Source organism: Labrys methylaminiphilus subsp. lupini, assembly GCF_051161885.1.
Lineage (GTDB): Bacteria > Pseudomonadota > Alphaproteobacteria > Rhizobiales > Labraceae > Labrys.
Window position 1 is genome coordinate 3,054,919 of the sequence record NZ_JBMDIH010000001.1, and the last position, 54,262, is coordinate 3,109,180.

At 63.5% G+C, this 54,262-nt stretch carries 59 protein-coding genes and 1 pseudogene (1 of these 60 cut by a window edge); 38 read left to right on the forward strand and 22 right to left on the reverse strand.

Annotated features, from left to right (window positions below; genetic code table 11):
* Together ACN6KF_RS14265 and ACN6KF_RS14270 are read left to right on the forward strand one after the other, a co-directional pair.
* Positions 1–53, forward strand: partial view of an SRPBCC family protein gene (locus ACN6KF_RS14265; protein WP_434957466.1) — the 3' end only. Its footprint begins 424 nt before the window's first position; the window shows 53 of its 477 coding nt (coding positions 425–477); the start codon falls outside the window, past its left edge; its stop codon occupies positions 51–53.
* Positions 54–78: 25 nt separating this feature from the next.
* Entirely contained in the window at positions 79–666 is a 588-nt protein-coding gene (locus ACN6KF_RS14270) for a dihydrofolate reductase family protein (RefSeq protein ID WP_434957467.1), read from the forward strand.
* 9 nt (positions 667–675) lie between these two features.
* Here the strand turns inward: ACN6KF_RS14270 and ACN6KF_RS14275 are convergent, their stop codons facing one another.
* Complete coding sequence (locus ACN6KF_RS14275; protein WP_434957468.1) at positions 676–1,566, reverse strand: LysR family transcriptional regulator; 891 nt, start codon at positions 1,564–1,566, stop codon at positions 676–678.
* Positions 1,567–1,660: 94 nt separating this feature from the next.
* On the opposite strand from ACN6KF_RS14275, the gene ACN6KF_RS14280 reads away from it, so the two are divergent.
* The gene (locus ACN6KF_RS14280) at positions 1,661–2,659 is read left to right on the forward strand and encodes an aldo/keto reductase (RefSeq protein ID WP_434957469.1); all 999 of its coding nucleotides are present in this window, start codon (positions 1,661–1,663) and stop codon (positions 2,657–2,659) included.
* Between the two features lie 677 nt (positions 2,660–3,336).
* Here ACN6KF_RS14280 and ACN6KF_RS14285 read toward each other — a convergent pair.
* A complete protein-coding gene (locus ACN6KF_RS14285) occupies positions 3,337–4,230 on the reverse strand; it encodes a branched-chain amino acid aminotransferase (RefSeq protein ID WP_434957470.1) in 894 nt (297 codons plus the stop codon).
* A 479-nt stretch (positions 4,231–4,709) separates the two neighbouring features.
* Here ACN6KF_RS14285 and ACN6KF_RS14290 point away from each other — a divergent pair, with 479 nt between their 5' ends.
* The 4 genes from ACN6KF_RS14290 (at position 4,710) to ACN6KF_RS14305 (ending at position 8,129) form a co-directional block, all read left to right on the forward strand.
* On the forward strand, positions 4,710–5,261 hold the full coding sequence (locus ACN6KF_RS14290) for a MarR family winged helix-turn-helix transcriptional regulator (RefSeq protein ID WP_434957471.1): 552 nt from the start codon (positions 4,710–4,712) through the stop codon (positions 5,259–5,261).
* Complete coding sequence (locus ACN6KF_RS14295) at positions 5,258–5,971, forward strand: response regulator (protein ID WP_434957472.1); 714 nt, start codon at positions 5,258–5,260, stop codon at positions 5,969–5,971. Before ACN6KF_RS14290 ends, ACN6KF_RS14295 begins: the two co-directional genes overlap by 4 nt.
* A 53-nt stretch (positions 5,972–6,024) precedes the next feature.
* Positions 6,025–7,419 carry an ATP-binding protein gene (locus ACN6KF_RS14300; protein WP_434959678.1) on the forward strand — a complete coding sequence of 465 codons (1,395 nt, stop codon included), beginning with the start codon at positions 6,025–6,027 and terminating at the stop codon, positions 7,417–7,419.
* Between the two features lie 143 nt (positions 7,420–7,562).
* Positions 7,563–8,129: a hypothetical protein gene (locus ACN6KF_RS14305; protein WP_434957473.1), complete on the forward strand. Its 567-nt coding sequence runs from the start codon at positions 7,563–7,565 to the stop codon at positions 8,127–8,129.
* Between the two features lie 25 nt (positions 8,130–8,154).
* On the opposite strand, the gene ACN6KF_RS14310 is transcribed toward ACN6KF_RS14305, so the two are convergent.
* A complete protein-coding gene (locus tag ACN6KF_RS14310; RefSeq protein ID WP_434957474.1) occupies positions 8,155–8,763 on the reverse strand; it encodes a TetR/AcrR family transcriptional regulator in 609 nt (202 codons plus the stop codon).
* Positions 8,753–9,562 (reverse strand): alpha/beta fold hydrolase, encoded by an 810-nt coding sequence (locus tag ACN6KF_RS14315; RefSeq protein ID WP_434957475.1) that lies wholly within the window; start codon positions 9,560–9,562, stop codon positions 8,753–8,755. Before ACN6KF_RS14315 ends, ACN6KF_RS14310 begins: the two co-directional genes overlap by 11 nt.
* A 93-nt stretch (positions 9,563–9,655) precedes the next feature.
* On the opposite strand from ACN6KF_RS14315, the gene ACN6KF_RS14320 reads away from it, so the two are divergent.
* The gene (locus tag ACN6KF_RS14320) at positions 9,656–10,846 is read left to right on the forward strand and encodes an acetyl-CoA C-acyltransferase (protein WP_434957476.1); all 1,191 of its coding nucleotides are present in this window, start codon (positions 9,656–9,658) and stop codon (positions 10,844–10,846) included.
* Between the two features lie 78 nt (positions 10,847–10,924).
* On the opposite strand, the gene ACN6KF_RS14325 is transcribed toward ACN6KF_RS14320, so the two are convergent.
* The 5 genes from ACN6KF_RS14325 to ACN6KF_RS14345 all read right to left on the reverse strand — a co-directional run bounded on the left by ACN6KF_RS14325 (position 10,925) and on the right by ACN6KF_RS14345 (position 14,018).
* The gene (locus tag ACN6KF_RS14325; protein WP_434957477.1) at positions 10,925–11,287 is read right to left on the reverse strand and encodes a tRNA-binding protein; all 363 of its coding nucleotides are present in this window, start codon (positions 11,285–11,287) and stop codon (positions 10,925–10,927) included.
* Positions 11,284–12,024 (reverse strand): TetR/AcrR family transcriptional regulator, encoded by a 741-nt coding sequence (locus tag ACN6KF_RS14330; protein WP_434957478.1) that lies wholly within the window; start codon positions 12,022–12,024, stop codon positions 11,284–11,286. The genes ACN6KF_RS14325 and ACN6KF_RS14330 overlap by 4 nt, the downstream gene beginning before the upstream one ends.
* 96 nt (positions 12,025–12,120) lie before the next feature.
* Positions 12,121–12,948, reverse strand: coding sequence for a pyrroline-5-carboxylate reductase (gene proC / locus ACN6KF_RS14335; RefSeq protein ID WP_434957479.1), 828 nt, complete (start codon positions 12,946–12,948; stop codon positions 12,121–12,123).
* Between the two features lie 135 nt (positions 12,949–13,083).
* The gene (locus tag ACN6KF_RS14340) at positions 13,084–13,584 is read right to left on the reverse strand and encodes a type III secretion system chaperone family protein (protein WP_068288472.1); all 501 of its coding nucleotides are present in this window, start codon (positions 13,582–13,584) and stop codon (positions 13,084–13,086) included.
* A 179-nt stretch (positions 13,585–13,763) separates the two neighbouring features.
* Positions 13,764–14,018 carry an accessory factor UbiK family protein gene (locus tag ACN6KF_RS14345; RefSeq protein WP_434957480.1) on the reverse strand — a complete coding sequence of 85 codons (255 nt, stop codon included), beginning with the start codon at positions 14,016–14,018 and terminating at the stop codon, positions 13,764–13,766.
* 110 nt (positions 14,019–14,128) lie between these two features.
* Between ACN6KF_RS14345 and lgt the strand changes: the two genes are divergently transcribed.
* Positions 14,129–14,992 (forward strand): prolipoprotein diacylglyceryl transferase, encoded by an 864-nt coding sequence (gene lgt / locus ACN6KF_RS14350; protein WP_434957481.1) that lies wholly within the window; start codon positions 14,129–14,131, stop codon positions 14,990–14,992.
* The gene (locus tag ACN6KF_RS14355; protein ID WP_434957482.1) at positions 14,989–16,089 is read left to right on the forward strand and encodes a class I SAM-dependent methyltransferase; all 1,101 of its coding nucleotides are present in this window, start codon (positions 14,989–14,991) and stop codon (positions 16,087–16,089) included. The genes lgt and ACN6KF_RS14355 overlap by 4 nt, the downstream gene beginning before the upstream one ends.
* Before the next feature lie 17 nt (positions 16,090–16,106).
* Here the strand turns inward: ACN6KF_RS14355 and ACN6KF_RS14360 are convergent, their stop codons facing one another.
* The gene (locus tag ACN6KF_RS14360) at positions 16,107–16,682 is read right to left on the reverse strand and encodes a DUF992 domain-containing protein (RefSeq protein ID WP_434957483.1); all 576 of its coding nucleotides are present in this window, start codon (positions 16,680–16,682) and stop codon (positions 16,107–16,109) included.
* Positions 16,683–16,861: 179 nt separating this feature from the next.
* Here ACN6KF_RS14360 and pgeF point away from each other — a divergent pair, with 179 nt between their 5' ends.
* The 10 genes from pgeF (at position 16,862) to ACN6KF_RS14410 (ending at position 28,777) form a co-directional block, all read left to right on the forward strand.
* Positions 16,862–17,647: a peptidoglycan editing factor PgeF gene (gene pgeF / locus ACN6KF_RS14365; RefSeq protein ID WP_434957484.1), complete on the forward strand. Its 786-nt coding sequence runs from the start codon at positions 16,862–16,864 to the stop codon at positions 17,645–17,647.
* Positions 17,648–17,676: 29 nt separating this feature from the next.
* The gene (locus ACN6KF_RS14370) at positions 17,677–18,825 is read left to right on the forward strand and encodes a M24 family metallopeptidase (RefSeq protein ID WP_434957485.1); all 1,149 of its coding nucleotides are present in this window, start codon (positions 17,677–17,679) and stop codon (positions 18,823–18,825) included.
* Between the two features lie 172 nt (positions 18,826–18,997).
* Positions 18,998–19,966 (forward strand): ribose-phosphate pyrophosphokinase, encoded by a 969-nt coding sequence (locus ACN6KF_RS14375; RefSeq protein WP_434957486.1) that lies wholly within the window; start codon positions 18,998–19,000, stop codon positions 19,964–19,966.
* A gap of 417 nt (positions 19,967–20,383) precedes the next feature.
* On the forward strand, positions 20,384–21,979 hold the full coding sequence (locus ACN6KF_RS14380) for a peptide ABC transporter substrate-binding protein (protein WP_434957487.1): 1,596 nt from the start codon (positions 20,384–20,386) through the stop codon (positions 21,977–21,979).
* 223 nt (positions 21,980–22,202) lie between these two features.
* Positions 22,203–23,126 (forward strand): ABC transporter permease subunit, encoded by a 924-nt coding sequence (locus ACN6KF_RS14385; RefSeq protein WP_434957488.1) that lies wholly within the window; start codon positions 22,203–22,205, stop codon positions 23,124–23,126.
* A complete protein-coding gene (locus ACN6KF_RS14390; protein ID WP_434957489.1) occupies positions 23,119–24,243 on the forward strand; it encodes an ABC transporter permease in 1,125 nt (374 codons plus the stop codon). Before ACN6KF_RS14385 ends, ACN6KF_RS14390 begins: the two co-directional genes overlap by 8 nt.
* 9 nt (positions 24,244–24,252) lie before the next feature.
* Positions 24,253–25,902: an ABC transporter ATP-binding protein gene (locus ACN6KF_RS14395; protein WP_434957490.1), complete on the forward strand. Its 1,650-nt coding sequence runs from the start codon at positions 24,253–24,255 to the stop codon at positions 25,900–25,902.
* A 379-nt stretch (positions 25,903–26,281) separates the two neighbouring features.
* A complete protein-coding gene (locus ACN6KF_RS14400) occupies positions 26,282–26,707 on the forward strand; it encodes a DUF6636 domain-containing protein (protein ID WP_434957491.1) in 426 nt (141 codons plus the stop codon).
* Positions 26,708–26,831: 124 nt separating this feature from the next.
* Entirely contained in the window at positions 26,832–28,112 is a 1,281-nt protein-coding gene (locus ACN6KF_RS14405; RefSeq protein WP_434957492.1) for a BtaA family protein, read from the forward strand.
* 8 nt (positions 28,113–28,120) lie between these two features.
* On the forward strand, positions 28,121–28,777 hold the full coding sequence (locus tag ACN6KF_RS14410; RefSeq protein WP_434957493.1) for a class I SAM-dependent methyltransferase: 657 nt from the start codon (positions 28,121–28,123) through the stop codon (positions 28,775–28,777).
* Positions 28,778–28,811: 34 nt separating this feature from the next.
* On the opposite strand, the gene ACN6KF_RS14415 is transcribed toward ACN6KF_RS14410, so the two are convergent.
* The 3 genes from ACN6KF_RS14415 to ACN6KF_RS14425 are packed head-to-tail and all read right to left on the reverse strand — an operon-like array spanning position 28,812 to position 30,389.
* Entirely contained in the window at positions 28,812–29,285 is a 474-nt protein-coding gene (locus tag ACN6KF_RS14415; protein ID WP_434957494.1) for a MaoC family dehydratase, read from the reverse strand.
* The gene (locus tag ACN6KF_RS14420) at positions 29,282–29,740 is read right to left on the reverse strand and encodes a MaoC family dehydratase (RefSeq protein ID WP_434957495.1); all 459 of its coding nucleotides are present in this window, start codon (positions 29,738–29,740) and stop codon (positions 29,282–29,284) included. Before ACN6KF_RS14420 ends, ACN6KF_RS14415 begins: the two co-directional genes overlap by 4 nt.
* 4 nt (positions 29,741–29,744) lie before the next feature.
* Positions 29,745–30,389, reverse strand: coding sequence for an LbetaH domain-containing protein (locus ACN6KF_RS14425; protein WP_434957496.1), 645 nt, complete (start codon positions 30,387–30,389; stop codon positions 29,745–29,747).
* A 204-nt stretch (positions 30,390–30,593) separates the two neighbouring features.
* On the opposite strand from ACN6KF_RS14425, the gene phnC reads away from it, so the two are divergent.
* The 4 genes from phnC (at position 30,594) to phnE (ACN6KF_RS14445) (ending at position 34,305) form a co-directional block, all read left to right on the forward strand.
* The gene (phnC, locus tag ACN6KF_RS14430; RefSeq protein WP_434957497.1) at positions 30,594–31,418 is read left to right on the forward strand and encodes a phosphonate ABC transporter ATP-binding protein; all 825 of its coding nucleotides are present in this window, start codon (positions 30,594–30,596) and stop codon (positions 31,416–31,418) included.
* A gap of 60 nt (positions 31,419–31,478) precedes the next feature.
* On the forward strand, positions 31,479–32,411 hold the full coding sequence (gene phnD, locus ACN6KF_RS14435; RefSeq protein WP_434957498.1) for a phosphonate ABC transporter substrate-binding protein: 933 nt from the start codon (positions 31,479–31,481) through the stop codon (positions 32,409–32,411).
* Between the two features lie 122 nt (positions 32,412–32,533).
* Positions 32,534–33,415: a phosphonate ABC transporter, permease protein PhnE gene (phnE, locus tag ACN6KF_RS14440; protein ID WP_434957499.1), complete on the forward strand. Its 882-nt coding sequence runs from the start codon at positions 32,534–32,536 to the stop codon at positions 33,413–33,415.
* The gene (phnE, locus tag ACN6KF_RS14445; RefSeq protein WP_434957500.1) at positions 33,412–34,305 is read left to right on the forward strand and encodes a phosphonate ABC transporter, permease protein PhnE; all 894 of its coding nucleotides are present in this window, start codon (positions 33,412–33,414) and stop codon (positions 34,303–34,305) included. The genes phnE (ACN6KF_RS14440) and phnE (ACN6KF_RS14445) overlap by 4 nt, the downstream gene beginning before the upstream one ends.
* 3 nt (positions 34,306–34,308) lie before the next feature.
* On the opposite strand, the gene ACN6KF_RS14450 is transcribed toward phnE (ACN6KF_RS14445), so the two are convergent.
* Positions 34,309–34,989 (reverse strand): ArsR/SmtB family transcription factor, encoded by a 681-nt coding sequence (locus ACN6KF_RS14450; protein ID WP_434957501.1) that lies wholly within the window; start codon positions 34,987–34,989, stop codon positions 34,309–34,311.
* Between the two features lie 74 nt (positions 34,990–35,063).
* On the opposite strand from ACN6KF_RS14450, the gene ACN6KF_RS14455 reads away from it, so the two are divergent.
* The 3 genes from ACN6KF_RS14455 to ACN6KF_RS14465 all read left to right on the forward strand — a co-directional run bounded on the left by ACN6KF_RS14455 (position 35,064) and on the right by ACN6KF_RS14465 (position 36,745).
* Positions 35,064–35,192 carry a hypothetical protein gene (locus tag ACN6KF_RS14455; protein ID WP_434957502.1) on the forward strand — a complete coding sequence of 43 codons (129 nt, stop codon included), beginning with the start codon at positions 35,064–35,066 and terminating at the stop codon, positions 35,190–35,192.
* Positions 35,189–35,413, forward strand: coding sequence for a hypothetical protein (locus ACN6KF_RS14460; RefSeq protein ID WP_434957503.1), 225 nt, complete (start codon positions 35,189–35,191; stop codon positions 35,411–35,413). Before ACN6KF_RS14455 ends, ACN6KF_RS14460 begins: the two co-directional genes overlap by 4 nt.
* 291 nt (positions 35,414–35,704) lie before the next feature.
* Positions 35,705–36,745, forward strand: coding sequence for a lysine-2,3-aminomutase-like protein (locus ACN6KF_RS14465; RefSeq protein WP_434957504.1), 1,041 nt, complete (start codon positions 35,705–35,707; stop codon positions 36,743–36,745).
* A gap of 111 nt (positions 36,746–36,856) precedes the next feature.
* Here the strand turns inward: ACN6KF_RS14465 and phnF are convergent, their stop codons facing one another.
* Positions 36,857–37,684 (reverse strand): phosphonate metabolism transcriptional regulator PhnF, encoded by an 828-nt coding sequence (gene phnF / locus ACN6KF_RS14470; RefSeq protein WP_434957505.1) that lies wholly within the window; start codon positions 37,682–37,684, stop codon positions 36,857–36,859.
* Between the two features lie 146 nt (positions 37,685–37,830).
* Between phnF and phnG the strand changes: the two genes are divergently transcribed.
* Genes phnG through phnN form a run of 9 tightly spaced genes read left to right on the forward strand, consistent with a single transcriptional unit; the run spans position 37,831 to position 44,741 of the window.
* Complete coding sequence (gene phnG / locus ACN6KF_RS14475; RefSeq protein WP_434959679.1) at positions 37,831–38,289, forward strand: phosphonate C-P lyase system protein PhnG; 459 nt, start codon at positions 37,831–37,833, stop codon at positions 38,287–38,289.
* Positions 38,289–38,927, forward strand: coding sequence for a phosphonate C-P lyase system protein PhnH (gene phnH, locus ACN6KF_RS14480; RefSeq protein WP_434957506.1), 639 nt, complete (start codon positions 38,289–38,291; stop codon positions 38,925–38,927). The genes phnG and phnH overlap by 1 nt, the downstream gene beginning before the upstream one ends.
* Entirely contained in the window at positions 38,927–40,039 is a 1,113-nt protein-coding gene (locus tag ACN6KF_RS14485; protein ID WP_434957507.1) for a carbon-phosphorus lyase complex subunit, read from the forward strand. The genes phnH and ACN6KF_RS14485 overlap by 1 nt, the downstream gene beginning before the upstream one ends.
* Positions 40,036–41,007, forward strand: coding sequence for an alpha-D-ribose 1-methylphosphonate 5-phosphate C-P-lyase PhnJ (locus ACN6KF_RS14490; RefSeq protein ID WP_434957508.1), 972 nt, complete (start codon positions 40,036–40,038; stop codon positions 41,005–41,007). Before ACN6KF_RS14485 ends, ACN6KF_RS14490 begins: the two co-directional genes overlap by 4 nt.
* Complete coding sequence (locus tag ACN6KF_RS14495) at positions 41,004–41,474, forward strand: GNAT family N-acetyltransferase (protein WP_434957509.1); 471 nt, start codon at positions 41,004–41,006, stop codon at positions 41,472–41,474. The genes ACN6KF_RS14490 and ACN6KF_RS14495 overlap by 4 nt, the downstream gene beginning before the upstream one ends.
* On the forward strand, positions 41,471–42,253 hold the full coding sequence (gene phnK / locus ACN6KF_RS14500; protein WP_434957510.1) for a phosphonate C-P lyase system protein PhnK: 783 nt from the start codon (positions 41,471–41,473) through the stop codon (positions 42,251–42,253). Before ACN6KF_RS14495 ends, phnK begins: the two co-directional genes overlap by 4 nt.
* Entirely contained in the window at positions 42,250–42,960 is a 711-nt protein-coding gene (gene phnL / locus ACN6KF_RS14505) for a phosphonate C-P lyase system protein PhnL (protein ID WP_434957511.1), read from the forward strand. The genes phnK and phnL overlap by 4 nt, the downstream gene beginning before the upstream one ends.
* 15 nt (positions 42,961–42,975) lie before the next feature.
* A complete protein-coding gene (locus tag ACN6KF_RS14510; RefSeq protein ID WP_434957512.1) occupies positions 42,976–44,139 on the forward strand; it encodes an alpha-D-ribose 1-methylphosphonate 5-triphosphate diphosphatase in 1,164 nt (387 codons plus the stop codon).
* Complete coding sequence (gene phnN / locus ACN6KF_RS14515; protein ID WP_434957513.1) at positions 44,136–44,741, forward strand: phosphonate metabolism protein/1,5-bisphosphokinase (PRPP-forming) PhnN; 606 nt, start codon at positions 44,136–44,138, stop codon at positions 44,739–44,741. The genes ACN6KF_RS14510 and phnN overlap by 4 nt, the downstream gene beginning before the upstream one ends.
* 22 nt (positions 44,742–44,763) lie before the next feature.
* On the opposite strand, the gene ACN6KF_RS14520 is transcribed toward phnN, so the two are convergent.
* From ACN6KF_RS14520 to petA, 7 genes and pseudogenes are all read right to left on the reverse strand, one after another.
* On the reverse strand, positions 44,764–45,804 hold the full coding sequence (locus ACN6KF_RS14520; RefSeq protein ID WP_434957514.1) for a LacI family DNA-binding transcriptional regulator: 1,041 nt from the start codon (positions 45,802–45,804) through the stop codon (positions 44,764–44,766).
* A gap of 183 nt (positions 45,805–45,987) precedes the next feature.
* Positions 45,988–47,085, reverse strand: a complete 1,098-nt coding sequence (gene ychF / locus ACN6KF_RS14525) for a redox-regulated ATPase YchF (RefSeq protein WP_434957515.1) — start codon at positions 47,083–47,085, stop codon at positions 45,988–45,990.
* 202 nt (positions 47,086–47,287) lie between these two features.
* Entirely contained in the window at positions 47,288–47,908 is a 621-nt protein-coding gene (gene pth / locus ACN6KF_RS14530; RefSeq protein ID WP_434957516.1) for an aminoacyl-tRNA hydrolase, read from the reverse strand.
* A gap of 189 nt (positions 47,909–48,097) precedes the next feature.
* Positions 48,098–48,718, reverse strand: a complete 621-nt coding sequence (locus tag ACN6KF_RS14535; RefSeq protein WP_434957517.1) for a 50S ribosomal protein L25/general stress protein Ctc — start codon at positions 48,716–48,718, stop codon at positions 48,098–48,100.
* Between the two features lie 228 nt (positions 48,719–48,946).
* On the reverse strand, positions 48,947–49,510 hold the full coding sequence (locus ACN6KF_RS14540; RefSeq protein WP_434957518.1) for an adenine phosphoribosyltransferase: 564 nt from the start codon (positions 49,508–49,510) through the stop codon (positions 48,947–48,949).
* Positions 49,511–49,681: 171 nt separating this feature from the next.
* Positions 49,682–51,832 (reverse strand): annotated as a pseudogene (locus tag ACN6KF_RS14545) (cytochrome c1).
* Between the two features lie 11 nt (positions 51,833–51,843).
* Complete coding sequence (gene petA / locus ACN6KF_RS14550) at positions 51,844–52,398, reverse strand: ubiquinol-cytochrome c reductase iron-sulfur subunit (protein WP_434957519.1); 555 nt, start codon at positions 52,396–52,398, stop codon at positions 51,844–51,846.
* Between the two features lie 310 nt (positions 52,399–52,708).
* Here petA and ACN6KF_RS14555 point away from each other — a divergent pair, with 310 nt between their 5' ends.
* Both ACN6KF_RS14555 and hemF read left to right on the forward strand, forming a co-directional pair.
* Positions 52,709–53,188, forward strand: a complete 480-nt coding sequence (locus ACN6KF_RS14555) for a tRNA (cytidine(34)-2'-O)-methyltransferase (protein WP_434957520.1) — start codon at positions 52,709–52,711, stop codon at positions 53,186–53,188.
* A gap of 76 nt (positions 53,189–53,264) precedes the next feature.
* Positions 53,265–54,176, forward strand: a complete 912-nt coding sequence (hemF, locus tag ACN6KF_RS14560; protein ID WP_434957521.1) for an oxygen-dependent coproporphyrinogen oxidase — start codon at positions 53,265–53,267, stop codon at positions 54,174–54,176.
* Positions 54,177–54,262: the final 86 nt, after the last annotated feature.

Below are 54,262 nucleotides of genomic sequence, written 5' to 3' on the forward strand. Positions count from 1 at the left end.
GGAACCAGAGCTTCGACAGGCTCGAAGCCTATCTCGCCGAGGTGTCGCCCTGAAATTCTCCCACAGCGAGGCCAGGCCATGCGCAAGCTCAAGCTGGAAATGCAGATCTCCGCCGATGGCTTCAGTTCGAGCCAGGATGGCATCAATGACTGGATGGTGTGGAACTGGGCACCGGATTGGGGCTGGGATGAGGAATTGCGCCGCTACCACCACGATCTCAACTTTTCCTCTGACTGTATCTTGCTCAGCCGCGTGATGGCAGAGGAAGGCTTTCACCAGCATTGGCAGACGGTTGCGGAGGATTCCGCCAGCCTCCAGTCAAGTTTCGCCAAGGCGATCGGCGACATGCGCAAGGTCGTGTTCAGCCGCACGCTGACGGAGACGCGCTGGGCCAATACCGAAATCGCCAGGTCAGGCCTCTCCGGGGAGGTCACCCGCCTCAAGCAGGAGCCCGGCAAGGACATCATCGTCTATGGCGGCCCCATCCTGGTGTCGTCCCTGGCGGAGGCCGGGCTGATCGACGAGTTCCATTTCATCGTCAATCCGGCTCTGCTCGGCAGCGGCAAGGCAGTTCTCGGCGAGCTTCGCAAAACGACCCGGCTCAGGCTCATCGACGCCCGCCCCTTCCCCTGCGGCGTGGCCGTGCTGCATTACGCCAAACTGTAACGGCTTCGGTTAGGCCTGTGTCTTCAGGAAATCGACAAAGGCACGCAAGGCCGGGCGCATCAGGCGCCGGCTCGGGTAATAGAGGAAGAGCCCCGGAAAGGCTGGGCACCAATCCTCCATGAGGCGCACGAGCTTGCCTTGCACGAGCGCCTCGGCAACAAGCCCCTCGATCAGCAGTGCCAGCCCCTGACCGGCAAGGGCGGCATCGAGCATCAGCGCATCGTCGTTGACGATCAGGCTGCCCGTCACGGCCAGTTCGATCGCCTTGCCGTCCCGTTCGAGTTCCCAGCGATAGAGGGAGCCATCGGTGAAGCGACGCTGGATGCAATCGTGATCGTGGAGATCGGCGGGCAGCTCCGGCCTAGGACGACCGTTCAGATAGCTGGGCGCCCCGACGATGGCAAAGCGCAGCGGACCCCCGAGCGGCACGGCGATCATGTCCTGATGCAGGCTTTCACCGAATCGGACGCCGGCGTCGACCCCCGACGCCACGATATCGGTGAAGGCATCCTGCGCCAGGATTTCCACGGTCACTGCCGGATATCGGCGCATGAACCGCAATGCCAGCGGCAGTAGCACGGACTGCACGGCCGCGCGTGGTGCACTGAAACGCAGCATGCCGGCGATATCGGCCTGCGAGGCGCTCGCCTGATCGAGCGCCTCCTCGATCGAGGCAAGCGCTGGCTGCAACTGGATCAACAGCCGCTCCCCTGCGACGGTCGGGGCGACGCTACGCGTCGTGCGAGTCAGCAGCCTCACGCCGAGACTTTCCTCGAGGCCCGTGATCGCCTGGCTGACGGCGGAGACCGACATGCCAAGTTTGCGGGCAGCGGCACGAAAGCTGCATTGATCGGCCACGGCCGCGAGAATGACGAGGGCAGGCAAGTCGGCTCGCTTCATTGTTAAGCCATATAGAACAAGCCGTTCATAAAAGCATGGATTATCGAACATTGTATTTGGGTACATGGTCCCCGCCACCACGGAGGATCGTCCCATGAAGACACGCAAGCTCGGTTCAAACCTCAACGTTTCCACCATCGGCCTCGGCTGCATGGGGATGAGCTTTGCCTATGGCGGCCAAGCCGAGGCGGATGCCATCCGCACGCTGCATCGCGCCGTGGATCTTGGCATCACCCTTTTCGATACCGCGGAGGTCTATGGGCCCTTCACCAACGAAGAGCTCGTCGGCAAGGCGTTGAAGGACGTAAGGAACAAGGTGGTCATCGCCACCAAATTCGGTTTCCGCATTGCGCCGGAAGGCCAGGATCGGGACCGCATCATCGGCGTGGACAGCCGTCCCGAACATGTGCGCGCCGTCGCCGAGGCCTCTCTTCGTCGCCTGGGCATCGAGGCCATCGACCTCTTCTACCAGCATCGCGTCGACCCCGCCGTGCCGATCGAGGATACGGTCGGTGCCATGGCGGATCTGGTGAGGGAGGGCAAGGTCAAGGCCCTCGGTCTGTCGGAGGCCGGCGCGACGACCATCCGACGCGCCCATGCCGTCCATCCCATTGCCGCCGTCCAGACGGAATACTCGCTCTGGAGCCGCGATGTCGAGGCGGATGTTCTGCCGGTCTGCCGGGAACTCGGCATCGGCTTCGTGCCCTATAGCCCGCTGGGCCGCGGCTTGCTGACCGGCGCGATCCGGGATCACAGCACGCTCGCCGCCGACGACTGGCGTAAATCCCTGCCCCGCTTCCAGGAAGACAACATGGAGGCGAATCAGCGCCTGTTGGCCGAATTTTCCCTTATCGCCGACGGCAAGGGGGTAACCCCGGCTCAACTCGCCCTGGCGTGGATACTGCACCAGGGGGACTTCATCGTGCCGATCCCAGGTGCACGGCGGTTGCCTCACCTGGAGGACAATGCGGCCGCCGCCGGGATTGCCCTCAGCGGAGCAGACCTTGCCGCCATCGACGCGGCCATGCCGCTGGCCAACGTCCGCGGCGAACGCTACATGCCGGAAGCCATGGCGCTGGTCGACGCCTCGTAAAGCGGCGGAAGGCGTTCAGTCGGATTTGCCGGTCAGGTGGCGCGGCGCAAGGCTGCGGATGGCCTGGCCGGCAACTCCATCGGGCTAGGCCGGTGCGAACAGATGGAGCGGTATCTCCCGCAGGCCCTGGGAATATGCGTCAGGCTCTCAGCATCGCCGCAAGATGCTTGATACGCGCAGGCTCGCCCCCGCGCCGGCGCCGGACTTTTCCACACTGCCCCGGACGATCAGGCAGGCCCGCTGCCGCCAGGCGCGACGGATCGCGGCCGCATCGGCGGGCCTTGCCTGCAGCCTGGGCAACGACCCTCGATAGAGCGGGTGCGGCGAATCGGTAGCGTCCACTGATCTGATTGCCATCTCGCCCCAGGGACATGGTGCCCGAATGCACATGATCTGAAGCGGCGCCAGACGCAATATTTGCGAGCGGTCCCGTGCAATGCCGACAGCCGGCGCGAAAGCGCCAGCGAATGCCAGTGCCGTGACAGCCCCTAGGGTCAGATGCCGAAATGCCCGCATCGCTCGCGCTCCCATCCTGGCCGCAACCTCATCTATTCCAGCACGGCGGCGAGGCTGTCGCTGTTGCCACCGCAACAGGTTTCGTTCCTTACGGCACCATAGACGCAAAAGGCAGGCCTGTGGGCCTGCCTCCCTGCTTCGTCTCGCTGATCTCAGCCCGGTCAGGCCGCGGCCGACTGGCTCTCCGGACGCACGGCCTGATTAAAATCCTCGATCAGCGTGCGGGTGATGGTGCCGGGCGTATAGCGATGCTCGAGGATCTCTGAGACCGGCGTGATCTCGGCGGCCGTACCGGTGAGGAAGCACTCGCTGAAGCTGCCGAGCTCGTCCGGCATGATGCGCCGTTCGATCACTTCCAGGCCGTGAGCCTTGGCGAGATCGATCGCCGTGCGGCGGGTGATGCCATCCAGGAAGCAGTCGGCGATCGGCGTGTGGATTTTGCCGTCCTGGATGAAGAAGACATTGGCGCCGGTGCATTCGGCCACGCGGCCCTGCCAGTCATACATCAGGGCATCGGCATAGCCGCGACGCTCCGCGCGATGCTTGGAGATGGTGCAGATCATGTAAAGGCCGGCGGCCTTCGACAGCGAGGGCGCGGTCTGCGGGTCGGGCCGACGATATTCGGCCACGTCGAGGCGGATGCCCTTCATCTTGGTCGCCATGTCGAACATGCTCGGCCATTCCCACACCGCAATCGCGGTATGGATGGTGGCATGCTGGGCGGCCACGGCCATCATTTCCGAGCCACGCCAGGCGACCGGCCTGACATAGGCGTCCTTCAGGCCGTTCTTGTCGAGCACGGCCTGCTTGGCGGCATCGAGTTCCTCGACAGAATAAGGAATGGCGAAGTCGAGAATCTCGGCCGAATGGCGGAAACGCGCCGAATGTTCAGAGGACTTGAAGATCTTGCCGCCATAGGACCGCTCGCCCTCGAAGACGGCGCCGCCATAATGCAACCCATGCGACAGAACATGAAGCTTGGCATCGCCCCAGGCCAGCATCTGGCCATCAAACCAGATAAAGCCATCGCGTTGATCGAAGGGCAACATCGACATGACAAATCCTCCAGCGCCTCGCGCTTCCTCGAGCAAAGCGCGTTTTGTCGAAAACGCTTGTTTGCTCTCACTCTCAGTTCGACGCGTCTTTGCGATTTGAAACGCTTCCGTCAAATCACAAAACGCTTTGGAGCAAAGCGCGTTCATGTCCGAGCGCTCGTTTGCTCCAACTCCTTGCCTCGAGGTATCCTTGCAATTGTCGGCAACTCCGCCGGATCGCAAAACACCTTGATGACCGCAATGTTATAGCCATTGGCGGGCAGTTGCGGAAACTGTTCCGTTCGCCGCGAGCATCTTTTTCCGCTCGGGACGTGGCTGGATAAGAACAACCGTCGCTTTTGCGTCGGGGGCCAAATCCCCTTATGTTTCGTACCGGAAACGGCACCGCACTTCACGCGTTGAGGTCTCCACCCGCCCTTGCGGAACATCCTTTCGCCGTGAGCCCCGTTTGCGTAATGATCTGACGAAAATATGTCAATATGACTGACGTAAATTTCTCGTTCTCGCCTACCCCCGCCCCTCGCTCGGAAACCGAGCGGGGCGAGCCTCCGCTTTATGAGCTGATCGAACTTTTCTTCTTCGCCTATCGGGATTTCGTCGCGGATCCCGATCATGCCCTCGAAGCCTATGGCTTTGGGCGGGCCCACCACCGCGTGCTGCATTTCGTCGACCGCAATCCAGATCTTACTGTCGCCGAATTGCTGGATATTCTGAAGATCACCAAGCAGTCGCTGGCCCGCGTGCTGAAAGACCTGGTCGACCAGGGTTTCATCCTGCAGCGCGAAGGCCGGGAGGACCGGCGCCAACGCTTGCTGACCACCACGGTGAAAGGCAAGCAACTGGCCGTCGAGCTGGCAACGACTCAATCCCAACGCATCGCGCGGGCGCTCTCCGAAGCCGGCCTGACCGGTCCCGAACTGGCGCAACGCTTCCTGTTCGCCATGGTCGATCCGGACGGGCGAGCGGAAGTCGCTCGGCTCATCCACGGCAATGTCACCAGAGGTGACAAGATTCGGGGCGAAAAGAAATGAACAAGGTTGCCGTCCTTCCCGACGACGCCCCCCATATCCTGCTGGTCGATGACGACAGCCGCATCCGTACGCTGCTCTCGCGCTATCTCGGCGAGCATGGCTACCGCGTAACCACGGCCGAGCATGCCGCCAGCGCCCGCCAGCGCATCGAGGCGTTCACCTTCGACCTGATGATCGTCGATGTGATGATGCCGGGAGAGAACGGCTTCGATCTGACCCGCTGGATCCGCGGCAGTTCCAGCGTGCCGATCCTGATGCTGACGGCGCGCGGCGATCCGGACGATCGCATCAAGGGCCTGGAGATCGGCGCCGACGACTATCTGCCCAAGCCGTTCGAGCCGCGCGAGTTGTTGCTGCGCCTCAACAACATCCTGAAACGGGCGGTTGCTCCGCCACCGGCGGAACCGGCGAGCGACATCGTCACCTTTGGCGACTTCACCTTTCATGTCTCGCGCGGCGAACTCCAGCAGGGCGGCGAGACAGTCCGCATCACCGAACGCGAGCGCGACATGCTGCGCCTGCTGGTCGAAGTTCCGCGCGAGACGGTCGATCGGCTGGCACTCGCCGGCCCCGCCGCCGACATCGCCAATGAACGCACCGTCGACGTGCAGGTGAATCGGCTGCGGCGCAAGATCGAGAGGGATCCGGGCAATCCCGTCTATCTGCAGACGGTACGCGGCACCGGATACCGCCTGATGGTCGACATGTGATGGAGCCTCGTCTGCCGGCCCTCCAGTTTGCCGGGGCCCTGCTCCGCAAATGCCTGTCCGGGGTCTCCGAGGCCGCACGCATTGCCTGGCCCAGGGTACGTGAACTCTCTGCTGGTCCCGGGCGCGTGCTTTCGGCGCTGGGCGACCGCATGCCCAAGGGCCTTTATGCCCGCTCACTGCTGATCATCATCACGCCGATGGTGCTGCTGCAGGCCATTGTCACCTATATGTTCATGGAAAAATATTGGCAGGGCGTGACGGCGCGGCTGTCGGCCGCCACCACCAAGGACATCGCGGCGATCGTCGAGCTCTACCAGCAAATGCCCCATGACAAGAATACGACAGACCTGCTCCAACTGGTGGCCCAAAAGCAGCTCGCACTCGGTATCGAGTTTCGTCCACTCGAGGATTTGCCGCCACGCGGCGCCCGCCCCTTTTTCGACATTCTCGACCAGGCGCTGTCGGACGAGATCCGCATGCGCATCGGCCTGCCTTTCTGGATCGATACGGTCGGCCGCTCGGACTTCGTCGAGATCCGCGTCAAGCTCGACGATGCCGTGCTGCGTGTCTTTGCCCGTCGCAGCCAGACCTTCGCCTCCAACTCCTATATCTATCTGCTCTGGATGCTCGGCTCCTCGCTGATCCTGATCACAGTGGCGATCCTGTTCCTGCGCAACCAGATTCGGCCGATCCAGCAGCTCGCCAATGCCGCGCAGGATTTTGGCAAGGGGCGCGATGTCCAGAATTTCCGTCCGCGCGGTGCGCGTGAGGTGCGCCAGGCGGCCAGTGCCTTCATCGAAATGCGCCGGCGTGTCGAGCGCGCCTTCGAACAGCGCACTGCCATGCTCAACGGCGTCTCGCATGACATGCGCACCATCCTCACCCGCTTCAAACTCTCGCTGGCCCTGCTCGACGAAAGCAGTCCCGAATATGAGGACCTGCAGAAAGACGTCGACGAGATGAGCCGCATGCTGGAGGCCTATCTCGCCTTCGCGCGCGGCGATGCGGCCGAGCAAGCCGAAGCCACCGACATCGCCGCCCTGTTGGAGGAATTGCGCGCCAATGCCATGCGCCAGGGCCAGGACGCACGGGTCAGCTTCCAGGGCGATCCCATCGTGGTGGTGCGGCCGGACGCATTCCGGCGCTGCCTGACCAATCTGGTATCCAATGCCCAGCGTTTTGCTAGGACCATCCTCATCACCGGCGTGCGCGAGCAGCGCTATCTCATCGTTACCGTCGATGACGACGGGCCCGGCGTTCCCGAAGAAAGCCGTGAGGACGTGTTCAAGCCTTTCTTCCGGCTGGACGAGGCCCGCAACCAGGATCATGGCGGCACCGGCCTCGGCCTCGCCATTGCGCGCGACATCGCCCGCTTCCATGGTGGCGACATCACCCTTGCCACCAGCCAGTTGGGCGGCCTGAGAGCGATTGTGCGCATTCCAGTCTGATGCCAAGAGACATCGGGGATGACTTTTGGTTCCTTCTCATGATTTGGAATCGAAAATCATCAGGTGTTCAAGGTACGAATGCGTCAGCATCTTGGTGATTTGGTAAGACACCATCTCGACCCGCCAGGACTATGCCAAGCCTCATGCCCAATGACATCGCGCCCGATCCCGTCAACATCGTAGTGATCACCGGTCCCGCGGGGATCGGCAAGTCGACGCTGACCTGGGAAGTCGGGAGGCAACTGGCGGCAGCCGGCATTGCCCATGCCATCGTGGAGACGGACGAACTCGACAGGGTGTATCCGCGCCCAAGCCGAGCGGACCTGGAGCGCCTGCGTCCGGGCACGCTCGATATCAGCACGCTCAATCTGGCGGCGATCTGGGCGACCTATCGCGCTCTCGGCCATCGGCGCCTGATCATGTCGGGCGTGATGCTGCATCTCGACTTCGACCGGCGCTGGATCCTTGCCGCCATTCCCGATGCGCGCATCACCGTCGTGCGCCTGCAGGCCAACGGAACCACGCTGACCGAGCGCCTCATTCAGCGCGAAATCGGATCAGGACTGGACGACCAGCTCGAGCGCACGCTGGCACAGGCAGAGCGCATGGCAGGAGAGGCGGACAACGGAGCGATAAGGCTGGAGACGGACGGCCGCTCACCCGAGGAACTCGCCCGCCTGCTGCTGGCAGAGCTGGGCTGGGTTCGATGACGGCCAGAGGCCGACACGAAGAGGGTTATTTCCCGCCGATTTCCTTATCGCCCACGGCAGGGCCACGAGCCAGTTTCAGCGCCGCCTCGACGCCGTTCTCCAAAATCGCGTTGGACTGTTCGGGATCGGGGACGACGCGTGCAAGCTGCAGCGTTCCCGCCAGCAGGGCCATGATGGCGAGCGCAGTGCTGCGGCGCGCTTCGGCATCGCCACCGGGCAGATGATCCGCGATCACGCCGATGCTGCCGAAGAGCTCTTCGGTAAAGGCAGCCCGGGTCTTCTCGGACTGGCGCGCAATTTCACCGGAAAGCGCAGCGATTGCGCAGCCCTGCCCGGGCGTATCCCGGTGGATGGGACGCAGATAATAGCGGATCAGTCCCTCGATCGGATCATCGGCGCGTTCGGCGGAGCGGCGCAATTTGCCGCGCCGTTGGGTCAGCGTATGGGTGACGGCTTCGCGAACCAAGGCATCCTTCGAGGCGAAATGGCTGTAGAAACCGCCATGGGTCAGGCCCGCATCCGCCATCAACGGCGCAATGCCGGTGCCGTCGATGCCATCGCGCAACAGACGCAGCGCGGCGGTTTCAAGAATATGCCGGTGCGTCTCGTCCTTGTGCCCCTTGTCATAGCGCATGAACAGCCTCGTCTCCCATCAGGAATCGCGCCGCCAGAAAATCCACTGCGTGGCCGATCACGCCAGCATCGCCGAGAATGCGGCCATGGCCAAGTCCATCCATCTCGATCAATCGCGATCCCCGCCAATATCTGGCGATCTCGCGGGCTTCGCTAATGGCGACGACGCGATCATCGCCGGAATGGATGAGAAGGGCTGGCTGCGTCAACCGTTCGGCGAAACTGGGCAGGTCCATGATCGGCAGTTCGGTGCCCAGGCGAATGAGTTCGTCTGCCATGTGGGCGAGATCCATGGTGTCGACGACCCCCGAGGCCATCGCGGCAGCCCGCATCTGACGGCCGTAATTGGCTGGTGAGGCGATCAGGACGACCCGCCCGGCATCCAGCCCTCCGGCGAGTGCGACGGTCAGGACCGGCCCTCCGACGGAATGGCCGATCACGCCATGCAGGTGCCCGCAGGCCTTGCCGACGGCGGCCACGGCCCTGGCCATGTGCGGAATGGTCGCCGACACGCCCTCGGACACGCCATGGGCGGGCAGATCGATTGCAATCACGCCAAGGCCGCGCGCCAGCAAGGGTTCGACGAAGGCAAGCATGTCGACATGGGAGGCTTCCCAGCCATGCACCAGGAGCACCGGCTCGCCTTGGCCCCAGCGCCACCCGGCGACGAGGCCGCCTTCATGCGCCACGGAAAAACGGCTCGCACCTTTGGGAAGCGGAATGGCACGCGGGGCAAGCCGCCGGGGCGTAATCATCTGCAGAGCCAGTTCGCGCGGGTCGACGCGTTCCGAAAGATCCATGGCTTTCTCCTCTTTATATTATGATCATAATATAATATGTCATTCATCATGCAATGGGTACTCCGCCGTGCCTGCGCCAGCGAGGATTGAACCATGTCCAACAGCGACCCCGTCGTCATCGTCTCCGCCACACGCACCCCGCTGGGGCGTTTCCAGGGCGATCTCTCGAGCCTGGCTTCCCCCGCGCTCGGCGCCCATGTCGTGAAAGCGGCCCTGACACGGGCGAACCTGCCCGCCGACCGCGTGGACGAGGTCGTGCTGGGCTGCGTGCTCCCCGCCGGTCTTGGCCAGGCACCCGCCCGTCAGGCCGCCCGCAATGCGGGACTGCCCGACGCCACGGGCGCAACGACCGTCAACAAGGTGTGCGGCTCCGGCATGAAGGCAACGATGCTCGGTCATGATCTCATTCGCGCCGGCTCCGCCGATATCGTGGTGACGGGGGGCATGGAGTCGATGTCGAATGCGCCCTATCTGCTGGCCAAGGCGCGCAGCGGCTACCGCATGGGCCATGACCGCCTTCTCGACCACATGATGCTCGACGGCCTGGAGGATGCCTATGAGGGTGGCCGCCCGATGGGCGATTTCGGCGAGGCGACGGCACAGGCCTATCAGCTTAGCCGCGATGACCAGGACGCCTATGCGGTGGAGACCCTGACCCGCGCCCGCAAGGCGATCGAAACCGGCGCCTTCACCGCCGAGATCACGCCGGTGGCGGTGCCCGGCAAAGGCGGCCCCAGGCTGATTGCCGACGACGAGAACCCGCTCAAGGTCTCACCCGACAAGATCCCGCAGCTCAGGCCGGCCTTCCGCAAGGACGGTACCATCACCGCCGCAAGCTCTTCGGCCAATGCCGATGGCGCGGCTGCTCTCATCCTCACCCGCCGCTCCATCGCCGATCGTGATGGACTGCCCGTGCTTGCCGAGATCAAGGGCCATGCCACCCACAGCCAGGATCCGGCCTGGTTCACCACGGCGCCGATCCCGGCCATCCGCAAGCTGCTCGAACGCACCGGCTGGAGCGTCGGCGATGTCGACCTGTTCGAGATCAACGAGGCTTTCGCAGCGGTGGCCATGGCGGCCCGACGCGACCTCGACATCCCAGCCGACCGGCTCAACATCCATGGCGGCGCCTGCGCTCTCGGTCATCCGATCGGCGCCACCGGCGCGCGCATCATCGTCACTTTGCTGCACGCCCTCGCCGGCAACGGCCTCAAGCGCGGTATCGCCTCGCTCTGCATCGGCGGCGGGGAGGCGACCGCCATCGCGATCGAGAGGATCGTGTAAGTGGAGGTGACCGGGGGCGCAGGCGTTTGGGTAACCGCCCATTCTTCCGCGGATGTCGCGCTGCCCCTCACTCTATTGTCAGAACAAGCGCGAGCCGTTCGGGGCGCTGCGTTCCGGCGTCGCCAGCACGACGGCACCGTCGGCGCCAGGAAAGCCGAGCGTCAACACCTGTGACATGAACTTGCCAATCTGGCGCGGTGGGAAATTGACCACCGCCATTACCTGGCGCCCGACCAGTTCCTCGGCATTGTAGAGCGCGGTAAGCTGGGCTGATGAAGCCTTGATGCCGATCTCATCGCCGAAATCGATCCGCATTCGGTAGGCCGGCTTGCGGGCCCCTTCGAGGGGCACCGCCTCCAGCACCGTGCCGATGCGAATATCAACCTTGAGGAAATCGTCGAAGCCGATTTCCGCTGCCGGCTGCCCGTTACTCGTACTCACACCGCCTCCGCATCGTCGCGATCATCCCTGCCCCGCCGGCGAGAATCGGCGAAATCGTGAAAACGCTCGCGCAGCCTTTCGCGCATGCGGGCACGGCGCGCATGGGAGCGTTCGGCGATGCGGCGGAACGGCGCGAAGATCTGGCAGAGATCGTCGGCCCGCTCCATCCAGCGCTCGCCCGAACGAAGCTGCCGATCGACTTCCTTCATCGTCGTGGCTAGGCCCTCATCCTCGTCCTTCAGCCAGACCTTGATGATGCGGGCCCAGGCCAGCGCCAGCCCCTGCGCGCGCACGGCTCCCATCGGGCCCTCGGCGTCGATATCGGCAGCCGTCAGCATCCACTGCATCGAATTGGTGACGACACGGTTCCAGGCGGTCAACGCGAGGGGATCGAGTGCGAAGGCCCTGGAAATGTTGGCGATGGCCGTCTTATGCGGCGAAAGCACATCGATGCGTCGCATCAGAATGTCGAACAACCTCTCGCGGGCCGGTTCCGCGGCCATGCTCTCGTCAATGCCTTCGAGCACCTTCTGGTCGACCTGGCGCGCATAAGCGGCGAGGATGGCTCCCTTGGAGGGATAGAGGCCGCGCAATTGCGACAGGGACAGCCCCGCCTTCTCGGCAATATCGGCCAGACCGATCTCGCCCCAGGGATTGTCGGCGCACAACGCCAGCAAGGCCTCGATCGCAGCCTGACGCGGATCGACGGCATTGTCTGCTTTCGACTTGGCAACCATGGCTCGGACCTCGCTTTCTGGTTTGCCCATCCTAAGATAGGCCGATCGCGAGCCGGATCAATGCGGCGCATTGGCAGACAGGAGCCCTTCTGTCCGTCAGGAAGCGAGTTCGCCCGCGCGCCGGCGTGCCGCCTCGACCGCCCGCTTCATCAGCGGCGTCAAGCCGTTTTCAGCCATCAGCACGTCCAGAGCCGCCGCGGTGGTGCCGCCCGGGCTGGTGACGTTCTGCCGCAGCGTGGCGGCCGGCAGATCAGACTGGTGCAGCAATTCGCCGGAACCCGCCACGGTGGCGCGCGCCAGCCGCATGGCGAGATCGGCGGGGAGCCCCGCCGCCGCTCCGGCTTCGGCCATGGCCTCGACGAGATGGAAGACATAGGCCGGCCCCGATCCGGAGACGGCCGTCACCGCATCGATGAGGCTTTCATCCACAACCCACTCGACCGCGCCGGTCGCCCGCAGCAGAGCATCGGCGGCCCGTTCCTGGTCAGCGGTGACGAAGGCATTCGACACCGCGGCCGTGATACCGCGGCCGACGGCTGCCGGCGTGTTCGGCATGGCGCGCACGATAGCAGTATCGGCCGGCAGCAGCGCCGCGATGCTGGCGATGGTCTTGCCCGCCATGATGGAGACGGCGAGGGTATCAGGCCCGAACAGCGGCGCGACGGAGGCCATGGCGACATCCATCATCTGAGGCTTGATCGCCAGGAGCACCACGGCCGGCGTGCCGAAGGAGGCCAGCATCGGGTTGACCGCGACACCTTTCACGGCAAGGTCACCGGCAACCTCCGGCGGCAAATGCGGATCGATAACCGCCACATGGGCGGGATCGAGGCCGAGCTTCAGCCACCCCTCCAGCATGGCCCCGCCCATCTTGCCGGCGCCCAGCAGCAACAGCTTGCCGCCAATGTCCAATGTCTCAGCCATGGGAAAAACTCCTGCGAATGGGGAATGCCGAGGGGGAAAGGGTGTCGGGAGTGTCAGCCTCCGGCTGACATTTGTCGACCAGAGGCCAACACTCCGCGTTTCCCGCGCTCGGTCAAACGACCATGCAACCGTACATCAAGCTTCGCCCACGGTCTCGAACAGCACGGCCTCGAGCGCTTCCTTGGGGGTCTTGCCGGCCCAGATCACGAACTGGAAGGCCTGGAAATAGCGTTCGCAAGTTTCCACCGCGATCTCGATCAGGGCTTCGCACTGGCGCGGCGTGGCCTCGGCGCCGCCGGCCAGGAACAGGGCATGGCGATACATGATGACCTGATCAGCGTTCCAGACGTCGAAATGGCCGATCCACAACTGTTCGTTGACGAGCGCAATCGTCTGCAGGAGATCGGCGTGGCGACGCTTGGGAATCTTGGCGTCGAAGGAGCAGGCCAGATGCAGCGACTCGATATCGTCCATCCAGGTGAAGGAGACAGCATAGTCGCACCCATGCCCCTTCACGACGATGGAGATCTCATCTTCGCCGAGTCTGTCGAAAGCCCAGTCATGAAGACTCGCCAGATGTTCGACGAGATCAACCGGATGACCGGCCCGCTCGCTCTGGAGCTCGATTACCGACATTGCAACTCCCGGCGCCTCCGAGGAGGCGCATTGGCGCTGCGAACACCGATCGATACGCAGCCTGTGAGGGGAGAGTTCAGGCATTCGGGCTGAATCGGCAAGGATTCGTTCCCGCCGTCCACAAGGAGGCCTCTCATTCTTAGCCGGTCTTATTGTCGCACGGCGGGACAGTCTTGCGCTCAGCGTGCAGCAAGTTTGGCCTCGAGCTCGGCGACACGGGCGGCGAGACGTTCGTTTTCGTCGCGGGCCTTGATCGCCATCTCGCGCACGGCGTCGAACTCGTCGCGGCGGACATAGTCGAGATCGCGCATGATGCGCTCGGCCTGGCTGCGCACGACGCTGTCGACTTCCCGGCGCACGCCCTGGGCTACGCCGGCGGCGTCGGTCATCAATTTGGCGAACTCGTCATAGATACGGCCGGATTGCTGTGGCATCACGAAACTCCTTTGCGGCGTCGATAGCACGGGCCAGACTTCGATAAAAGCTTGGCCCCGATAGAAGCTTCTGCCTTGACGCTGTCACCTCTAGTCACCAAAAGGCACCCATGCCTGAGCAATATTTCATCGTCCCCTACATCCACCCCGAAATTTTCAGCATCGGCCCCCTCGTCGTCCGCTGGTATGCGCTGGCCTATATTTTCGGCCTGCTCGGCGGCTGGTGGTACGGACGTCGCCTGATCGGCAATGCCAGGCTCTGGCTGGTACAACCTGGCACCAAGCTGCAATTCGACGACCTCTTGATCTGGGTCACGCTCGGCGTGGTGGTCGGCGGGCGGCTCGGCATGCTGCTTTACGAGCCCGATTATTATCTCGCCAATCCGATCGAGATCTTCAAGGTCTGGGAGGGCGGCATGGCCTTCCATGGCGGCTTCCTGGGCGCGGCCCTCGCGATCATCCTGTTCGCCTGGCGCAACAAGATTCCGATCCTGTCCTATCTCGACATTGCCGCTTGCGTGGCGCCGATTGGCCTGTTTCTCGGCCGCATCGCCAATTTCATCAATGACGAATTGTGGGGTCGGCCAGCCTGGGGATCTTACTGGGGCGTGATCTCGCCTTCGAGCCCCTTCGCCCTGGTGCCACAACAGGGACCGACGCCGCGCTATCCGAGCCAGTTGATCGAGGCCGCTCTGGAGGGCCTTGCTCTGTTCGTGCTGTTTGCCGTCATGACACGCTTCGGCGCCTTGAAACGGCCCGGCTTGATCGCCGGCCTGTTCGGTATCGGCTATGCCGCCGCCCGCTCCTTCAGCGAACTTTATCGCGAGCCGGACGGCTGGTGGATTCAAAATGTGCTGACTATCGGCCAGGCCTACTCCCTGCCGATGATCGTGGCCGGCCTTGGCCTGGTGATCTACGCCCTGATGCATCGCCCCGAGGCGCCAAAGGCCTCCGACACACCGAAATCGGCATGAGCGAAACGCCGCTCGCCCGCGAAATCAAGGATCTCATCCGCCAGGACGGGCCGATCGACGTAGCGCGCTATATGGCGCTCGCGCTCGGCCATCCCCGTTACGGCTATTACATCACGCGCGATCCGCTCGGCGCCGCCGGGGATTTCATCACTGCTCCCGAGATCAGCCAGATGTTCGGCGAGATCCTCGGCCTGTGGGCTGCCCATCGCTGGATGATCCTGGGTTCGCCCACCCATATCGGCCTCGTGGAATTGGGGCCGGGACGCGGCACGCTGATGGCGGATGCGCTGCGTGCCATCGGCAAGGTCCTGCCGGCCTTTGCAGCCGCCATCGAACTGCATCTGGTCGAGACCAGCCCCACGCTGCGCAAGGCCCAAGCCACCATCTTGGCCGAGGCTCTCGGCCCCAGCCTCGCCGGCCGATCTCCGATCTGGCACGACGACATCGCCACCTTGCCGGACGGGCCATCGATCGTCATCGCCAACGAGTTCTTCGATGCCTTGCCCGTGCATCAACTGGTCCATCGCAGCGGACACTGGCATGAACGTCTTGTCGGCCTGGTCGATGACGAACTGGCCTTCGGCCTCGCTGCCGAGCCCGTGCCGGCCAGCCAGGCCCCTTCCCTTTCTAACACCGCACTCGACGGCACCATCGTCGAATACCCGGAAGCCGGTTCGCAGGTGATGGCTGGCCTCTGCGATCGGCTCGCCCGATTTGGCGGTGCTGCCCTGATCATCGACTATGGCCATCTTGAATTCGGCGTTGGCGACACGCTGCAGGCCATGGCGGCGCATGCCTTCGTCGACCCGTTGGCCCGGCCCGGCGAAGCCGATCTCACCACCCATGTCTGTTTCGAGACACTGGCGCGGATCGCCGCCGACAAGCGCCTTGCGATCGACATCCTCGCCACGCAGGCGCAATTCCTCAACGAACTCGGCATCCGTCCGATGGCGGCCAATCTCGGCCGCCATGCCACGCCGGAGCAGGCAGAGGCGATTGCCAAGGCGCTCGAACGCCTCACCGACGATGCCCCGCGCGCCATGGGCTCGCTGTTCAAGGTGCTGGCCGTTTCAGCGCCAGGAACCCAACGAAGCTGAGAAAGGCCCGGTCAGCCTCACACCTTGCAGCGGCAGCTCTTGCGATGCTTCTTCGCCTTGTAGTGATGCCGATGCGCCTTGTGGCGGGGGCGATAGACCCGCTCAGACTGAATGATCACCGGCGCCGCGACCGGGCGGATATGCAGGCTGCCAATGCCGGCCGAAGCGTTGAGGCCAGTCTGCCCCTGCACCGAGATCGGCTGCAGCGTCACACCGCCATTGCCGCCGCCGAGCAGCACATTGGCCCCGACACCGACCGCGGCGCTGGCCTCGGCCGACACGCCGGCATAATTGCCGCCCAAGGGCGCGTGGCGATTGGAGGGTTCGAACACGGCCCAGACCATTCGGCCACCGAAGGTGAAACCGACATCCACGCCGATCTTGGTGATGGTACCATCATAGAGTTCGCTGTAGCCGTTGAAGTCCGAGAACCGGCAGGACACCGACTTGCGCGAACCCAGCACCACGCCGATGCCGCCGCCGATATCGCAGGTGAGCGTTCCCGTCCTGACGGCCGCCTGTGCGGAGCCGGCCGCCGCAGGCGCCAGCAAGGCCGCCAGCGCGAGGGCGGGCAGGATTTTCGTGATTTTCATGGGGCACCTATTTCAACAAATCTTTCTGGCCACGGCCAGATAGCTGAGCACTTTGAACCAACGGCTTCAAAACGCAACGGTTCCCGGAGCGAAATCGCCGGCGTCACAATCCTGGCTGGCATCGACTTCCTTCCCGACACCCGTTTGACATCCCCCGCCTTCCTCCCGATCCTGCCGCCATGACCGATTCGCCCGCCATCGCGCTCCAGCACGCCGCCCTCGACCTGCCCGGCATCCGCCACGGCTTCTTTACGCGCCAGGGAGGCGTATCGGCCGGCATCTATGCCTCGCTCAACGGAGGATCGGGCTCCGACGACGTTCCCGATCATGTCCGTGAGAACCGGGGCCGCATGGCCGACAGCCTCGGCGTGCCACGTGACCGCTTCATCACCTGCTATCAGGTGCATTCGCCCAACGTGGTCACCGTCACCGCCCCCTGGTCCCGCGAACATGCGCCCAAGGTCGACGCCATGGTGACGCGCGAGCGCAATCTCGCTCTGGCCGTCGCCACCGCCGATTGCGGTCCCGTCCTGTTCGCCGATGCAAAAGCCGGCGTGATCGGCGCGGCCCATGCCGGCTGGAAGGGCGCCTTCACAGGCGTGCTCGAAACCACGCTCGACGCCATGGTGGGCCTCGGCGCCACGCGCGGCGACATCGTCGCGGTGCTTGGCCCCATGATCTCGCGCGCGGCCTACGAGGTCGGCCCCGAATTCAGGGAGCGCTTCATCGAAGCCGATACCACCAATGAACGTTTCTTTGGCCCGAGCCCCAATGCCGGCCACGCCATGTTCGACCTGCCTGCCTACATCACCATGCGGCTCACAGCCGCCGGGATCGGCCGCTTCGAGGACATGGCGCTGTGCACCTATCAGGATGAGGAACGCTTCTTCTCCTATCGCCGGGTGACCCATCGCAAGGAGCCCGATTATGGCCGCCTGCTGCATGCTATCGCTCTGGTGGACTGACAGGAACGGGATTCGAGGCAGGATCTGCCATGCTGCATTTTTCAAACGATGAATTCGCCGCGCGCCTGAAGCGCCTGCAGGCCGAGATGGCCGCGCGCAAGCTCGACGCCATGCTGCTCTTTGCGCAGGAGAGCATGTATTGGCTCACCGGCTACGATACGTTCGGTTTCTGCTTCTTCCAGTCCCTGCTGGTCCGCGCCGACGGCACGATGGCCCTGCTCACGCGGACGGCCGATCTGCGCCAGGCCCAGCACACCTCGATTCTCAGCGACATCCGCATCTGGACGGATAGCAAGGATGCAACTCCGGCCCAGCAGCTCCTGGCCATGGTGCGCGATCTCGGCGTGACCGGCGGCCGCATCGGCGCGGAGTTCGATTCCTACGGCCTCACCCATGCCAATGGCCGCAAGCTGGAGGCGGCCTTCGCCGGCGATTTCGAACTGATCGATGCCTCCGATGTCATCGCCCATCTGCGAGCCGTCAAGTCGGCTGCCGAAATCGCCTATGTGCGCGAAGCGGCCCGCCTCTCGGATGCCGCCGATGCGGCCGGCATCGCCGCCGTGTTTCCTGGCGCGGACGAGGGTGATATCCTCGCAGCCCAGCACAATGCCATCTTCTCGGCTGGCGGCGACTACCCCGCCAACGAGTTCATCATCGGTTCAGGACGCGACGCCCTGCTCTGCCGCTACAAGAGCGGCCGCCGCAAGCTCGCCGAGCGCGACCAGATCACGCTCGAATTCGCCGGCGTCTACAGGCACTATCATGCGGCGCTGATGCGCACGGTCACCGTGGGCGACGTCTCGCCCCGCCACAGCGAGCTTTACACGGCTGCGCATGAAGCCCTTCTCGCCTGCGAGGCTGAGATTCGGCCGGGGCGCACAGCCGGCGACGTCTTCGCCGCCCATGCTCGGGTGATGGATTCGCATGGGCTTGAAAACCATCGGCTTGCCGCCTGCGGCTATTCGCTCGGCGCCAAGTTCACGCCGTCCTGGATGGACCGGCCGATGTTCTATGAAGGCAATGACTGGGTGCTGGAGCCGGGCATGGTGATGTTCGCCCATATGATCCTGATGGATTCCGACAGCGGCACCGCCATGTGCCTCGGGCGCACCAGCCTGACGACCCAGAACGGCAGCGAAGTGCTGAACGGAGCCGATGCCGGATTGCAGATGCGCTGATGCGACGGGAAGGCCGCCCAGGCCCGACCGGGCATCGGAACAGCGGCAAATCATCCCAATCCGCACGCATTCCAGCCATGCAAGTGTGAACTCCTTGTGACGCCCCCATTGTATGCGGGGCGGCCAGTTGCTAAGAGCCGGGTGCATTTTTCTCAAAGTGGGAGCCGGCTTCATGGCGGCAGGTGACAGGGGCCACGGTTCGGGCGAGATCAAGCTCGTCGCCGGCAATTCGAATCGTGCACTGGCCGAATCGATTGCGACCTATCTGAAAACCCCCCTGACGAAGTGCTCGGTGCGGCGGTTCGCTGACATGGAGATCTTCGTCGAGATTCAGGAAAATGTCCGCGGTGCGGATGTCTTCGTCATCCAGTCGACCTCCTTCCCCACCAACGACCATCTGATGGAATTGTTGATCATCACCGATGCCCTGCGCCGCTCCTCGGCACGGCGCATCACGGCGGTGATCCCCTATTTCGGCTATGCCCGGCAGGATCGCCGCGCTTCCGGCCGTACGCCGATCTCGGCCAAGCTGGTCGCCAACCTGATCACCCATGCCGGCGCCGACCGCGTGCTGACCCTCGACCTGCATGCCGGGCAGATCCAGGGCTTCTTCGACATTCCCACCGACAACCTCTTCGCCGCCCCGGTGATGGAACGCGACATCAAGGCCCGCATGGAGCTCGAAAAGCTCATGGTGGTCTCGCCCGACGTCGGCGGCGTGGTGCGCGCCCGCGCTCTCGCCAAGCGCATCGACGCCCCCCTCGCCATCGTCGACAAGCGCCGTGAACGCGCCGGCGAGAGCGAGGTCATGAACGTGATCGGTGACGTCAAGGGCCGTACCTGCATCCTGATCGACGACATCATCGATTCCGGCGGCACGCTGGTGAACGCCGCCGAGGCTCTGCTGGAACGTGGTGCCAAGGACGTGCTGGCCTACATCACGCATGGTGTGCTTTCGGGCGGCGCAGTTGCCCGTATCGCCTCCTCCAAGCTGCGCGAACTGGTGATCACCGACTCGATCATGCCGACCGAGGCCGTGCGCGTGGCCCAGAATATCCGCGTCATCTCGATCGCGCCGCTGATCGGCGAGGCCATCGGCCGTACCGCATCCGAAGAGAGCGTCTCCAGCCTGTTCAACTGAGCCCGCCTGTCCCTCCGTTCGGATTGGCTTTTTCAGAACCGCCCGCGCAGCCTCCTTCTCGCGGCGGTTCAGCTTCCTATGGGCTCGACATCGGGGCTGCGCCCTGCCGCGCCACTCGCGGCCAGGTTGTCCGTGGCTTATCCCCATATTTCAGCCAGATCTTCGCGCCATCAGTCTCCGCAACGCAGAAGGCACAAAGCGCAGTCGGTTATGGCGAATATTGCGTCGTATCCCGGCCATCCGCAATTTTCAGACGATCACTATACCCTTCGACATACTGTTCCCCTGCACGCGGCGCGCGCAGCACTACCCTTCCTCTCCCCGTCGAAAATCGCGGGTTGCCGTAGCGAACGCGAGAGCCTTTACTGCCAGCCTTCAACCAATAGCCGGAACAACTGGCTTCAAGGGGAAATCAGGATGACAGCGATTATTCGAACGCGCCTGTTCGGCGCCCTGCTCGCCATCGGCATGCTCGGCGGCACGGCCCTGCCGGCCTCGGCCGAAACAGTGCTGAACAAGGGCCTTGGCGGCGAACCTCAATCGCTGGATCCTATCCACACAACCACCAATATCGAGCAGTTCATCATCGACGACCTCTACGAAGGTCTCACCGCTTATGACGGCGCCGGCAAGGTGGGTCCCGCCGTCGCCGAAAGCTGGACGGTTTCCCCGGACGGGCTCGTCTACACCTTCAAATTGAGATCCAGTGCCAAGTGGTCGAACGGCGATCCGGTCACGGCGGAAGATTTCGTCTATAGCTTCCGGCGCAATCTCGATCCCAAGGAAGCCGGTGAATATGCCAGCCTGTCCTATCCGATCAAGAATGCTCAGGCGGTGAACACCGGCAAGGCAGCGGTCGATACTCTCGGGGTCAAGGCCATCGATGCCGGCACGCTGGAAATCACCCTCGAAAGTCCGGTTCCCTTTTTCCCCGAACTCCTGGCTCATCAAAGCGTGGTGCCGGTGAACAAGGCCAATGTCGAGAAATATGGCCGCGACTTCGCCAAGGCGGGCAATCTGGTGTCGAACGGTGCCTATACGGTCACCGAGCAGATACCAGGCGACCACCTCACCTTTGTCAAGAACCCCAACTACTGGGGTGCGGCAAATGTGAAGATCGATCGCGTCGTTGCCTATCCGAGCGAGGACCAGGCCGCCATCCAACGCCGCTTCCTCGCCGGAGAGCTCGACCTCGCCTATCAATTCCAGGCCGATCAGCGCAAGTTCCTGCAGGAGAAGGTCGGCGACGAGGTTCACGTCTCGCCATCGACGTCGAGCGAATATTATGCCTTCGACACCCGCAAGCCCCCCTTCGACGATGTCCGGGTCCGACGGGCCTTTGCCATGGCTATCGACCGCGACTTCCTGGCCAATGACGTGCTGAACGGCGTCTATCAGCCGCTCTATAGCTGGATCCCGGACGGCATCGTCAATTACACGCCGGCCAAGGCCGACTTCGCCGACATGCCTCAGCTCGACCGCGAGGATAAGGCCAAGGAATTGCTGAAAGAAGCCGGTTACGGTCCGGGCGGCAAGCCGCTCAAGGTCGAGATCCGCTACAACACCAATGAGAATTGGAAGAAAGTCGCCACGGCGATCGCCGATATGTGGAAGGGCCTCGGCGCCGAGGTCACCATGCTCAATTCCGATCTCAAGTCCCACTACGCCTATCTGCAGCAAGGCAACAGTTTCGACATCACCCGGGCCGGCTGGGTCGCCGACTATGCCGATCCGGAGAACTTCCTGACCCTGGGTGTCTCCACCAACAAGGTCTTCAACTACGGCCACTACAACAATCCCGAATTCGATGCCTTGATGGCCAAGTCCTTCGCCGAGCGGGATGTGCCCAAGCGCATGCAGATCCTGCATGACGCCGAAGCCATGCTGCTGCGCGACGCCTCCGTCACGCCTCTGCTGGTCTACAACGACCCCTGGCTGGTCTCCAAGAAGGTCAAGGGCTGGCACGACAACCTCGCCAACCACCACGGCACGCGTTTCCTCACCAAGGAATGAAACGCCGTATGTGAGAGGCAGGTGGCCCAACCGCCTGCCTCTCATCCGCGGCTAAAGCGTTTTGCGATTTAGCGGGGTCGGCAAGAATCGCAAAGACGCGTCCGAACAAAGAGTTAGAGCTAAGAAGCGTTTCCACTTAAACGCGCTTTGCTCTAGGGAAGCGCGCTCGCCTCGCTGATGCCAGGCCTGAACGCTTCGCGGGCAGCCAATCCGAGGCAATGTCATGCTTTCATTCGTACTGAAGCGCCTGGCGAGCGCGATTCCGACCCTGTTCGTGATCATCACGCTTTCCTTCTTCCTGATGCGGCAGGTACCAGGCGGCCCCTTCAATCTTGCCCGCCCGCTGCCACCGCAGATCATGGACAACCTCAACCGGGTCTATCATCTCGATGACCCGGTCTGGAAACAATACTTAAACTATATCTGGAATGTATTGCGGGGCGATTTCGGCCCCAGCTATGTCTATCGTGATTATACGGTCTCCGAAATCATACTTCAAAAACTGCCATATTCTTTGCAGCTTGGCGGCATGGCATTGCTCTTGGCTGTCGTCGGCGGCATTCTCATCGGCACCATTGCCGCTCTACGCCAGAATTCGATCGTGGATGTCGCCGTGACCGCGATCGGCAATATCGGCATCACCGTCCCCAATTTCGTCATCGGTCCGGTCCTTGCGCTCCTCTTCGGACAAACCCTGCACTGGCTGCCGACCGGCAGTTGGGGCGACGGTTCGTTTCGCTACCTGCTCCTGCCGATGATCACCCTGGCTCTGCCGGAGCTGGCGACGTTTGCCCGCCTGATGCGCGGTTCCATGCTGGAAGCCTTGCATGCCGACCATATCCGCACGGCCAAGGCCTATGGCTTGCCGGCCAAGCTGACCATTATCGGCCACGCCATGCGGGCCGGCGTCCTGCCGATCGTCACTTACCTTGCCCCCGCCGCCGCCTCGCTCCTGACGGGCTCGGTGGTGGTCGAGAAGGTCTTCGGCATCCCCGGTGTCGGCAAGGATTTCGTCGAAGGTGCGCTCAACCGCGACTATACGCTGGTGATGGGGACCGTCGTGCTGGTCTCGGTCTTCATCATCGTTTTCAACCTGATCGTCGACCTGCTCTACGCCTGGCTCGATCCGAGGGTGCGCAATGACTGAGACGAATTTGACAACAAGCGCCCCTCGTCGCAGCCGCAGTCTGGTCGAGCTTGCCTGGCTCCGCCTCCGCCGCAACAAGGCCGCCATGGTCAGCCTGTTCGTGTTTGCGGCCATAGTGCTCTTTTCCGTGCTGGGGCCGTTTTTTTCGCCTCATGGCTACGACCAGGTCTACGGGTCCTACGTCAAGGTTCCCCCCAGCCTCTCGCCTTATCCCAAGCACGCGACACTCGAGGAGGCCATGAAGCGGGCGGCCTCCCAGGCCCGTCTGCAGGTCCAATCTTTCGAGACCTCAGGCACGCAGTTCACGGCGACATTGACTTCCAGCCGGTCGATCGATCCGCGCGCCACCCGCTATGTCGATCGTATCGACGAGTTCCGGAACACCAAGGTCACCGAGACCCGGGACGACGGCCGCACGGTGGTCATGCAGGGCGACATCAATGGCCAGTATTTCCTGCTCGGCACCGATGGCAATGGCCGAGACCTGATGACCAGGATCATGATCGGCGGCCAGGTCTCGCTGCTCGTCGGCCTGCTCGCCAGCCTGGTCAGTCTCATCATCGGCGTCACCTACGGCGCTGTTTCGGGGTTCATCGGCGGGCGTACCGACAATCTGATGATGCGCTTCGTCGAGATCCTCTATTCGCTGCCGTTCATGTTCTTCGTCATCTTGCTGGTGGCTTCCTTCGGGCGCGACTTCTGGCTGATCTTCGTTGCCATCGGCGCCATCGAGTGGCTCGATATGGCCCGCATCGTGCGGGGGCAGACCCTGTCGCTGAAGCGGCGCGATTTCATCTCGGCAGCCCACGCCCTGGGGCTCAGCGAGGGCGCGGTGATCCGCCGCCACATCATTCCCAACACGCTGAGCCCGGTGCTGGTGTTCCTGACGGTGCGTATTCCGCGCATCATCCTGTTGGAAAGCTTCCTCTCCTTCCTCGGGCTCGGCGTGCAGGCTCCTCTGACCAGTTGGGGGGCGCTGATCAAGGAAGGCGCCGATTCCATGGAAGCAGCGCCTTACCTCTTGATCTGCCCAGCCATCTTCCTGGTCACCACCCTGTTCTGCCTCAATTTCATCGGCGACGGCCTGCGCGACGCCTTCGACCCCAAAGATCGCTGAGGAAGACCGATGCAACAGACACCCTCGGATCAGGACACGACAGACACCCTCCTCGACATCAGCGGTCTGGAGGTCAGCTTCAGCACCCCCGACGGCACGGTCAAGGCGGTCAAGGGCATCGACCTCAAGGTCAACAGTGGCGAGACCGTCGCCATCGTGGGCGAATCCGGCTCGGGCAAGAGCCAGACCATGATGGCGCTGATGGGCTTGCTGGCCGGCAACGGCCAAGTGCGTGGATCGGCCAAATATCGCGGCAGGGAATTGCTCGGCCTGTCGCCGAGGGAGCTCAACAAGGTACGCGGCGACAAGATCACCATGATCTTCCAGGAGCCGATGACCTCGCTCGATCCGCTTTACAAGGTCGGGCGCCAGGTTGCCGAGCCGATCGTCCATCATCGCGGCGGCAGCTACAAGCAAGCCCGCAAGAAAGTGATCGACCTGTTCAAGCTCGTCGGCATCCCCCATCCGGAGCGGCGGGTGGATGCCTATCCGCATGAGATGTCGGGAGGCCAGCGTCAACGCGTGATGATCGCCATGGCACTGGCCAACGATCCCGACCTCTTGATCGCCGACGAGCCGACCACCGCGCTCGACGTCACCGTACAAGCGCAGATCCTGTCCCTGCTCGCCGAGCTCAGGCAGCGCCTGGGCATGTCCATCGTTTTCATCAGCCACGACCTCAACATCGTGCGGCGCTTCGCCGATCGCGTCTATGTCATGCGTCGTGGCGAAGTGGTGGAGACCGGCACCACGCAAGAGGTCTTCGACAATCCCCGGCACGACTACACCAAGATGCTGCTGGCGGCCGAGCCGTCAGGCCACAAGGATCCACCGCAGCCCGATGCCCCCGTGCTGCTCGAGGGCCGCAACATCCGGGTCACCTATCATCTCAGCGGTAGTATGTTCGGCGGCCACAAGGCCATGGACCTGAAGGCGGTGGACGATGTTTCCGTGCGCCTGCAGCAGGGACAGACCATCGGCATCGTGGGTGAATCAGGCTCGGGCAAGTCGACCCTGGGGCGTGCCTTGTTGCGGTTGAATTCCGGCGAGGGCGACATCCGCTTCGACGGCAGGGACATCTCGAAAGCGAGCGTGTTCGAGATGCGGCCGCTGCGGCGCGCCCTGCAGCTGGTGTTTCAGGACCCCTACGGCTCGCTCTCTCCGCGCATGTCGGTGGGTTCCATCGTCACCGAGGGCCTGAGGGTGCACGAGCCGAATCTATCGGCCGCCGATCGCGACAAGCGGGCCATCCAGGCTCTGACCGAGGTTGGTCTCGATCCTGCCGCCCGCAACCGCTATCCGCATGAATTCTCCGGTGGCCAGCGCCAGCGCATCGCCATTGCACGGGCGATGATCCTCAAGCCCAAGGTGGTGGTGCTGGATGAGCCAACCTCAGCACTCGACCGCTCGGTGCAGAAACAGATCGTCGAACTGCTGCGCGAACTGCAGGCCACGCATGGCCTGTCCTACTTGTTCATCAGCCATGATCTATCGGTGGTGCGGGCCTTGTCCGACTATGTCGTGGTGATGAAGGAAGGCCGCATCGTCGAGGAAGGGGCGACCGCCCAGATCTTCGATGCGCCGCGGGAACTATATACCCAGACCCTGATGGCGGCGGCGCTGGGCAAGGAGCGCGTCGAGGCCACGAATACGGTTTGAGGCCTGGCACGACAGTTGCGTTTGAACAGGTAAAGCATTGTCCGAAAATAATTGAAATGCCTCCTTTGTCATGCCCGGGCTTGACCCGGGCATCCAGCGGCCCCGTCTTCGATACCTGGAAGGAGCTGGATTGCCGGGTCAAACCCGGCAATGACAAAGGTCGAGCCAATTCGATTCTATTATCGGCGGACGAGCCCTAAGGAGGCGGGATATACGGAGCGTCAGCCAGGAGGCTGACGCTCCGTATATCCCCTTCAAACGTGAACTGCGGCTGTAGTGCCGGGGGGTGTCGTGAGTATCCTTCGAAACTTCGCCCCATCACGCTTGCAGAGCATCATTCTTCGTCTTCCCCCGCCTGTGTTTCCAACGGAAATATCAAATGAAGAAGCCCAGATTCATCCTGCCCGTCACCCTCGCGCTGTCACTCATGCCTACCACCTTGAGCGTGCCGGCCCTGGCTGACGATTCGATGGTGAGCTTTGCCATGCCGAGCGGCAATATTTCCTGCCGCTTCATTCCGCAGAGCGAGGGCGAGGGCGCGAGCGCGGGATTGGAATTGCCGACCCTGAGCTGCGAAAGGGAGAAGCAATCACCCGCGCGGATCATTCTCGGGCCGAGCGGAAAAGGCGCCATCTACAAGGATATCAGCGATCCCTTCTGCTGTGACGGCGACACCACTGTCGGCTATGGTCAGACCTGGGAGAATGGCCCTTTCAAATGCGTCTCGGCCGAGGATGGCCTGACCTGCCGCAGACGAGACGGCCACGGCTTCTTCATCAGCCGGGCCAAACTGTTGGCCTACTGAGGAGGCAGCGGAAAGCTGTCGCCTCCACGTCGCTTTGAAGAGCCCCTGTCATCCCCCCGTCATCGCTTGGTCTTATCCGCGAATCCCATCACGCAACCTGGATTCGACGAAGGAGCGGCTGGGGATGACGGATGTGAACAGCATCGGGACACAGGCACGAGCCAAGAGCCAGGGCCAAGCCAAGCAGGGCCACGTCAAACAAGCCGTGGAGCACCATCGGCTGTTGTCATTGCGCGGCATCCAGGATCGGCTTTTCACCTTGGCTTTCAGCGGCCTCGTCTACGCCCAGATCTGGGAAGACCCCGAAATCGACATGGAAGCGCTGGCGCTGAAGCCCGACGATCGGCTGGTCGCAATCGCCTCGGGCGGCTGCAACGTGATGAGCTATCTCAAGGCCGGCCCGGCCTCGATCACCGCCGTCGATCTCAACCGCCATCACATCGCGCTCAATCGCTTGAAGATCGCCGCGGCCCAGCAATTGCCGGATCATGCCACCTTCTACGATTTCTTTGCGCGCGCCGATCAGCGCCGCAATGTCTCGGCTTATGAAACCGCGCTTCGTCCGCATCTCGATGCCGAGACACGCGCCTATTGGGATGGCCGCGACCTGCTTGGCCGCCGTCGCATCGGCTATTTCGGCAAGAACCTCTATCGCTATGGCCTGCTCGGCCGTTTCATTGGTCTCGGCCACCTGATCGGACGGCTGCATCGCATCGATCCGGCCGACCTGCTGGCAGCCCGCGACCTCGCCGAGCAGCGTCGTGTCTTCGACGAGCGCATCGCTCCCCTGTTCGATCGCCCGCATATCAAATGGCTGACCCGCCGGCGGGCCTCGCTCTATGGCCTGGGCATTCCGCCGGAACAGTATGACGCCCTGGCCGGCGCCGCCGCCGACGGGGAAGGCATTGCCGATGTGCTGCGCGAACGACTGGAGCGTCTCGCCTGCGATTTCGACCTCAAGGACAATTATTTTGCCTGGCAGGCCTTCGGCCGCGGCTACAAACCGGAGGGCGACGGGCCGGTGCCGCCCTATCTCGAGCGCGCCGCCTATGAGGCCGTGCGCGATCGGGCCGACCGCATCGAGGTGCGCCACGTCAACCTGATCGACCACCTCAAGGCCCAGCCAGCAGCCAGCCTCGACGCCTATGTGCTGCTCGATGCGCAGGACTGGATGACCGATGTCATCCTCACCAAGCTGTGGAGCGAGATCACCCGGACTGCCCGCCCCGGCGCCCGGGTGATCTTCCGTACCGCCGCCGAGGAGAGCCTGCTCCCGGGCCGCATCCCCGCCGACTTGCTGGCACGCTGGTCCTATGACCGCGAGCGTTGCCGAGCCTGGACCGCCCACGACCGTTCCGCGATCTATGGCGGTTTCCATCTCTACGAGCTGCGAGCCCTCCATTGAGCATCGAGATGCAGACAGGCGATGCTGCGGCGGCGATGAACCGGATCTATCGCCACCAGCGCTACATCTACGATCTCACGCGCAAATATTATCTGCTCGGCCGGGATCACCTGATCGCCTCGCTGCGACCGGCCGCCAGCGATGCGATTCTCGAAATCGGTTGCGGCACCGGCCGCAACCTCATCGCCGTAGCCAGGCGCTATCCCGCCACACCACTTTACGGCTTCGACATTTCGACGGCGATGCTCGAAACGGCCCGGCACTCGCTCGACCGCAATCGCCTGGCGCGAGTCACCGTGGCCGAGGCCGATGCCACCCGCTTTTCGCCTGGACAGCTCAGGCGCAAGGGTTTCGAGCGCATCTACATTTCCTATACGCTTTCGATGATCCCCGACTGGCGCGCCGTACTGGAACGTGCCATTGCCGGCCTGAACCCAGGCGGGCGCCTTCTGATCGTGGATTTCGGCCAGCAGGAGGGCCTGCCTGGCTGGTTCAAGCGCCTGCTCTTCGCCTGGCTGGCACGCTTCCACGTCCATCCCATCGCGGCATTGCCCACAGCGTTGGCGGACCTCGCAAGCCGCGAGGGACTGCGGCTTCGGACCAAAGACCTCTACCGTGGCTACGCCTTCTATGCGGAACTGGAGAGGCCGGCCATAATGACATAGGTTCGAGCCAATTGCGGGGCACGCTATATTTCCCTTACCCCCGCCTTTCCCAGAACACCGTGCCCTCGAAGCGGAAGGCCTGCTCGCCATGCTGGTTGATGGCTGAACTCAGCATCGAGACGATGCCCCATTCGGGACGGGAAGCGCTCTCCTTCTTGCCCGTGATCTCCACGCTGTAGCGCAGCGTATCACCAGCATGCACCGGCTTGGCCCAGACCATGTTGCGAAAGCCCGGTGACGGGCCGAGCTTGACCACCGGCTTGCCGAGTTGGCGCGCCCTGATGATCTCGACCTCCTGATGCGCCACCAGGAGTTTCATCCAGACCGCGGCAACCTGCCAGCCCGACGCCACCAGGCCGCCGAAATGGCTGGCCGCCGCAGCCGCTTCGTCGACGTGAAAGGGCTGGGGATCGTAGAGCACCGCAAAGCGCTTGATGTTCTCGACCGAAAAGGTGAAGGCACCGATCTCGTCGGTATCGCCGATGGCGAGATCCTCGAAATATTTCATGCCGCCAGCCTCCGGCCGAACATGATGGAGCCGGTCTGGGTGGTCACCACCGTCTTTCCATCAGCCACGAGCTCGAACAGGAACTTCACCAGGCCCATCTCGGGGCGGCTCTTGGAAGCGCGCGCCTCCAGGGTCGTGCGGCGAACGCTCAGCGTGACATCCGGGCGGAGCGGCGCCAGCCATTTGACCTCGTCGATGCCGGGCGCGCCCATCGAGGTGGAGCCGAGCATGAAGCCATCGCAGTTGAGCCGCATCAAGATGCAGCAGGCATGCCAGCCGGAAGCGGCGAGCCCGCCCAGCATGGTGCCTTTTGCCGCCTCATCATCGAGATGAAACGGCTGGGGGTCGTATTCCCTGGCAAAAGCGAGGATGGCCTCGCGCGTCAGCTTGTACGATCCGTAGGTGGCAATCTCGCCGACCGGGAAATCTTCGAAATGGAGCAGGGTATCAGCCATGCCCTCAGGATGGACCGATTAGACCCTCAACGGCAAGAGCCTGATATTTGTCGAGGAAGGCCTCGACCGGGAGCTTACGGAAGTCGGGCAAGGCGGCGCGCAGGGTCTCGTGCGACCAATTCCACCAGGCCAGGGCCTGCAGGCGGTCGGCAATCGCTTCCTCGAAACGACGGCGGATCGGCCGTGCCGGATTGCCGGCGACGATGGTGTAGGCTTCCACGTCCCGGGTGACCACGGCGCCGGCCCCCACCACGGCGCCGATACCGATGCGGCGCCCCGGCAGCACGATCGCGCCATGGCCGATCCAGACATCATGGCCGATATGGACGTCATGTTCCCTGCGCCAGACAAAGAAGTCGTCCTCGTCGCTCTCGCCTTCGAAATAGGCCGAGGCGCGATAGCTGAAATGGCTCTGGCTCGCGCGGTCCATCGGGTGATTGCCCGGATTGATGCGCGTATGGGCCGCGATCGACACGAAACGGCCGATATGGCTGTAGGCGATGTCCGAATCGTTGACGACATAGGAATAGTCACCGAGTTCGACCTCATGCAGGCTGGTGCGGGGACCTACTTCGGTGTAGCGCCCGAGCCGGCTTGCGGAAATCAAAGCCGCCGGGTCGACGAAAGGCGTCAGGCTGAGTTTGGGCAAAGGGCGATCCAACGGTGATGGAAAGGCCCTGCTTCCCACTCCGCTGCGACAGCCACGTGACAAGAATCCGCCGGAGCGCCCGATCTGTCGCATAGGCCCGCGACATCCGCGGGGGATCGTCACCGAAACATCATTGAACTGCCATCCCTCTGTAATGGCCCAGCGTTACCGACTTCGGAAAGCTGCACGAGAAGGGATCTGTTCATGCTGGCGATCAAAGGAGTTTCCAGGCGCTTCGGCGGCAAGGCTGCCGTCGCGGACGTCAATCTGGAAATCGCGCCCGGCGCCTTCATCGGCGTAATCGGGCGTTCGGGTGCCGGCAAGTCGACATTGCTGCGCATGCTGAACCGTCTCGTCGATCTGAGCGAGGGCACGATCTCCTGCGACGGCGTCGATGTCACGGCCCTGCGCGGCCAGGCCCTGCGCGACTGGCGTGCGCGCTGCGCCATGATCTTCCAGCAGTTCAATCTGATCGGCCGCCTCGACGTGCTCACCAATGTGCTGATGGGCCGCCTCAACAAGGTCTCGACCGCCAGTGCCGTGCTGCAGCTGTGGGGCCTCGAGGACAAGGCCATGGCGCTCGCTGCGCTCGAGCAGTTCGACATCGCCAATCTCGCCGGCCAGCGTGCCGACAGCCTGTCCGGCGGCCAGCAGCAGCGCGTGGCGATCGCCCGCGCTTTGGTGCAGGAACCCTCGATCATCCTGGCGGACGAACCGATCGCCTCGCTCGATCCGCGCAACACCAAGGTCGTGATGGATGCGCTGCTGCGCATCAACAAGCATTTCGGCATCACCGTCATCTGCAATCTTCATTCGCTCGATCTCGCCCGCGGCTATTGCGACCGCCTGATCGGCATGTCCGCCGGCCGGGTGGTGTTCGACGGCGCCCCCGCCATGCTCACCGCCGATGCAGCGCGCGACCTCTACGGCCTCGAGGCCGGCGAAGTCATGGATGCCGATGCCGACGCCAAATGGGCAGGCGACACAAACTCGGCAGGTTTGGCTCGCCCTGCCAGCGTCGCGGCCTGACAGGCCGGCTGCGCATCTTCAAGAGCCACAAGAACACGATATTTCCGACAGGAGAGACCTATGCTTTCGCGCCGCACGCTGCTCGGCCTTGCCGCAGCAGCCATGAGCTTTGCCGCCGGTACCGCCCAGGCCGAGGACTGGAAGGCCCAGTATCCCGAATTGACGCTTGCCGTCATCCCGGCCGAGAATGCCTCCACCACCAATGACCGCTACCAGCCGCTGGCCGACTACATCGCCAAGCAGGTCGGCGTGCCGGTCAAGCTCAACATCGCCAACGACTACGCCGCCGTGATCGAAGCCCAGCGCGCCGGCTTTGCCCAGATCGCCTGGTACGGCCCGGCCTCCTACGCCCGCGCCATCATCACCGGCGTGGCCACCGAGCCGGTCGCCGTTCCCCGCCACAACAATGGCCTCACCGGCTACTATTCGGTGATCTATGTGAAGGCCGACAGCCCCTACAAGACCATCGAGGATCTCAAGGGCAAGAAGCTCGCCCTCGTCGACCCCAACTCGACCTCCGGCAACAATGCGCCGCGCTTCGGCCTCCACAGCCAGGGCATCGACGTCGACAAGTTCTTCTCCTCGGTCGTCTTCGCCGGCAGTCATGACAATGCCGTGCTGGCCCTCGCCCAGGGTACCGCAGATGCTGCCGCCAACAGCTGGAACTCGGAAGACGATTCCAACCTGACCCGCATGCTCAGCCGCGGCATCCTCAAGAAGGATGACGGCACCCCGATGACCAAGGGCGACTTCCGCGTCATCTACAAGACGCCCTTCCTGCCCGAAGGCCCCTATACGGTGCTCGCCTCGCTGCCCGACGATCTGAAGAAGAAGATCGGCGCTGCCCTGATCGACTACGCCAAGAACGACAAGGCCAATTTCGATAAGCTTTCCGACGGCAAGGATCTCGAACTCACTGCGATCAGCGCCAAGGAATATCAGCCGATCGTCGACATGGTGAAGTTCAACGATGCGCTTCGCAAGACCCAGTAAGGGGTCGCAACGACGCAATGAAGGGCGCGCACCGAAAGGTGCGCGCCCTTTGCGCAAGCGGATTTCGCCAGGTGGATTTCCATTGGAACCGCGCGCGTTCGACCAGGCAGGAGGATACACAATTGCCGGCTATCAATAGCCTGCCCCAGGCGCAAGCCCAAGCCCTGCTCAGGGCCTATCAGGCAACCATTGCTGCCAAGAAACGCAGGATCTGGCTCGCCGTCATCGTCGGCATCGGCCTCTACGCCCTTTCGGCCCATGTGGCGGCGATCCGGCCGGGCTTCCTGTGGACCCATCTTGGCAACTTCACCTCCTTTTTCAGCCGCATCGCCCCGCCGCTCAGCCCCGGCAATTTCGTCGGCGATGTCAGGGAATGGTATTGGGGCTTCGGCAAATGGCTGGTGCTGCTCGGCGATACGCTGCTCGTCGCTTATCTCGGCACGCTGCTCGGCGTGCTCGGTGCGTTCCTCCTGTGCTTTGCGGCTGCCGCCAATCTGACGCGTAGCCGGCTATTGCGCGCGCTGGTGCGCCGATGGCTTGAGTTCTGCCGCACGGTGCCGACGATCGTCTTCGCCATGATCTTCTTGATCGCCTTCAAGTCCGGGCCGATGGCCGGCGCACTGGCACTCGCCATCCACACCATGGGCGCGCTCGGCAAGCTGTTTGCCGAAGTGGTCGAGAATGCCGACATGAAGCCGGTCGAGGGCACTGTCGCCACCGGTGGATCCTGGCTGGAAAGCATACGCTTTGCCGTGTTGCCCCAGACCCTGCCGAACTTCGCTTCCTATTCCCTGCTCCGCTTCGAGATCAATGTCAGGGAAGCCGGCGTGATGGGCTTCATCGGCGTGGGCGGCATCGGCCAGGAACTCCTGGTCGCCATCCGTACCTTCGCCTATGCCGACGTCAGCGCCATTCTTTTGATGATCATCGTCACGGTCTTCATCATCGATTTCGCCACCGAGAAGCTGCGCCATGGTCTGATCGGTCAGGAGGCGACACCATGAACAACGGCATCAACGGCTCGGCACCGCGGTCGGCAAGCCCTCTCGCCTCCCTCAGCCCCGAAAGGCTCGCCTCCGTGGCAGCCCGCCACCGTGCCCATTTCGAAACCTCCTGGCGGACACGTTTCCTGGCCGGAGGCGTGATAGTCGTCCTGCTCGCCCTTGCCGTCGTCGCCATGGTCCGGCTTGAGGTGACGCCGGAGCGGTTCTTCAGCGGGCTTTCGCGGCTCGGCACCTTCGTCGTGCAGATGTTCCCGCCCAATGACGAGGGTAAGTTCTGGTTCTTCGTGGAGGCTCTCACCGAGACGCTCGCCATCGCCTTTGCCGGCACGCTCACAGCGGCTGTGCTGGCTGCGCCCGTGGCCTTCCTGGCGGCACGCAACGTCATCCCCAATGTCTTCGTCCGCTTTGCCGTCCGCCGTAGCCTCGATGTGATCCGGTCCGTCGATGCGCTGATCTGGGCATTGGTGTGGGTCGGCGTCGTCGGCCTCGGTCCGTTTGCCGGCGTGCTCGCCATCATCTGCGTCGATTTCGGCGCCTTCGGCAAACTGTTCTCGGAAGCCATCGAAACCACCGACAACAAGGCGAGCGAGGGCGTGCTCTCCACGGGAGGCAATCGGATCCACCGCATCCGTTTCGCCCTGATCCCGCAGGTCCTGCCGGTCATGGCGAGCCAGGTGCTCTATTTCTTCGAATCCAATGTGCGCTCGGCCACCATCATCGGCATCGTCGGAGCCGGCGGGGTCGGCCAGTATCTCGCCGAATTGCTGCGGGTGCTCGACCTGCCGCCGCTTGGTGTGCTGATCTTCATGATCCTCGTCACTGTCGCCGTCATCGACGTGATTTCGTCGCGTCTCCGACTTGCGATCATCGGCCAGCCGCAGCGGCCCTGAGGCCTACCCCGCCAGGCCGAATGTTGCATCGAACGCCTTCGCGCCGATGGGCGTGAAGGCGATCACACGCCCCTCCTTGCGTCGGGCCCAATCGCGCTCGATCACCCAGTCGAGGAGCCTCGCGCCAAGGGCGCCGCCGAGATGGCTGCGGCGTTCGCTCCAGTCGAGGCAGCGTCGGCAGACAGGGCGCCGGCTCCTGGCCATGCCCGGGACGTCGAGCCCGAGCCCGACGAAGAAATCCTTGCCCATCGCCGTAACCACGGGATCCTCGTCGCCGCTGATCAAGCCCTGACACACGAAGCCATCCAGCAGGGCAACACCGCGTGCTCCGGCCAAATGGTCGTAGCAGATCCTGGCCGTCCGCATGGCTTCGTCACGCGGGCCGGTCCGCACTCTTATCGCACCGGTGCGCTCGGCCAATCCCATCAGGGCTTCCAGGACCTGGGCCACGTCGTGGCCGGACAGGCGGAAATAGCGGTGCCGCCCCTGCTTTTCGGCGCAGAGCAGGCCGGCGGCATCGAGCTTGGCGAGATGGCCGCTGGCCGTCTGAAGGCTGATGCCACCGGCCTCGGCGAGTTCGCTCACCGTCAGCGCCCGGCCGTCCATCAGCGCAGTGAGCATGTTGGCGCGCGCCGGATCGCCGATCAGGGCGGCAACCGAGGCGATCATCGGTCCGTCTTTCATACTACGACCATAGCCGAAGCATCGACGCTGTTCAATCGCCTAGCCTGTCCCGGTCGCTTTCAACCCGGGACACCATGATGATCGCCTGCTTCACCCGCCATGACGTCGCCCCCTTCAGGCTTGCGCCGCATGAGGGATCGGCGACGACGGCCCATGGGGCCGACAACGCCGGAGACCTTGGCAATTTGGAGATCGAGCCATGACGATGGCTCAGATTGGATGGATTGAGCGATCTTGTTTGCGAGGGAGCGAGACGGAGGGGAGCAAGCCACGGCCGACAACACCGCCGGCAATGCCGAAGAAGGGGTTGCACGGTCTCTCCGATCGGTTGCTGCGCGACATCGGCGTGATCGACGGTCATGGGAAAAACGACCCGCCCCAGCCTGCCGCCTGCGCCCGAGACCTGATCGATCGCTATCGCTAGAGCATCGCGCCGAAAAGTGGAGACCGGTTTTCGGCAAAACGCATTTTAGCGGAAACGCCCATAGGCGCTAACTTTGGGTGGTGGCACCAGATTGGAGGGTCGATCTCCACAGCTCCATCAATTGATGGAGCTGTGGAGATCGACCCTCCACGCTACCTACGCCTCCACTCGCAAAGTTAGCGCCTATGGCGGAAACGCCTGTTTGTTCCTGGGTTGGCATATCCAGCCATTGCCTGCTAAAGGGCTGCCTCGCCGTGGCGATCCAGCCGGCATCATGGCAAGAGCATCGAAATGAACAAGCATTCCAGCCTTCGGAGCGCTTCCGATCTGGAAGCCAGCGGGCTCATTTCCTCGGCTGAGCGTCTCGACATTGAAGAGGTGGCGCGGCGTTACTCGGTGGCGATCACCCCGGCGATGACCGACCTCATCACCGGCTCTCCCCAGGACGATGCCATCGCCGCCCAGTTCGTGCCAACCGGCCGCGAACTGATATCGAGCCCGGACGAACTCACCGATCCGATCGGGGATGACGCCTTCTCGCCCGTGAAGGGCATCGTGCACCGCTATCCCGACCGTGTCCTGCTCAAGCCGCTGCATGTCTGCCCGGTCTATTGCCGCTTCTGCTTCCGCCGCGAAATGGTGGGGCCGGAGGGCGATACGCTCACCAGCAGCGAACTCGACGCAGCCCTGGCTTACATCGCCAACAATCCTGCGATCTTCGAGGTCATCGTCACCGGCGGCGATCCTTTCGCGCTGTCGCCGCGGCGCATCGGCCGGATCGTCAAAGCACTATCGGCCATCGACCATATCGGGGTGATCCGGTTTCATACGCGCGTGCCGGTGGTAGCCCCCGAACGGATCACCGCCGAACTCATCGAAAACCTCGACAGCCCGAAGGGCGTGTTCGTCGCCCTGCACGCCAACCATATGCGCGAACTCACTCCCGCCGCGCGGGAGGCCTGTACGCGGCTGGTGCAGGCGGGCGTCGCCATGGTCAGCCAGACCGTGCTGCTCAAGGGTGTCAATGCCACGGCCGAAGCGCTATCGGCCCTCTTCCGGGCTCTGCTCGGCCTGCGCATCAAGCCCTATTATCTGCACCATGGCGACCTCGCCAAGGGCACCGGCCATTTTCGCACCAGCATCGCCGAGGGCCAGGCGGTGATGCGGGAGCTGCGCGGCAGCCTCACCGGCCTCGGCCAGCCCACCTATGTGCTCGACATTCCCGGCGGCCACGGCAAGGTGCCGATTGGACCGAGCTATCTTGCAGCCGAGAGCGAAGACGGCCATCTCGTCACGGACCCGCGTGGCGGCGTGCACGCCTATCGGGGCTAGAGCAAAATGACTTTTCCCCGAATTGTCATTCTTCTCTAACTCTTTGTTTTAACGCGTTTTCTTCATCGAAAAGTCCATCAACTTTTCTGGAAAACGCTCTAGGTGTTACCGTCAGTTCTGGACCACGATTTCGGTACGGTCGGCGGCGAAGAGGCTGAAAATCGCCTGGATCGGCACACCGTCACTATCGACATTGACGCCCTCCACCGTCAGTACCGGGCGGCCCGCCGCAATGTCCAGCCTGGCTGCCTCGTCTGGAGAGGCAAAACGGGCGCCCAGACGCGTCGCCTGGCGCTTGTAGTCGTCGACGCCGCATTCGGCCAAGGCCGGTGTCACGGCCCCGAAGCGACGATAGGCATCGGCGAAGCCGACAAAGCGCGGCAGAGGCAGGAAAGTGCTGCCGAACGCGATCGGCACGCCATCCGCCGAACGCAGGGTCAGCAGCCTGAGCACGAGACTGCCGGGCGCGATCGCCAGAAGGCTTGCGAGACGCGGATCGGCCTGGACTTCGCTGGCTTCCAACATCGTGCCCCCCGCTTCGCGCCCCTCCTGGGCCATGTTCTGGCTGAAACGGGTGCGCGCGCCGATCGGATAGGCGAGACGGGAAAGTTCGACGAAAGTGCCCCTGCCCTGCGCAGTGCGCACGAGGCCTTTACCGGCCAACTCGCTCAGAGCGCGGCGTACCGTATGCCGGTTGACGCCGAAACGGGCGGCCAGCACGGCCTCCGTCGGCAATTGAGCGCCGGGCGCCAGCATGCCGCCGACAATCTCGGCCTCGACGAGATCGGCAATCTTGCGCCAGGCCGCGATACCATCGCCGCGAAAGACCGCACCATCCATGGCGATGCCATCGCCCGGCAAAACCGTGCCTTCAGCGGCGGCGCGATCGTCTACTGCGCCCAGCGGCGAAAAATTCCGGGTCGGGACTGGTTTTGTCATGGAAGCGTTGCAAGGTTCCTCATATAGTTGTCTATATCACTAGACAACTTGCTTCGCCAGCCCTGTTTCGAGCCCAGCCTGTTGTGACCGAAGGCAACCCCCATGGTTCCGTCATGAATGAATCCTCTCCAGATCGTCATCGCCAGATGGCAGCCAATCCGGCTGCCGGAGTGAAGGCGCGCCAAGCCGTCATGCGCCTGTGCGCCCATGCTACCGGCCCCGAACTCGATCATGTTCTTTCGGCCCTGGCCCCGCTTCCGGCCCATGTGACGCTGCGACCAGCCGCAACAGGCCTCGTCATGCTGCAGGGCAAGGTCGGCGGCGACGGTGGCGCCTTCAACCTGGGGGAAGCGAGCACCTCGCGTGCCACCGTCCGGCTGGAGAACGGGCCGATCGGCTTTGCCTATCATCTCGGCCGCGATCGCACCAAGGCCAGCGCCGCCGCCCTGATCGACGCACTCTGGCAAGACGAGCCCCGCCGCGATGCCGTGGAGCGGGCGCTGCGTCCTGTCGCAGCCCGCCTCGCGGCCGATGCGGAGGTTTCAGCCCGCCAAACAGCGGCAACCAGGGTCAATTTCTTCACCATGGTACGAGGAGAGGACTGATGACCAACCTTGCACTGGACCTCGCGCCCGGCTTCGCCAATGCCGCGCTCGAATCCCAGGCGGTCTTCCGGGCCTGCATGAATGCGCTGGCCCGTCCCGCCCGTCCCCTGTCCCTCCAAACAAACCTCGCACCGCCGGCGCCGCTGACGCCGGAACTGGCCGCCCTTGCCCTTGCCTTGGCCGATCACGAGGCCCCTATCTGGCTCGATGCAAGGCTGCAGGCACCGGCGGTGCGCGCCTTTCTCACCTTCCATACCGGAGCCCGCCTGACGGAGGATCCGCAGGAGGCGGCCTTCGCCTTGATCGCAGACGTGGCTGCCTGTCCGGATCTTGCCCATTTCGCCCAGGGCAGCGACGAATATCCCGACCGCTCGACCACGCTGCTGATCGCTATCGAGCGGCTCGAACCCGGCCACGATCTCGTCTTCACCGGCCCCGGCATCAAGGCCGAGAGCAGCCGGGAAGAAGCCGGCCTGGTGCTTGCTCCGCTCCCCTCCGGCCTGCCCCGGCAGCTTGCCGCCAATCACGCGGCCTTCCCGCGTGGCGTCGACCTCGTCTTCACGGCGCCGGGCAAGATCGCCGCCCTGCCGCGCTCGTCAAAAATTCTTGGAGCAGACAAGAAAGTTGGAGCAGCCTGATGTATGTCGCCGTCAAGGGTGGCGAGGAAGCCATCGACAATGCCCATCGCCTGCTCGCCCATGTCAGGCGCGGCGACAAGGCGGTGCCCGATCTTGCCACCGATCAGATCCGCGAACAGCTCACGCTGGGCGTCGACCGTGTGATGGCGGAGGGCTCGCTCTATGATCGTGACCTCGCGGCGCTGGCGATCAAGCAGGCCCGCGGCGACCTGGTCGAAGCGATCTTCCTGGTGCGCGCCTATCGCACCACCCTGCCGCGCTTCGGCATTGGCGTGCCCGTGGACACCGACGAGATGGCCATCCGCCGCCGTATCTCGGCAACCTTCAAGGATCTGCCCGGCGGCCAGGTGCTTGGCCCGACCTTCGACTACACCCACCGCCTGCTCGACTTCATGCTAGCGGCCGGTGCCGAAATCGAACCGCCCCGGGAGAAACCCGCCACGGACGAGAAGACGCCACGCGTCAGCGACCTGCTCGGCGGCGAAGACTTGATCGAACGCAACGCCGATCCCGATCCCGAACGCCCGGTGGGCGACCTCACCCGCGAGCCCCTGTCCTTCCCGGCCGAGCGCGACCTCAGGCTGCAGGCGCTGGCCCGAGGCGACGAGGGCTTTCTCCTCGCGCTCGCCTATTCCAGCCAGCGCGGCTTTGGCCGCACCCATCCCTTTGTCGGTGAGATCCGTCTGGGAGAAGTGGAGGTGGAATTCGTGCCCGAGGAGCTCGGTTTTGCCGTGCCGATGGGGTCGATCACCGTCACCGAGTGCCAGATGGTCAATCAATTCGCTGGTTCTGCCGAGGCCCCACCGCAATTCACGCGCGGCTATGGCCTGGTCTTCGGGCAGGCCGAGCGCAAGGCGATGTCCATGGCGATGGTCGACCGTTCGCTCCGGGCGCGCGAATTCGGCGAGGAGATGACTGCGCCCGCCCAGGACGAAGAATTCGTGATGTCCCATTGCGACAACGTGCAGGCGACCGGCTTCGTCGAGCATCTGAAACTGCCCCATTACGTCGACTTCCAGGCCGAACTCGACCTGGTCCGGCGCCTGCGGGCCGAACATGCCGAACGCCGCAAGGCGGCACTGGCCGAAGTCGGACAGGAGGACGCAGCATGATCGAGACTCAGGCCCTGCCCACCGGCAGCGAGCGCATCCCCGCGGAGGCCGGCTACAATTTCGCCTATCTGGACGAACAGACCAAGCGCATGATCCGCCGGGCGATCCTCAAGGCCATCGCCATTCCCGGCTATCAGGTGCCGTTCGCTTCGCGCGAGATGCCGATGCCCTATGGCTGGGGCACCGGCGGTGTGCAGGTGACGGCCGCCATCATCGGCCCTGACGACGTGCTGAAGGTGATCGACCAAGGCGCCGACGACACCACCAATGCCGTCTCGATCCGCCGCTTCTTCGCCAAGACGGCCGGCGTTGCCACCACTACCGCGACGCAGGACGCCACCATCATCCAGACACGCCACCGCGTGCCTGAGGCTCCGCTCAAGCCCGACCAGGTTCTGGTCTACCAGGTACCGATCCCCGAGCCGCTGCGCTTCCTGGAGCCGCGCGAGACCGAGACCCGCAAGCTGCACGCCCTCGCCGATTACGGCCTGATGCATGTGAAGCTCTACGAGGACATCGCCCGCCACGGCCATATCGCCACCACTTACGCCTATCCGGTGGAAGTCGCCGGGCGCTATGTCATGGACCCCTCGCCGACGCCGAAATTCGACAATCCCAAGATCGACGATTGCGAGGCGCTGCAGCTCTTCGGTGCCGGGCGCGAGAAGCGCATCTATGCTGTGCCGCCGCATACTCGGGTGAGGAGCCTCGATTTTGAGGATCATCCTTTCAGCGTGCAGCGCTTCAAGCAGCCCTGCGCCCTCTGCGCCGCGCAAGGCGTCTATCTCGACGAGGTCGTCCTCGACGATCGCGGCGGCCGCATGTTCGTCTGCTCGGACACCGACCATTGCGAGACCAGGCGGGCAGAGGGACACAGGGGCGCGATGCTGGGCACGGCGCCCGAAACACTGAGCGGCCAGGGTGCGAATTCGCCCTTGCCGGCCGAAGCCGGGAAGACCGCACCATGAGCGCCATCCCTTCCTTATCCGTGCGCATCGGCGGCAAGGCGGACCTGCCCGCCGTGCTCACCCTTTACGGACAGCCCGATTTCAACGGCGACAACGTCCTGACGCTCGAGGAGGCCGAGGACAAGCTCCAGCGCCTCGGCCTCTATCCCGATTACACGCTCCATGTCGTCGAACAGGACGGCAGGATCATCGGCACCTTCTGCCTGATGGCGGTCGACAACCTCGCCCGGCGCGGCACCCCTTTCGCCGTGATCGAGAACGTGGTGATCGCTTCCGACAAGCAAGGCGAAGGCATTGGCCGCCTCATGCTGCAGGCCGCCTTCCGCCTGGCGCAGGAGAAGGGCTGCTACAAGGCCATTCTCGCCTCCAGCCTGCACAATACCGGCGCCCATGCCTTTTACGATTCACTCGGTTTCGAGCGTCACGGCGTGTCCTTCCGCCTATCCTTGCCGGAGAAAGTCGCATGACCTTCAACGATTCCCCGCTGCTCCAGGCACGCGGGTTGACCAAGCATTATGGCACGCGCCTGGGCTGTGCCGACGTCTCCTTCGACCTCTATGAGGGCGAGGTTCTCGCCGTGGTGGGCGAATCCGGATCGGGCAAATCGACCCTGCTCGGTCTCCTGTCCAGTGAAGTCGAACCGACCGCCGGTTCTGTGCATTATCGCATGCGCGACGGCGCCGCTCGCGACCTCTTCTCGCTGAGCGAGGCGGAGCGTCGCTTCCTGCTGCGCACTGACTGGGGCTTCGTGCGCCAGGATGCCCGCGACGGGCTGCGGATGGGCGTCTCGGCCGGCGCAAATGTCGGTGAGCGCCTGATGGCCGTCGGCGCCCGGCACTATGGCCGCATTCGCGAATCGGCCCTGGACTGGCTCGGCCGGGTGGAGATCGAGGCCGACCGCATCGACGACACGCCGGCAAGCTTCTCCGGCGGCATGCGGCAGCGCCTGCAGATCGCCCGCAACCTCGTCACCCGCCCCCGCCTCGTCTTCATGGACGAGCCGACCTCCGGCCTCGACGTTTCGGTGCAGGCTCGCCTGCTCGACCTCCTGCGCGGCCTCGTCGCCGAAACAGGTATCGCGGTCATCATCGTCACGCACGACCTCGCTGTCGCACGGTTGTTATCGCATCGCATCATGGTGATGCGGCAGGGCCGGGTGATCGAGACGGGCTTGACCGACCAGGTCCTCGACGACCCGCACGAGGCCTACACCCAACTCCTGGTTTCTTCGGTGCTGGCAGCATGACCTCCCCCATCCTTACCCTCGAAGGCGTTTCCAAGAGCTTCACCCTGCATCTCCAGGGTGGCCAGAGCATCGGCGTGATGCAGGATGTCAGCTTCACCGTCGCCCCCGGTGAATGCGTCGTGCTGGGCGGTCCGTCCGGAGCCGGCAAATCCTCGATCCTCAAGATGATTTACGGCAACTACCGCTGCGATAGGGGATCGATCCTGCTGCGCGAAGGCGAAGACGCCGTGGATATCGCCACAGCCGAACCTCGGCGTATCCTTGCTTTGCGCCGACGCACCATGGGCTATGTCAGCCAGTTCCTGCGTGTCATCCCGCGTGTCTCGGCCCTCGCCATCGTCACCGAGGCGGCGCGGGAAACCGGCATGGCCGAGGACGCGGCCATTGGGCGCGCCCAGGACCTGCTCCACCGGCTCAACGTGCCGGAACGACTGTGGCGCCTGCCGCCTGCAACCTTCTCGGGCGGTGAGCAGCAGCGTGTCAACATTGCGCGCGGCCTCGCATCCGACCGGCCCCTCCTGCTCCTCGACGAGCCAACCGCCTCGCTCGATGCGGCCAACCGGGCCGTCGTCGTCGAGCTCATCACCGCCAAGAAACAAAATGGCGTCGCAATTGTCGGCATCTTTCATGATGAGGATGTGCGCGAGCGAGTCGCAGACCGCGTGGTCGACGTCACCCAGTTTTCCGCAACCTCACTTGCCGCCTGAACGGACATTTCAATCATGCCTGATCTTGAGCAATTTGTTCTCTCAAACGCCCGCCTCGTCCTGGCGGATCATGTGATCGACAAGGGCTGGATCGCGGTCGACAAGGGCCGCATCGTGGACATGGGCGAGGGAGAGGCGCCGGAAAAAGGCCTGGACATGGCGGGAGACCATATCCTGCCCGGGCTGGTGGAACTTCATACCGACCATCTGGAAGCTCATTACTCGCCGCGCCCCTCGGTGCGCTGGCATGCCCTCAGCGCCGTGATGGCCTATGACGCCCAGATCGCCGCCGCCGGCATCACCACCGTGTTCGATTCCATCCGCCTCGGCTCCGAGACGGAGGAGGGCACGATCTCCAAGGAGGGCACGGCCCTGGCCGGGGCCCTGGAAGAGGCACGCCAGCACGGCCATCTGCGCGTAGAGCATCGCACCCATATTCGCTGCGAGCTCGCCACGCACGATGTCCTCACCGCCTTCCAGGCATTCCGGGAACTCTACCCCGTTCATCTGGCCTCGTTGATGGATCATACGCCCGGCCAGCGCCAGTTTCGCGATCTCGAAACCTGGATGAGCTTCTACTTTCCACGCCGTGCGCGCGGGGAGACCGATGTCGAGAGCTATATCAAGGCCAAGCTCGACAGGCATGCCCGCTTTGCTGCGCACAGCCGCACCAATCTGGTGGCATTGGCGCGCGAACATGGCATCGTGCTCGCCAGCCACGACGATGCGAGCGCGACCCATGTGGACGAAGCCGTGGCCGATGGCGTGGCCATTGCCGAATTCCCGACCACGCTCGAGGCCGCCCTCGCCTCCCACGCCGCCGGTATCAGCGTGATGATGGGTGCGCCGAACGTCGTGCGCGGTGGCTCCCATTCCGGCAACATCGCGGCGGCGGACCTTGCCGGCCAGGGTGTGCTCGACATCCTCTCCTCCGACTATGTGCCCGCCAGCCTGCTCCTGGCCGCCTTCCAGCTGCCCGAGCGGGTGCCCGCGATCGATCTGCCGGCCGCCGTGCGCATGGTCAGCGATACGCCGGCCCGCGCCACGGGCCTCGACGATCGCGGTCGGTTGGAAAAAGGACGGCGGGCCGATCTGGTGCGCGTGACCCAGGTTGCCTCGGGCTCCAGCACCACGCCGATCATCCGCCGCGTCTGGAACGAGGGCAAGATCGCGGCATGACCGACGAACCCGCTTTGATCCAGCCCAAACCTCGGTTCGGCAAACTGATCGCCATCGTCGGACCGAGCGGCGCGGGCAAGGATACGCTGATCGATGCGGCCCGTGCCCATTTCGCCGGCCATCCCGGCCTGATCTTCCCGCGGCGCGTCATCACGCGGGAAAGCAATTCGGCGGAAGATCACGAGACCCTGACCGAGCAGCATTTTGCCGAATTGGAGGCCGAGGGTGGTTTTTCGCTCTCCTGGCGCGCCCACGGCCTCAGCTACGCCCTGCCCCTTGAGGTGCGGCTGGCAACCGAAGAGGGCCGCCACGCCGTCTGCAATCTCTCCCGTTCCAGCCTGCCGGAGGCGCGCCAGCGCTTCGCCGGCCTCAGCGTGGTGCTGATCACCGCACCGGCCGAGATCATCGCCCAGCGTCTGGCTGCCCGCGGCCGCGAAAGCGAAGAGATGATCCGGGCGCGCCTGGCTCGCAAGATCGATCGCGAGGACACCCTCGCCCCCGATCTCATCATCAGCAACGACGGACCGGTGGAAGCGGCGATCGACAGGCTGATCGCCCATCTGCAGGCCGAACTTTCGGGCCAAGCTCAGGCGGTGGAGTAGGCTGGATCGGCCTATTGGGCGTTCAGGCTCGCGGGCCGGCAACCGATCCCCGCAAATCGAGCTGACAGGGCACTTCGACGGCCCGAGGCGCCTCGCCGGGTTCCGCCAGGCGCTGCATGAGCTGGGCCCAGGCAACTTCGGCGATCGCCTCCACCGGCTGTATCACCGCGGCGATCGGCGGGTGGGTCACCTGCATCCATTCGATGTCGTCGAAGCCCACAACCGACAGATCCCTGGGCATGACGAGGCCCCGTCGCTCCACTTCCCGCAGGGCCGCGAGCGTAGCAGGGCTATAGAGCGCGAAGACGGCCGTCGGCAACTCTCCCCTGTCGAAACGTGCAGCCATGGCCTCCATGGCCGATGCGACATCGGGACCACACAGCAGAACTTCGACATTATCGGCGACGCCCGCCTGGTGTGCCGCTGCCATCGCGCCGTTGACGCGATCGCGCATATTGGTGAGGTCGAGAGAGGAGGGCCCGAGCAGGATGCGCCGGTGTCCCAGGGCCACGAGTTCGCGGATGACTGCAGCACTGGCCTCGATATTGTTGACGCTGACGCGATCGAATCCGGTCTCGTCCGGGACGCGATCGAGCAGGACCGTGGCGACCTTCTGATCGAGCAGCGAGCCTTCCGCCGCCGGGCGCCCATCCGTCGGCACGACGATCATGCCGGCGACGCGCCAGTCGAGCAGCGCCTCGGTCTGGGCGGCCTCCCGCTCGGCCTTCTCGGCGCTGGAAACGGTCACCAGACGATAGCCGCTGCCCTCCGCCAGACGCTCGAAATGGGCAACCATGGAACCGAAGAACGGATTGCGGAAGTCCGGGACGATCAGCCCGACGATCGAACGGCGCGACCGGCGCAGATTGGCAGCCAGCGGGTCCACCCGAAAGCCAAGTTCCCGAACGGCGGCATGAATACGCGCGACACTCTCGGCCTTCACTGCGCCGAGGCCGCGGAGCACTTTGGAAACGGTGGCAGGCGAGACATTCGCAAGCCGGGCAACATCATGAATAGTTGCCCGCTCACCCGGTATCTTGCGCGGCGGTTCGTTGGATTGCATGGCCCCCGCCCCTGTCACGAACGAACACTCACGCGATGATAACACAGATAAATCGATTTTCTTCTGTCAATTGGCTCCCTTCATTGAAGGCTGCCAATTGACGTATTGATATTAAATTACGCCGGATCGACCAGGTGTCAAAGGTCTTTCAAGATCTTCGAACCGAGCGCAATCCATTTGCGCTCAAGTCGCAAAGCGGAAATGCAGAACATCGCCGTCGACGACCACATAATCCTTGCCTTCCAGCCGGAACTTGCCGGCTTCCTTGGCGCCCGCCTCACCGTTGAGAGCGACATAGTCGGCATAGGCGATGGTTTCGGAACGGATGAAACCCTTCTCGAAATCGGAGTGGATCACGCCGGCGGCTTGCGGGGCGCGCATGCCCTTGGTGATGGTCCAGGCCCGTGCCTCCTTCGGCCCCACCGTGAAATAGGTGACGAGGTCGAGCAGTTCATAGCCGGTGCGGATGACGCGGTTGAGACCCGGTTCGCTCAAGCCGATGGCGTCGAGATAGTCCTTCTGCTCCTCGGGCGGCAGGATGGCGATCTCACTCTCGATCTTGGCCGATACCACCACCGCCTTGGCGCCTTCCTCGGCAGCACGCTCCTTCACCTTTTCGGACAGGCCATTGCCCTTGTCGGCAGAGGCCTCCTCGACATTGCAGACATAGAGGACCGGCTTGGCGGTAAGAAGCTGCAGCATGTCGAAGGCCCGGCGTTCCTCCGGCTTGACGTCGACCAGGCGAGCCGGCTTGCCCTCACGCAGCAACACCAGCGCCCGGTTGATCAGGTCGAGGCTTTCCTTGGCCTCCTTGTCGCCGCTGCGCGCCTTCTTCTCCAGCGCCACCATGCGACGCTCCAGGCTGTCGAGGTCAGCGATCATCAGTTCGGTCTCGATGGTCTCGATATCGGCCACCGGATCGATCTTGCCTTCGACATGGGTGACGTCGCCGTCCTCGAAGCAGCGCACCACGTGGGCGATGGCATCGCATTCGCGGATATTGCCGAGGAATTGGTTGCCCAGCCCTTCACCCTTGGAGGCGCCGCGCACCAGGCCGGCAATGTCCACGAAGGTCAGCCGAGTCGGAATGATGGTGCCGGACTTGGCAATGGCCGCGAGCTTCTCCAGGCGCTCGTCCGGCACCGCCACGTCACCGACATTGGGTTCGATGGTGCAGAAGGGATAGTTGGCCGCCTGTGCCGCCGCCGTCTGCGTCAGCGCATTGAACAGGGTCGACTTGCCGACATTGGGCAGGCCGACAATTCCGCATTTGAAACCCATGGTGATCGCTCGTTCATCTTGTAGCCGGCGCGCTTTTGCCGCCGACGAAATCCGTTAAGGCGCTGGGTAGATAGGAAGCAGCGCAACGTCAATGGCTCGGCCGAGCCGGACGGCTCGTCCAGCCGATTCTTCAAGCCCCTGCGAGCCAATGCAGACCGCGTTTGATCTGCAAGACTTCAAACACTTGCCGGCTTCATCTGCTTCACCCCTTCGTGGATGATGCAGATGAAGCCGGTTTGGTCGCACCGTGTCCCCTTGCCTCCATGAACAGGTGGACCTTGTTCTGGAAGCTCGCCTCCTCCCCGCTCGCCAGCAGCGGTGCCGCGTCTGCGCAGGCGGAGCACAGATCCTCGACCCAGGGCCACTCCGCCTTGGCGAAGTCACTGAGCACGAAATGATGCACCAGCGCCTTGTCACCGGGATGACCGATGCCGAGCCGAGCGCGGCGATAGTCGTTGCCGCAATGGGCGGTGATCGATCTCAAGCCATTATGACCGGCATTGCCGCCGCCGACCTTCACGCGCAGCTTGGCGGGCGCCAGATCGAGTTCGTCGTGAAAGACGGTGAGATCGGTAAGACCGATCTTGAAGAAGCGCATGGCCTCGCCAACCGACTGCCCGCTTTCGTTCATATAGGTCTGTGGCTTGAGCAGCATGACACGCTCGCCGCCAATGCTGCCTTCGCTGATCTGGCCCTGGAAGCGGGCGCGCCAGGGCGCGAAACGGTGGCGCCGCGCCATCTCGTCGATGACAAGGAAACCGATATTGTGACGATTGCCGGCATATTTGGCGCCCGGATTACCGAGCCCGACAAAAAGACGCATGATAGCCCCCACTAGAGCAAAGCGCGTTTAAGCGGATACGCTCTCTTGCTCTAGCTCCTTGTTTCCAGGCCAATCCAACGGATTGGCTAGAGCGTCTTTGCGGTTCTAGGTGACTCCGTCGAATCGCCAAACGCTCTTGTGCGAATGGCCGGGACGAGCCCGGCCATCGCAGCAATATTCGAAGCCGGATTACTTCTTGGCGGCGTCGGCAGGCTCGGCAGCCACTTCGGCTTCGGGAGCAACCTCTTCACCGGCCGGCGGCAGGATCGAAACCAGCGTCGCATCGTCCTGGCCGGCGTAGGAAACGCCTTCCGGCAGCTTGATCTGCGAGAGGTGGATCGAATCGTTGATGTCGAGAGCGGCAACGTCGACATCGATCGAATCGGGGATCTTGTCGGCCGGGGCCAGAACCGAGAGCGAATGCGTCACGATATTGACGGAACCGCCACGCTTCACACCCACCGAGGTGGCGGCGTTGACGGCATGGACGGGAACGTCGACGCGCAGACGCGAGCCGGCATCGATGCGCAGGAAGTCGACATGCTCGACGGTGTCCTTCACCGGGTCGAGAGCATAGTCGCGCGGAATAGCGCGGGTCTTGCTGCCATCCACCTCGATCTCGAACACGGTGGTGAGGAAGTGGCCGGCATAAACCAGCCGGTTGGTTTCCTTGGCATCGAGCGCGATGGAAACGGGGGGCTTGCCGGAGCCGTAGATCACGGCCGGCACCTTGCCTTCACGACGAACGGCACGCGCGGCCCCCTTGCCCACTTGCGTGCGAGCCGTGGCGGAAATCTGCTTCACGGACATTGTGTATTCCTAGGTTGTTCAAAGAAAAAGGCCGCTGGCGCGGCCGGTTCGGTCGTCCCGCATTGCCTCCAGGGGTGTCTGGTCGCGGAACGGCGTTCTCATAGACGTATCGGGGGCGAAATGCAAGAAGCGCGATATGCCTTGTGCCAGTTGTGCCTGGAGCGCGGACATCACAGCCCCATGACTTCATGGGGCTGTGATGTCCGCGCTCCAAGAGACGCCCCCCGTTCAATGCCCCTCGAAAGATACCAGTGTGTGGACCGGCACGCCGAGCGCCCGGATCTTGTCGGCCCCCTTCAGGTCCGGCAGGTCGATGATGAAGACCGCCGCCAGGACATCGGCACCGATTTCACGCAACAGCTTGACCGCCGCTTCCGCTGTACCGCCGGTGGCAATGAGATCGTCCACGACAAGGACCCGTTCGCCCGGCTTCACCGCATCCTTGTGGACCTCCATTTCGTCGAGGCCGTATTCCAGGGAATAGGCGATGCGCACGGTTTCGTGCGGCAGCTTGCCTTTCTTACGCACAGGCACGAAGCCGGACGAAAGCTGATGGGCCAGAGCCCCTCCCAGGATGAAGCCACGCGCCTCGATCCCGGCAACCTTGTCGATCTTGGCACCCGCCCAAGGCTGGACAAGTTCGTCGACCGCACGCCGGAAGGCCCAGGCGTCCCCCAGCAAGGTGGTGATATCGCGGAACGCCACTCCCGGCTTGGGATAGTCCGGAATGGTGCGGATCGCGTCCTTGAGGATGCGGGCCGTCGAGCCCGAGAGTTCTGTCTTGGCGGTCATAGTCTGCCTTCCGCGGATTCGATGCCGAAAAAGACCACGCCCTTGCCCAAGAGTCGAGGCCGGGCTGGTGCAGAAAGGCCCGCCTTCCCCTTCACAGACAGCCGATTAAAATAATGAAGGCCGGGGATCGACGATCCCCGGCCTTCGTCAATCAAGTCTGGCTCAAAGCCCTCAATGAGCGTCGGCCCAAATCTTCTTCTTGGTGTAATAGAGCAGGCCGGCCAGCACGATCAGGAAGATGATGACCACGAAACCGGTCTGCTTGCGCTTTTCAAGGGAGGGATCGGCGGCCCAGGCCAGGAAGGCCGCGACATCGTGGGTATACTGATCCACCGTCTGCGGCGTGCCGTCCGTATATTCAACCTGCCCATCGGCCAACGGCTTGGCCATGCCGATCGAAGCACCGAAGATCTTGTTGTAATGCCCGTTCGGCGGAACGGTGACACCCTCGGGTGGCTTCTCATCGTCCTTCAGATAGCCGTCGGTAATCAGGGCATGGATATAGTCCGGCCCCTGCTCCTGGTACTGGGTGAAGATGTCGAAGACGAAGCCGGGGAAGCCGGACTTCACGCCACGCGCCTTGGCGAGCAGCGACATGTCCGGCGGCACCGCGCCATTGTTGGCGACGGCGGCAGCCTGATCGTTCGGATAGACCAGCGGGAAATAATCCGCCGGACGGCCCTTGCGCTCGAGGACCTCGCCCTTGTCGTTGGGCGCGTCCATGACGGTGTATTCGGCAGCAAGCGCCTTCACCTGCCCCTCGGTGAAGCCGGGGCCGCCGGGATCGGACAGGGTGCGGAAGGCAACGCGATGCAGGCTGTGGCAGGCCGAGCAGACTTCGCGATAGACCTTGAAGCCACGCTGCAGCTGACCCTGATCATAGCGACCGAATGGACCCGCGAAGCTCCACTGCTGGCGGGTCGGCTGCTCGCCGCCCTCCGCCCAGGCGGGCTGGGACAGACCGGCAGCGCCGAACAGGGTGGCCAGGGCGACAGCCAGGCCGGCCACACGTGAAGGTTTGAACATCTCAATCATCTCGTTCGCCCCTCAGCCCTTGCTTTGCGATTCGGCGGTGTTTGCGGCCGGCAGGGGGATGCCGCCCGTTTTCGCCAGAATGGCATCGGCGATCGAAGCGGGAACCGGCTTGGTCTGCTCAAACAACCCCAGCAACGGCAGGGCGATGAGGAAGTAGGAGAAGTACAGCGCGGTCAGAATCTGGCCGATCAGTACCTTCGAGCCTTCCGGCGGCTGCGAGCCGATCCATCCGAGGCCGATGCAAATAGCCACGAAGATGAAGAACACCCAGCGGAACACCGGACGATAGACCGCCGAGCGCACCTTCGATGTGTCGAGCCAGGGCAGCAGCGCCAGCATGACGATCGCGGCGAACATCATGATGACGCCCAGCAGCTTGTCCGGGATGGAACGCAGGATCGCGTAGAAGGGCAGGAAGTACCATTCGGGCACGATATGCGCGGGCGTCTTGCCGGGATCGAAGGTGATGTAGTTCTCCGGATCACCCAGATAGTCCGGCATGTAGAACACGAAATACATGAAGAAGACGAGGAAGCAGGCGATGCCGAAGGCATCCTTCAGCGTCGCATACGGCGTGAAGGGTACCGAGTCCTTGTCTGACTTGATGTCGACGCCGGTCGGATTGTTCTGGCCGACCACATGCAGCGCCCAGATATGCAGCACGACGACGCCGGCGATCATGAACGGCAGCAGATAATGCAGCGAGAAGAAGCGATTCAGGGTCGGATTGCCCACCGAATACCCGCCCCACAGCCAGGTCACGATCGACTTGCCGAACACGGGAATGGCGGAGAACAGGTTGGTGATGACGGTAGCACCCCAGCCCGACATCTGGCCCCAGGGCAGCACATAGCCCATGAAGCCGGTCGCCATCATCAAGAGGAAGATGACGACACCGAGCAGCCACAGCACCTCGCGGGGGCCCTTATAGGAGCCATAATACATGCCGCGGGCAATGTGGAGATAGACGGCGATGAAGAACATCGAGGCGCCGTTGGCGTGCAGCTTCTGGATTAGCCAACCCCAGTTCACGTCGCGACGGATCAGGTCCACCGAGGTGAAGGCCAGGCTCGAATCGGAGACGTAGTGCATCGCCAGCACCACGCCCGTGAGGATCTGCGCACCCAGCATGAAGGAGAGGATGGCGCCGAAGGTCCACATATAATTGAGGTTACGCGGCGTGGGATAGGCGATGAACGAGGAGTGGACGAGCCCGCCGATCGGCAGGCGGCTCTCGAACCACCGTCCAAGGCCGGATTTCGGAGTCCAGGTCGAGGTTCCGCTCATGAATTGTGACCTTAAGCTTGTGCGTTCGATTCGGCGCCGATCATAATCTTGGTCGGGCTCTCGAAATTATAGGGCGGAACTTCCAGGTTGAGCGGAGCCGGACCCTGACGGATGCGTCCCGAGGTATCGTAGACCGAACCATGGCAGGGGCAGAACCAGCCATGATAGGCCCCCTCGTTGACCAACGGGATGCAGCCCAGATGCGTGCAGATGCCGACCACGACGAGCCATTGCGCCTGATCTTTCTTGACCCGGTCCGCATCGGCCTGAGGGTCCTTCAGATCCCCCAGCTTGACGTCCTCGGCCGCAGCAATTTCAGCCTTGGTGCGGTGACGAACGAAGATCGGCTTGCCACGCCAGAAGATCTTCACCGACTGCCCCTCGGGAATCGGGGTCAGGTCAACCTCGACCGGCACGCCCGCCGCGATGGTTGCCTTGTCCGGATTCATCTGGCTGATGAAAGGCCAAGCTGCGCCAGCGACACCCACAGCACCGACCGCGCCGGTGGCAATGTAAATGAAATCGCGACGAGTGGGCTCTGCGGCGTGTTCGTTCGTGACTGACACGGATCGATCCTTCTCATACGTCGCATCCCGGCCACCGCCGGGATGATGGAGGAACCGGACGCATCAGTCCCGCACCATCCAACTCTGCCAAATCTCGGCCACCCCAGCCGCGCAAAACCGGATCGCGGCGAAACTGGGGCAAACCTTATCAAGGGGCTCATGCCACTCTGTTGCGAAGTTGTCTAGATCGTGCAGCCCGCAAATGGCGCTATGTCGCATGACATCAACGCCAATCATGCAGATTCTCCATGCCCGATGCCGGGCAGGTGTCCTATGAAGGCACTCTTCGCTTTCCGCCACGAAAACCCGAATGCCCCTCACTCTCGCCCTCTTCCAGCCCGACATCCCCCAGAACGCCGGCACCATGCTGCGCCTATGCGCCTGCCTCGGGGTAAAGGCGGCCATCATCGAGCCGGCGGCCTTTCCCGTCTCGGACCGGGCCTTCCGCCGGGCCGGCATGGACTATCTCGACCGCCTCGCCATAGACCGCCACATTTCCTTTCCGGCCTTCGAGGCATGGCGAGCCGCGAACAAACAAAGGCTGGTGTTGCTGACGACCAGGGGCGCGGTGCCTCATCCCAACCATGTCTTTCAACCGGACGACATCCTGATGGTCGGCAGGGAATCGGCCGGCGTGCCCGATATGGTTCATGCTGCAGCCGACGCGCGGGTGATCGTGCCGATGCGTCCGGGGTTGCGTTCGCTGAACGTGGCTGTCGCCGCCGCCATGGTGCTCGGCGAGGCCCTGCGCCAGACCGATGGCTTCCCTTCCCCGGCAGATTCTGCTTGATCGAACACCGGCCTTCCTCCGGCCGTCATTGATCCTGCGCAATTGCCTGCTGGTAGAAACGGACTATAGAGGCAGCATGACAAAGCCCGCTTCCGCCCCACTTTACGCCGAGATCGCCGCCCATCAGGCCGAGGCCCGTGTCTGGTTCGAATCGCTGCGCGATCAGATCTGCACCGCCTTCGAGGCCATCGAGGAAGCGTTGCCGCAGGCCCGAGCGCCGGCCGGCACCACAGCGGGACACTTCAAACGCACGCCCTGGCAACGCACCGACCACACGGGCCGCCCCGGCGGCGGCGGCGTGATGGCGATGATGCATGGCAGGGTGTTCGAGAAGGTGGGCGTGCATTGCTCGACCGTCCATGGCGAATTCTCGCCCGAATTCCGCACCGAGATCCCCGGTGCCGCCGAAGATCCGCGGTTTTGGGCCTCCGGCATCTCCCTGATCGCCCATCCCTGGAATCCTCATGTGCCGACAGTGCACATGAACACCCGCTTCGTGGTGACCACCAAGGCCTGGTTTGGAGGCGGTGCGGACCTGACGCCGATGCTCGACAGGCGCCGCACGCAGGAAGACCCGGACACCCAGGATTTTCACGCCGCCCTGCGCCGGGCTTGCGAGGCCCATCCCGTGGCGGACTATGCCCGATACAAGAAATGGTGCGACGACTATTTCTTCCTCAAGCATCGCAATGAGTCGCGCGGCATCGGCGGCATTTTCTATGATGGGCTGGCCAGCGGCGACTGGCAGGCCGATTTCGCCTTCACCCAGGCGGTCGGCACCGCCTTCGCCGCCATCTATCCGGAGATCGTCACGCGCAATTTCGACAAGCCCTGGACGGAGACGGAACGCGACGAGCAACTGGTGCGCCGCGGGCGTTACGTCGAATTCAACCTGCTCTATGACCGCGGTACGCTGTTCGGCCTCAAGACCGGCGGCAATGTTTCCTCGATCCTGTCCTCGATGCCACCCACGGTGAAATGGCCTTGACCCGCTAAGCGGAATTTCCCGGAAAGGTCCGCAGCCTGCTTCTAAACCAAAGCGTTTTGCGATTTGACGGAATCGCCTCAAATCGC

Bases quoted from the DNA above. Each gene is read 5' to 3' on its own strand.
- ACN6KF_RS14270 (WP_434957467.1), top strand. From the start codon at position 79: ATGCGCAAGCTCAAGCTGGAAATGCAGATCTCCGCCGATGGCTTCAGT.
- ACN6KF_RS14275 (WP_434957468.1), bottom strand. From the start codon at position 1,566: ATGAAGCGAGCCGACTTGCCTGCCCTCGTCATTCTCGCGGCCGTGGCC.
- ACN6KF_RS14280 (WP_434957469.1), top strand. From the start codon at position 1,661: ATGAAGACACGCAAGCTCGGTTCAAACCTCAACGTTTCCACCATCGGC.
- ACN6KF_RS14285 (WP_434957470.1), bottom strand. From the start codon at position 4,230: ATGTCGATGTTGCCCTTCGATCAACGCGATGGCTTTATCTGGTTTGAT.
- ACN6KF_RS14290 (WP_434957471.1), top strand. From the start codon at position 4,710: ATGACTGACGTAAATTTCTCGTTCTCGCCTACCCCCGCCCCTCGCTCG.
- ACN6KF_RS14295 (WP_434957472.1), top strand. From the start codon at position 5,258: ATGAACAAGGTTGCCGTCCTTCCCGACGACGCCCCCCATATCCTGCTG.
- ACN6KF_RS14305 (WP_434957473.1), top strand. From the start codon at position 7,563: ATGCCCAATGACATCGCGCCCGATCCCGTCAACATCGTAGTGATCACC.
- ACN6KF_RS14310 (WP_434957474.1), bottom strand. From the start codon at position 8,763: ATGCGCTATGACAAGGGGCACAAGGACGAGACGCACCGGCATATTCTT.
- ACN6KF_RS14315 (WP_434957475.1), bottom strand. From the start codon at position 9,562: ATGGATCTTTCGGAACGCGTCGACCCGCGCGAACTGGCTCTGCAGATG.
- ACN6KF_RS14320 (WP_434957476.1), top strand. From the start codon at position 9,656: ATGTCCAACAGCGACCCCGTCGTCATCGTCTCCGCCACACGCACCCCG.
- ACN6KF_RS14330 (WP_434957478.1), bottom strand. From the start codon at position 12,024: ATGGTTGCCAAGTCGAAAGCAGACAATGCCGTCGATCCGCGTCAGGCT.
- proC (WP_434957479.1), bottom strand. From the start codon at position 12,948: ATGGCTGAGACATTGGACATTGGCGGCAAGCTGTTGCTGCTGGGCGCC.
- ACN6KF_RS14340 (WP_068288472.1), bottom strand. From the start codon at position 13,584: ATGTCGGTAATCGAGCTCCAGAGCGAGCGGGCCGGTCATCCGGTTGAT.
- ACN6KF_RS14345 (WP_434957480.1), bottom strand. From the start codon at position 14,018: ATGCCACAGCAATCCGGCCGTATCTATGACGAGTTCGCCAAATTGATG.
- lgt (WP_434957481.1), top strand. From the start codon at position 14,129: ATGCCTGAGCAATATTTCATCGTCCCCTACATCCACCCCGAAATTTTC.
- ACN6KF_RS14355 (WP_434957482.1), top strand. From the start codon at position 14,989: ATGAGCGAAACGCCGCTCGCCCGCGAAATCAAGGATCTCATCCGCCAG.
- ACN6KF_RS14360 (WP_434957483.1), bottom strand. From the start codon at position 16,682: ATGAAAATCACGAAAATCCTGCCCGCCCTCGCGCTGGCGGCCTTGCTG.
- pgeF (WP_434957484.1), top strand. From the start codon at position 16,862: ATGACCGATTCGCCCGCCATCGCGCTCCAGCACGCCGCCCTCGACCTG.
- ACN6KF_RS14370 (WP_434957485.1), top strand. From the start codon at position 17,677: ATGCTGCATTTTTCAAACGATGAATTCGCCGCGCGCCTGAAGCGCCTG.
- ACN6KF_RS14375 (WP_434957486.1), top strand. From the start codon at position 18,998: ATGGCGGCAGGTGACAGGGGCCACGGTTCGGGCGAGATCAAGCTCGTC.
- ACN6KF_RS14380 (WP_434957487.1), top strand. From the start codon at position 20,384: ATGACAGCGATTATTCGAACGCGCCTGTTCGGCGCCCTGCTCGCCATC.
- ACN6KF_RS14385 (WP_434957488.1), top strand. From the start codon at position 22,203: ATGCTTTCATTCGTACTGAAGCGCCTGGCGAGCGCGATTCCGACCCTG.
- ACN6KF_RS14390 (WP_434957489.1), top strand. From the start codon at position 23,119: ATGACTGAGACGAATTTGACAACAAGCGCCCCTCGTCGCAGCCGCAGT.
- ACN6KF_RS14395 (WP_434957490.1), top strand. From the start codon at position 24,253: ATGCAACAGACACCCTCGGATCAGGACACGACAGACACCCTCCTCGAC.
- ACN6KF_RS14400 (WP_434957491.1), top strand. From the start codon at position 26,282: ATGAAGAAGCCCAGATTCATCCTGCCCGTCACCCTCGCGCTGTCACTC.
- ACN6KF_RS14405 (WP_434957492.1), top strand. From the start codon at position 26,832: ATGACGGATGTGAACAGCATCGGGACACAGGCACGAGCCAAGAGCCAG.
- ACN6KF_RS14410 (WP_434957493.1), top strand. From the start codon at position 28,121: ATGCAGACAGGCGATGCTGCGGCGGCGATGAACCGGATCTATCGCCAC.
- ACN6KF_RS14415 (WP_434957494.1), bottom strand. From the start codon at position 29,285: ATGAAATATTTCGAGGATCTCGCCATCGGCGATACCGACGAGATCGGT.
- ACN6KF_RS14420 (WP_434957495.1), bottom strand. From the start codon at position 29,740: ATGGCTGATACCCTGCTCCATTTCGAAGATTTCCCGGTCGGCGAGATT.
- phnC (WP_434957497.1), top strand. From the start codon at position 30,594: ATGCTGGCGATCAAAGGAGTTTCCAGGCGCTTCGGCGGCAAGGCTGCC.
- phnD (WP_434957498.1), top strand. From the start codon at position 31,479: ATGCTTTCGCGCCGCACGCTGCTCGGCCTTGCCGCAGCAGCCATGAGC.
- phnE (WP_434957500.1), top strand. From the start codon at position 33,412: ATGAACAACGGCATCAACGGCTCGGCACCGCGGTCGGCAAGCCCTCTC.
- ACN6KF_RS14450 (WP_434957501.1), bottom strand. From the start codon at position 34,989: ATGAAAGACGGACCGATGATCGCCTCGGTTGCCGCCCTGATCGGCGAT.
- ACN6KF_RS14455 (WP_434957502.1), top strand. From the start codon at position 35,064: ATGATGATCGCCTGCTTCACCCGCCATGACGTCGCCCCCTTCAGGCTT.
- ACN6KF_RS14460 (WP_434957503.1), top strand. From the start codon at position 35,189: ATGACGATGGCTCAGATTGGATGGATTGAGCGATCTTGTTTGCGAGGG.
- ACN6KF_RS14465 (WP_434957504.1), top strand. From the start codon at position 35,705: ATGAACAAGCATTCCAGCCTTCGGAGCGCTTCCGATCTGGAAGCCAGC.
- phnF (WP_434957505.1), bottom strand. From the start codon at position 37,684: ATGACAAAACCAGTCCCGACCCGGAATTTTTCGCCGCTGGGCGCAGTA.
- phnG (WP_434959679.1), top strand. From the start codon at position 37,831: ATGGCAGCCAATCCGGCTGCCGGAGTGAAGGCGCGCCAAGCCGTCATG.
- phnH (WP_434957506.1), top strand. From the start codon at position 38,289: ATGACCAACCTTGCACTGGACCTCGCGCCCGGCTTCGCCAATGCCGCG.
- ACN6KF_RS14485 (WP_434957507.1), top strand. From the start codon at position 38,927: ATGTATGTCGCCGTCAAGGGTGGCGAGGAAGCCATCGACAATGCCCAT.
- ACN6KF_RS14490 (WP_434957508.1), top strand. From the start codon at position 40,036: ATGATCGAGACTCAGGCCCTGCCCACCGGCAGCGAGCGCATCCCCGCG.
- ACN6KF_RS14495 (WP_434957509.1), top strand. From the start codon at position 41,004: ATGAGCGCCATCCCTTCCTTATCCGTGCGCATCGGCGGCAAGGCGGAC.
- phnK (WP_434957510.1), top strand. From the start codon at position 41,471: ATGACCTTCAACGATTCCCCGCTGCTCCAGGCACGCGGGTTGACCAAG.
- phnL (WP_434957511.1), top strand. From the start codon at position 42,250: ATGACCTCCCCCATCCTTACCCTCGAAGGCGTTTCCAAGAGCTTCACC.
- ACN6KF_RS14510 (WP_434957512.1), top strand. From the start codon at position 42,976: ATGCCTGATCTTGAGCAATTTGTTCTCTCAAACGCCCGCCTCGTCCTG.
- phnN (WP_434957513.1), top strand. From the start codon at position 44,136: ATGACCGACGAACCCGCTTTGATCCAGCCCAAACCTCGGTTCGGCAAA.
- ACN6KF_RS14520 (WP_434957514.1), bottom strand. From the start codon at position 45,804: ATGCAATCCAACGAACCGCCGCGCAAGATACCGGGTGAGCGGGCAACT.
- ychF (WP_434957515.1), bottom strand. From the start codon at position 47,085: ATGGGTTTCAAATGCGGAATTGTCGGCCTGCCCAATGTCGGCAAGTCG.
- pth (WP_434957516.1), bottom strand. From the start codon at position 47,908: ATGCGTCTTTTTGTCGGGCTCGGTAATCCGGGCGCCAAATATGCCGGC.
- ACN6KF_RS14535 (WP_434957517.1), bottom strand. From the start codon at position 48,718: ATGTCCGTGAAGCAGATTTCCGCCACGGCTCGCACGCAAGTGGGCAAG.
- ACN6KF_RS14540 (WP_434957518.1), bottom strand. From the start codon at position 49,510: ATGACCGCCAAGACAGAACTCTCGGGCTCGACGGCCCGCATCCTCAAG.
- ACN6KF_RS14555 (WP_434957520.1), top strand. From the start codon at position 52,709: ATGCCCCTCACTCTCGCCCTCTTCCAGCCCGACATCCCCCAGAACGCC.
- hemF (WP_434957521.1), top strand. From the start codon at position 53,265: ATGACAAAGCCCGCTTCCGCCCCACTTTACGCCGAGATCGCCGCCCAT.